The sequence below is a fragment of the Microbispora sp. NPDC049633 genome (assembly GCF_040675265.1).
Taxonomy (GTDB): Bacteria; Actinomycetota; Actinomycetes; order Streptosporangiales; family Streptosporangiaceae; genus Microbispora; species Microbispora maris.
Genome location: NZ_JBFAOO010000001.1, coordinates 112,533 through 161,824 on the forward strand (window position 1 = coordinate 112,533; position 49,292 = coordinate 161,824).

A 49,292-nucleotide genomic window follows, 5' to 3' on the forward strand; every position below is an offset into this window, starting at 1 on the left:
TACGTCTCGCCAGCCTGGATCACCCGACAGGGGAACTCACCGCGCTCGACGAGGCGGTAGGCGGTGTTGCGACTGAGCCCGAGGGCGCGGGCGGCGGTCAGCAGAGGGACGACTGCAGGGAGGGCACGTACCTCCTCGGTGGTCATGGGCGTCACTCTGCCTCCCTTCCTCTCTCCGCTCCGGCAGCCAGCAGGCGTGCCGAGGAGGAAAAGGGGGTTCACCGGCGGGCACCGCAGGTGACGCCGGCGAAGGCCGACCCGACGAGGACGCAAACGGGACTCAGGCCGAACGCCGGCGCCTGAGGCTGCGGCGTCGTGCACGGCTGAAAACGGCCGCGCTCGGCCGCTTGCGCGGCGGCCTGACCAGCAAGATTCACCTGTCCGCTGACCGGTACTGCCGCCCGCTGTCGTTCGTCGTGACGCCCGGTCGGGCCTCCGACAGCCCGCAGTTTCGGGCCGTCCTGGCCGACATCAAGGTCCGGGTTCGCATCGGCCGCCCGCGTACCCGCCCTGATGCGATGGCCGCCGCTAAGGCGTACTCCTCCCCCGCGAACCGCGCCGGCGCCGCATCCGGGCGGTGATTTCCGAGAAGGCCGACCAAGCGGCCAACCGCAAGAAACGCGGGTCACGCGGTGGCCGCCCGGTCAGCCATGACCGGGACCTGTACAAGGAACGCAACAAGCCGAGCGCTGCATCATTTGGATCAAGGAGTGGTGTGGTCTGGTCTTCCGCTTCGACAAGACGCCCGAGAGCTATCTCACCGGCCTCTACTTACGAGGTGCCATCTTGGGGATCAGCCTGCCTCCTCAAGATCTGAACCCCGTACAGGCCCTAGGTCGGCTCCCGGTCGCGGGGCTGGTGGGCTCTGAACTCCTGGGCACGGACGGCGAGTTCCCGAAAGAACACCGGTGGTGGTGTGACCTGGCCTTCGTGCCCGATCGGGGAGGGTGCCAGCGGTATGAGCAGGTCGGTGTTGGGTGAGTGCAACCACAGGGCGGTCTGGTAAAGCTCGGGGATTTGCAGGAGCCGGAGATCGAACCCGGCCATTGCGAGCTGCGGCAGGGCTCGTGCGGCTCTGACCGCGGTCGCGGTGGCTCCGACGGATGAGCTTCTGTAGAACGTTGGCGGGAAGGTTCGGTCCGGCGTTTCGGCGACTTCGGCGCCGGCGAGCACATTGCCGCCGGACTCCAGCAGGAATCGCCAGCCCACCGGCTGCGCCACTTCCAGGCCGCCGCCGGCCTCGATGTCTTTGACGAGCAGGGCGAACACCCGGTGGGGGGTGGACACCTCCACGTCATCCGGGGAAATTTCGCCCAGCAGTTTCGGGCCCTCTCCGCCGGCTCTGGCGATTAGGCCGAGCTGGGAGCGTGTTTCCTCCCGAATCCGTCCCGGCGGTTCAGGCATGTTCAACGGCATCGCATGCTCCCTGAGGCTAGTTTCGCCGAGTCTTGAAGGTCCTGTTCCAGGTGCCGTTCGGGCCGCCCGGGTAGCCGCCGAAGAGCGTCTCCCACGCGACCCACATGATGGGATCGTTCTCCTGGCCCGCGTATGTCCCGTGAGTGCCCTGCCACGGGTCATGCACCCAGACGTGCACCAGTTCACCGGTCTCCGGGCGGTAGCTGTACCCCCAGATGTTGACGATGTGGCCGGAGAGGTTGCCACCCCAGCCGATGTTCATCATGATCGGGCGTCCGGCGTCTATCTCCGCCTTGACCTCGTTCTTCGTCAACGCCGGGAACCTTCTGACCTGCACCCACCCGGGTGCCTCCACCCAATCGACGTAATTCCTGACATCTTCGGGGGCCGGGACGTAGACCCCGGCTTGCTGCAGCGGCCCGGCATCCGGCCACCAGCCCTGGTTGCAGTCCCCGCGTAACGCGCCATCCGGGCAGCACTGGAACGGTTGCTGGGCGGCGAGCCGGGAGTCTTTCCTGTTGAGGACCGCGGTGGCGAACCCGCACTGGGTCCATGCTCGCGCGTTGGCGTAGAAGTTCGCGATGCTGACCGTTGTCGCGTTCCAACACCAGTATGTCTTTTCCTGGTATTGACGCCAGCTCCAGTATGTTGAGCCGAGACTCTTAATCATCACGCTTTCGTCTGGTTGTGACACGCGGCGTCATCCCTTCGCTATGCCGGTTACGTCGTCGCCGTATTCCCGTGGCAACCCCATCGTTGCGCCTCCTGGCCGGGGCCCGGGAGGGCCCACGCCAGTGATGTTAAGAGAGCCACAACTGCGCTTACAATAAGCACAACCTGTAAGGTTGCACCGAAACAAACAGAGTGGGGCTCGCATCTTAATTGGGGGCCGCTCATTACGTCTCTGCTTTCCGCTCCGGCCGCGACCGGCCGCGCCCCGCACGGACTTGCTACCTCAGCGCGAACCGCGAGGTCCGGGTCGAAAGCGCCCACGCCTCGGCCTTCCGGGGATCGCATCGCTCTGCCACTTTCCGTCCCTCTGCCTCGAAAGAGGACTGACGTAAACATCTCCGTCCCGTGGCCTGATCCGGCCACCGGCGCAGCATTTGTGTCAGCTTTGGCCAGGCGATAGTACCGAGATTAGGGCCTGACAGATTTCGCATCTTCAAGCGGGCCGGAGGATACGGATCCACACAATGGCAAGACGTATGTGAAGGCCGGCGAGATCGCTCTTGGAAATTCTGTCGAAGCGAAAGGCCAGGCCACGCCATTTCTTCATCCGATTGATGCAGTGCTCAGCCGTGTCGCAATCCTTGTACAGGTCCCGATTGTGGCCGACCGGGCGGACCGCGGCCCGTACTCCGCGGGCAGGTCCCGCCATGGACTGCCCGCACGGAAGCGCTTAGAAGGAAGCGGGAAGCATCCGGGTAGCGGTCTCCGTCGAGAAGACCTCAATATCCTCCGCCAAGGAACCTGCCTCGCAGGATGTGACAGACGCGAGAGAGGCGCGGACCTGCCCCATGCGCTTGATCAGGCCCTCCACGCGCCTGTCCGGTTGTAGGGCGAAGACAGGAGACAGTGCATCGGCTGCTCCGTCGATGGCGCCGCTCAGGAGACGGGCGGCGGCCAGGTCGACGCAGGCGCTTGCTTCGGCGGCGTACCACCGCTGCTCGACGGGCACCGCTCTGTAGAGGCTGAGCGCTCGTTCGCACTCTGCCTCGGCTTCTTGCGCCATGCCCGCGTTCAGGTAGGCGGATCCGGCGCAGAAGGGCTTCGCGGGCCTCGTCGAATGCGAACTCGCCGCCCACACCTTCGTGCAACTCCCCCTGTGGTCCCCGAGCGTCCCGTGCGGCAAGAATCGCGTTGGGAGTGCCGTCGCTGTCGCCGAGAATGGCGGACGCTCGGGCGGCGATGCTGAGCAGTCTCACGCGAGTCGTACCGGGGGGAGCGATGGCCATCCCTCGCTCCACCAGCCGGAGCGCCTGGGCCGGGCGACCGGCCCAGAACTCCACGCATGCCAGCAACCCATCGGCCCAGGCCGACAGTTCGCTGTGGCCGATGACCTCTCCGTAGACGCGGGCGGCCCTGGCCTGCTCCGCCGCCGCATACGGGTAGCCGAGGTCGAAGCTCGCGCTGCCCAGCAGCCCGCAGAGCTGCCCGGCCGCGAGGTACAGCTCGTGCTGCTGCCTCGCACTCCGCGTGCGCTCCAGCAGTCGGTGCGTACGGTTGCGCACCCGGGTCAACTCCCCGAAGAGCGGCAGCGGCGGCGCATCACGTGTGCACGGGCCAGGCGGATGATGTCGTCGCTGAGCTGCTCCAAGGCGTTGGGTCCGCCGGCTGCGGCTTCGATCTCTGCGGCATGGTCGCTGGATTCGCCGGCGACACTCATGATCAGTTCTCGTTCCGTCACGGGGACCGACGTCTTCACACCCGGCGTGTAGTCGGTGGCGAAGCCGAGCTCCACCGGGCTCGTCCGAAAGAGCCGGCACAGCAGGTCGAGGTAGTCCGCGCCCGGCCGGTGCCCGCTCTCCCAGTCAAGCCAGGATCGCTTGGTCAGGCCACGCGCGCCAAGCCCCTGGTCTTGGCACAACCGGTGCAGGGCTTGGACGGCCCTCTCCGCGCTGTTCCACCCATAGGCCAGCCGGAAGCACTTGAGTGGGAGCCCTCACGGGCTCCCACCCATCGCCGGTCGCCCGTTCGATGTTTCCCTCGATGGCGTGCTCGGGGCCGAGTTGCTCGACGGCCTTGGTCGTCAGGGGCCGGACGGGGGCCAGCGGTCCGGGATGGGGAGCGGCTGGTCGGGGCAGGCGCGGGCGATGGCGGCCAGGGCGTCCTTTGCCGCGGGGCCCACCGACAGGTGCCAGCGGAGTTTGACCGCGGCCTATTCGGCGGCGTACCGGCAGCGGGCGCCCCAGCGACCTTGCTCCCCGCGCCCCTGCTCCTCCGGGGTGTCAGGCAGCAGGAATCCGATCGAGCAGCCCGGCAGCGCCCGCGCCAGGGCGAGCGGGGATCTCAGAGGTGCCAGGGCGCGTCGTTGGGGGCGATGCGCCACAGGCGGTCGGAGCTGGGGTAGGCGGTGTCCAGGTGCAAGGTGTCCCAGCTACCGTCGTTGTACCTGTTCAGCTTCATGGCCAGGTTCTTGTTGACCTTCGGCCGCCAGATCCACCAGCCGGTGTACTTCCCGTCGACCTTCTCGCCCTGCAGGATCCACTTCTGCAGGTCGGATCCGTCGCAGGTCTTCACGATGATGGTGGTGCCGCGCTGGGGAGCGGCGACTGCGGGCTGCAGGCACTTGTTGGCGGCTTGGTTTCTCAACACGGTGGTCCAGGTGCCGGTCCCATCGGCCTGCCAGGTGGAGTCGTCCTCCCACACCTCGGTGCGGTAGTTCCATGCGGGGTCGCGCAGGGTGATGGCGGTCGCACCCTCGGCGGTGCTGTCGCCCAACAGCGCCAGCCGTCCGCCACTCGTCTTGTTGATCAGGTCTTGGTCGCGGGTCAGCGCGGCTGAAGCCGGTGCCGGTCCCAGGGCCAGAGCGCCTGCCAGGCAGGTGGTGACGGTGAGGACGGCGGTGGTGGCGGTGCTGATGCGCACGATGGTCCTTTCGTTGCCGGTAACTGATCGGTTGTCAGGTGCGGGGCGCGAGAGGGGCAGCCGGGCGGGAAGCGACTGGTCGGGGCAGGTGTGAGCGATGCCATCCAGGGCGTCCTTTGCGGCGGGCCCACCGACAGGCGGGGGGACGCGTCCTCGATCGGGACCTCGGTGCGGGTGTCGCAGTCTGTTTCCGCCGACACGGGTGGTGGCCAGGAGCGCCGCGATGGCCGCCAGGGTGCGCCGTACGGAGACAGGCATGGTCCTCCAACCCGAGACGCCAATCACTCCAAGACGTCGATCACTCTAAGTTGCTAGCTGCAACTCTAAGTAATCAATACTGGTAGGCGTGTGTCACTACCGGCCACGGTGACAGCTACCTGTCTCGGCTTCGACCTCGGTCGGGTCCCCCTGTGGACGTCAAGTCGCCGAGGAACAAGCCGAGAGCAAGGCGACGAACGCCCTACCGGCCGCCCGTTCCGGTCGGGGTCCTGTCACCACCCTGACAGTCCTCCGCATGGTCGACCACAAATACCCGTCCTGGAACATGCCCTCCGCCATGCCTGCGCTCGCCAAGGTCCTCACCGTCGCCACCCCAGCCGCACGCAGGCCGGGCGCGGCCCTGGATACCCAGCTCGACGCGCTCCAGCCCGCCGGCGTCACTAACGTCTCATCCGAGGCTTTGGCCCCCTCGATGTAGGCGATCAGCAGTACCTTTCCGATCTGCTGGGACTGGCCGGGCTCTTGACGGCCTGGGCACGGGTGGCGAAGTGATGCCGGTCGAGCATGCCGCTGCGTCCGGCTCGCCGTGGGTGATCGGGCCCCGCGCGGGATCTGCGCGGGGCCCGTGCTCGTCAGGCGGGGGTGCTCGTCAGGCGGGGGTGCACGTCACCTGGGACGGAACCGAGTTGGTGCCGTTCCAGGAGCCGTTGAAACCGAACGAGGCGGACGCGCCGGCGCCGAGCGTGCCGTTCCAGGACAGGTTCGTGGCCTTCACCGTCGCTCCGTTCACCGCGTAGGAGGCGTTCCAGAGCTGCGTGATCGCCTGGCCGTTGGGGAAGGTCCAGGCGACCGTCCATCCGCTGGTGGTGTCGGTCCCGGTGTTCTTCACGGTGACGGTCGCCCCGAAGCCGCCGGGCCACTGGCTGGTGACGGCGTACGTCGCGGTGCATGCCTTAGCGGTGCCCGCCGAAGGCGAAGGCGAAGGCGAAGGCGAAGGCGACGGAGACGGGGACGGGCTCGGCGACGGGGACGGGCTCGGGGACGGGCTCGGGGACGGGGACGGGCTGGGGCTGGGCGAAGCCGAGGGCGACGGTGACGGGCTCACGGAGGTGCCGACCTTCTCCGCGGTCCAGGCGCTCACCCAGGCGAGCACCGCGTTCCAGTTGATCGCGACCTCGTTGACCGACCAGGCGTTGATGTCGTCCAGGTAGCACTTCTGCGGCCTGCACCCGCTGAGCCTCTCCTGGGCGACCGGGTCCTGCAGCCCGCTGTTGGGGCCGCCGGCGAGCGCGCCGGGCGGCGCGATGGGCAGCGACGAGTCGAGCTGGTGGGCCCAGAAGCGGTGGTGGACGTTGCGCGAGGGCTGGTCACCGTACCCGGTCACGTACGACTGGCCCAGTGGGTTGCGGCCGAACTCGTAGGCCATCGTCTCGAACACCCCGGTGCGGAAGCGTTCCTGCCCGCTGAAATCGTAGGCGAGTGCGAGCAGCACGGCGTTGTTGAGGATCAGGTTGTTCGAGCCCCAGATGTAGCCTCCGCCGGGCGGCGCGAACGGCACCGGGTAGCCCTGGCCGCGCATCGCGGTGAGCAACGTGTCGCCGTTGCTCACGAAACGGTTGCGCAGCTGCGTCCCGATCGTGGAGGTCAGGCCGTTCGGCACGAGCGCGAGCGTGATGTCGCCGAGTGAGCCGACCTCCGACCACTGCGCGCCCTCGTTGGTGAAGCTCCTGCCGTAGTAGAGGGACGAGCCGGTGAGGTCGTCGCGGTAGGTCTGCTTGCCCGTGGTGACGTACAGCTCGGCGGCCGCCCAGTAGAACTCGTCGGTCACCTTGGTGTCGACGTAGGACCCGCCGCCCTGGTCGTCGCTGCTCGGGGCGATGATGGACGGGTTGGCCTTGGCGGCCGCGTACGCCCTCTCCGCGGCGGTGAGGCAGCGGCTGGAGAAGGCCGAGTCGATGGAGGCCCACACGCGGGCGCACTGCGCGGCCGACGCGGCGAGGTTCAGCGTGGCGGCGGTGGTGGGCGGAGACAACAGCCGGGGCTGGGGGTCCTGGTCGGGCCGCATCGGCAGGCCGGTCCACGCCTGGTCGTGGATCTTGGCGTGTGCCATGCCCGCCAGCGGCCTCCCGCTCGGGACCTGCATCTTCAGCATGAAGTCGATTTCCCAGCGGGCCTCGTCGAGGATGTCGGGCACGCCGTTGCCCCGCTCCGGAACGGCCATGGTGCCGTCGCCGAACGCCGCGGGGTCGGCGCCGGAGACATACGTGGCCCGCTCGTAGACGTTGACGAGCTGCCAGGCCGACATGCCGCCGTTGACCACGTACTTGCCGTGGTCGCCGGCGTCGTACCAGCCGCCGCGGACGTCCAGCGTGTATCCGCAGCTCGTGCGGCAGGGCACGCTGTTGTCGCCCTGGTTGGGCGAGACGTTCACGTGCCCGGCGGGCCGGGCGTACTGGTTGCCCACGTACTGGGCCTGGATCGCGATTCCGCTGCGCTGATGGTGGAAGAACGCGAGTGCGTCGTACGGCAGCTTCTTCCAGGCGTCCGCTCCGATGTCGAAGGGCCGGCTGGATTCGTTGCCCACGGTGAGCACGAAGTTCGTACCCGTCCCGGTGTACGACGAGAAGTCGATTTTGTGGACGGTGTCGCCCGATGGCGCGTCCTGCCCGAAGACAGTCGTGGTCCCGGTCGCCACCACCTGGTCGGAGCCGTCGAGCAGGTTCCACGTCAGCGGCGAGGCGGAGGAGGTGACGACGGTCGCCTGTTTGGGCAGGCCCGGCGCGTAGGCGACCTGGTTGACCTTGATGTTCTGCCCGAGCGGCGGCCGCGCGACGGCGTGCACCGGGCTCGTCGCGGTCACGACGGCGAACGACGCCGCACCGACGGCGAGCGCCAGGGACAGCGCCGCTCTGGGGCGACGCGTCCAGCCTGGCTTTTTCATGATTAACACCTCCGGCCTTTATGTTTCGTGATCGCATCATGGGCGCGAGATCTGCCGGAGGACATTCATCAGCCGGACGTGTTTCGTTTCCGCAGGTCCTGGGATCGAGCTGACGAATGATTCTGAATATTTCACGAATGCTGTCGTGAAATCCCTAAACTTCCATGTGTGACCGGCACAAGCCTTCCCGCTGAGCTAGGACCGCGGCGCCGCCAGGAGATCACGGTCGCGCAGATCGCCAGACTGGCCGGGGTGTCCCCGCCGACCGTGTCCAAGGTGATCAACGGGCGCCCCGGCGTGTCAGCCGCCACTCGGCGCCGGATCGAGGAGCTGATCCGTGAGCACGGCTGGCAGCGCCGGCCGGAGAGGACCGAGTCCGCGGCCATCATCGAGGTCCTCTTCCAGGCCCTCGACAGTCTGTGGGCGCTGGAGCTCATCCGCGGCGTCAACGAGGTCGCCCAAGCCCACGGCCTGACCGTGGCTGTCACCGACATGCACGGACACAACTCGCCGCACCGCGAGTGGATCGAGGAGGTCCTGGCCCGGCGCCCCGCCGGTGTGATCGCCGTCTCCGCCGAGCTGAGCGACCACGAGCACGCGCAGCTCGCAAGCAGGTCCATCCCGCTCGTCGCGCTCGACCCGTACGGCGAGCCGAGCCATCGCGTCCCCTCGGTCGGCGCGACGAACTGGAACGGGGGACTGTCGGCCACCCGCCACCTGCTGGAGCTCGGGCACCGCAGGATCGCCATGATCAACGGCCCGGCGACCCTGATGTGCTGCCGTGCCCGGCTCGACGGCTACCGCGCGGCCATGGAGACCGCGGGCGTGCCCGTCGACCCCCGGTTCCTGCGGACCGGTCCGCTCTACGTGGAGACCGGCCGTACCGAGGCGCAGGCGCTGCTCGCCCTCCCCGACCGGCCCACCGCCGTCTTCGCCGGCAACGATCTGCAGGCACTCGGGATCTACCAGGCAGCCCTGCGGGCCGGGCTGCGCGTGCCCGACGACCTCAGCGTCGTCGGCTTCGACGACCTGCCGCTCGCCCAGTGGACGGACCCGCCGATGACCACCGTGCATCAGCCGCTGGCCAAGATGGGCGCCGCCGCCGCGGAACTGGTCATGGCGGTCGGCGCGGGCGACACGTCCGAACATCACCGCATCGAGCTCGCCACCCACCTGGTCGTACGCGGCAGCACCGCCGCACCGACCTGACCGGCGGCAGGCGGAAGCGCAGGAGAACGACCCGCGACCACTGCCTACGAGGCTGAACCCACCCGGCCGAGCGTGGGCGAGGTCATGCAGGCAGGATGCACGCGAGGAGAGCCAGCTTGTCGGCACTGTCGGTGCCGGGGTCCGGGTGGAGGACGACGAGCGTTTGACCTGTCGCGCCGCTGACGCCCAATCGCTCCCGGTTCAGCCGGAGGCCACCGACCTGAGGGTGCTCGATGTGTTTGGGCGTGCCTTCGCAGGTGTTCACGTCGTGGCGGGCCCACAGCCTGCTGAAGAGAGGGCTGGCGAGGGAGAGTTCGCCGACGAGTTCGATGAATCGGGGGTCGTCCGTGTCGGTGCCGACGGACTCGCGGAAGCCGGCGACCATGCCCTGCGCGGCGTCCTCCCAGTCCGGATAGAGGGCCTGCTCGGCGGAGTCCAGGAACACGTCGCGCAGGCGGTTGCGCCCCGCCACGAGTCGCGGCGACAGAGCGGTCGCCGGCCTGTTCGCGGCGAGGACGTCGAAGTAGCGGCCCTCCACGTACGCGGGGAGCGGGAGCGCGGCGACGAGCTTGGCGACGCCGGGAGGGACGGTCTCCTTCCGGGGCCGCCGTCGCCGCCGGGGTTTTCCCGCCCCGAGACGGAGCAGGTAGGCCGTCGCGTCGTCGTCGAGCCGCAGCACGCGGGCGAGGGACTCGAGGACCTGCGTGGAGGGGTTGCGGTCCCGGCCCTGTTCCAGGCGCAGGTAGTAGTCGGCGCTGATGCCGGCGAGCATCGCGACCTCCTCCCGGCGCAGGCCCGGCACGCGCCGTACGCCCACGGAGGGGATACCGGCCTGTTCGGGCGTGACGAGCTCCCGGCGGGCGCGTACGTAATCGCCCAGGAGGTTGGACTCGCCGCTCATGGCCCCACTGTAGGTCGCGCGGTTTCGTGCGTGCCTGGTCCTGTCACCCCCAGGATCGCGGGGACTCTGGCTCTGTCGGCGGGCCGGCGGAAACCTCACCTCCGGGACGAACGCCGGCTGAATCGGCTGGTGGTCCCTTCCACGAACCGAGGAGCCACACCATGTCGACCTTTCTGCTCGTACACGGGGCCTGGCACAGCGGGCGATGCTGGGAGCGGGTCGTCCCGCTGCTGGCAGCGGCCGGGCATCGGGTGGTCGCGCCGTCGCTGACCGGCCACGGCGACAAGGCGCATCTGCTCGGCCCCGAGGTAGGGCTGGACACGCACGTCGACGACGTCGTCGGACTGATCATCGAGGAGGACCTCACCGACGTGATCCTGGTGGGCCACAGCTACGCCGGGCTGGTCGTCTCGTCCGCCGCCAACCGGATCCCGGATCGGATCGCCCATCTCGTCTATCTCGACGCGATGGTCCCGGAGGACGGCGAGAGCGCGGTCGACGTGCAACCCGTGACCCAGGCTCTCATCGACCGCGCCGCGGAGTCCGGGGCCGGCTGGCGGATCCCGCCGATGCCCGAGTCGCCGCCGCCCCTGGGCCTGTTCGGGGTCACCGACCCGGCGGACGTGGCGTGGCTGCGGACGATGTTGTCGGATCAGTCGGTGCTCTGCCTGCGGCAACCCGTCCGGCTGGACAACCCGGCCGTGCGCGCGATCGCGCGGACGCACATCCACTGCGTCGCCGGCGTACCGGAGGGCATCGAGCGGCGGCCCGTCCCGGCGACACAGCCCAACGGCAGCCCGGCGCAGGTGTGGGAACTGGAGACGGGCCACGACTGCATGATCACCATGCCGGCCGAGCTCACCGAACTGCTGCTCAAGCTCGGCTGACCCCGCGGACAGGGGCACCCTGGCCGATCTCCGCCTTTCGTCGGTGGGACCTTCCTGCCGCTACTAAGGTTGTGGACGTGAGCCCGAGGCCGGTGCGCGCGGTGGACGCCGAGGAGAAAGTCGACCGGCAGGCGCGGATCCTCGAGGCGGCGCTCCGGCTGCTGTCCCTGCAGGGCATATCCGGCGTCAGCATGCGTGCCGTCGCACGCGAGGCAGGGGTCTCGCTGGGGCTGGTGAACTACCACTACGAGGACAAGACGAGCCTGATCCGTGCCACCCTGCACCGCATCGAGGAGCAGGACATCGCGCTGGTCGAGCCGGACCTCACTCTGGAGCCGGAGGAGCGGCTGCGGGCCGCGCTGAAGCGGGTGGCCGACCCGGAGTTCCTGACGACGGAATACCTGTCTCTGCGACTGCAGCTCTGGGCGCTCGCCCAGGCCCATGAGGACTTCGAGCGCATCAACACGGCGGCCCAGAGCCGCTACCGTGCCGGGCTGGCCGCCCTCATACAGGCGGCCCGCCCCGGGCTGTCACCCGACGAGTGCGGCGAGCGGGCCGCCGACATCGACGTCATCCAGAACGGCCTGTGGCTCACGGCCCTGCTTGGGCTCGACCGCGACTCGATCGACAGGAGCGTCCGCCGCTGTGAGGAGATCGCGCTCGCCGGCTGACCGCCCGCCCGCCGGCGAATCTGAACGATCGTTCAGGAACATATTGAACGATCGTTCAGGCGATCGTATGCTCCGATCATGGCGCCAGTCACGATGGCCGACGTACACCGCGTCGGCGCCGGTTTCCACCAGGACCCCGAACGATCGATGTCGCTGCGGTCGGAGGCGTACACGGACCCGCGGTGGCTCGAGGCCGACGTTCGCGCGATCTTCGCCCGCACGTGGCAGTGGGTCTGCCACGTGGAGAAGCTCCGGTCACCCGGCAGCTACGTGTCGGCCACGGTGGCCGGCATGCCGATCGCGATCGTGCGCGATCGTGACGGAGCGCTGCGCGCGTTCTACAACGTCTGCAAGCACCGCGCCCACGAGCTGCTCACCGGCTCCGGCACCACGCGCAACATCGTCTGTCCGTATCACGCCTGGACCTACGACCTGGACGGTCGGCTGAAGGCGGCCCGCCGCGCCGACAGGATGCCGACCTTCGACAAGAGCGAGATCTGTCTCGACCAGGTGCTGGTGGAGGAGTTCGGCGGCTTCGTCTACGTGAACCTGGACCCGGGCGCCGCTCCCCTGGCCGAGCAGGCCGGGGACCTGGCGGCCGAGATCGCCAGGTGGGCCCCCGACGTGGCCGAGCTGACCCTCGCGAAGCGGTTGACCTACGACATCGCGTCCAACTGGAAGAACGTCATCGACAACTTCCTGGAGTGCTACCACTGCCACGTCGCCCACAAGGAGTTCGTCGACCTCGTCGACATGGACACCTACGAGGTGAAGACGCACGGCATCTGGTCGAGCCACTTCGCCGAGGCCGGCAAGCAGGAGAACGCCGCGTACGACGTCGCGGGCGCGTCGGTCACGGAGCACGCGGTCTGGTGGCTGTGGCCCAACACCTGTCTGCTGCGCTACCCCGGCCGGGGCAACTTCATGGTCCTGCAGGTGATTCCGGCCGGTCCCGACCGGACCCTGGAGACCTGGGACTTCTACTTCGAGACGCCCGAGCTCATGGGCGCCGAGGTGGAGGCGGTGCGGTACATCGACGAGGTGCTGCAGCAGCAGGACATCACCATCGTGGAGAGCGTCCAGCGCGGCATGAACACCCCGGCCTTCGACCAGGGCCGCATCGTCTACGACCCGTCCGGCTCGGGGCTGTCCGAGCACGGCGTGCATCACTTCCACGGCCTCGTCCTCGACGCCTACCGGTCGTGGGTGGAAGGGACCCCCGCCGGGCGCGACCACGCGGACGCCACTCCCACCGCCTAGAGGAACGGCCGTGCCGAAGCCCGTCATCATCACCTGCGCACCGACCGGCGGAGGCCTCGGCACGACCGCCCGGGACGCGATCTAGCCGCGCGGCGCGTACATGATGACCAGGACACCCAGCAGGCAGACGGCCGCCCCGATCAGATCCCAGCGGTCGGGGCGGAAGCCGTCCACAACCATGCCCCAGATCAGCGAGCCCGCGACGAACACGCCGCCGTAGGCGGCGAGGATCCGGCCGAAGTTGGCGTCCGGCTGGAAGGTCGCCACCAACCCGTAAAGGCCCAGGGCGACGAACCCCGCCCCGACCCACAGCAGCCCGCGCTCCTGTCTCACTCCCTGCCAGACGAGCCAGGCACCGCCGATCTCGGCGAGCGCGGCGACGACGAACAACAGGAGAGAACGCGCGACGGTCACGGCTGCGACTGTAGAGTAACGGCCACTGTCTCCTGCTTGCGGCAGCCGCAGGCGGCCCCGCCCGCCCACGCCGGCGGTAAGTCTGCACGTCGGTACAGGAGGCAATCCCCGATGTGCCTTCTATGGTGGTTCATCCCTGTTCCTTCGGCGGGGGGGTATCCTGCTGCGCACGTGTCACCGACTTCCCCCGGACATCAGCGGGGCCCGCCGCGTGGCAACGGCACGGTACGGGAGTCCGGCGCGGGTGAGCTGGGCTCGGCGTGAACGGAGGGGTGTCGAGTGACGCGCTGCGAGGACGCTGAGCAGCAGCCGCGGACAGTGGCAGGCGCCGGGGTGTTCGCCGCCGACGACGAGATCGGCCGGGACCTGGCTTTGGTGGACTGGGCCGCGACGCCCCTGGGACCGCCGGAGGAGTGGCCGCAGAGCCTGCAGACGGCGGTGAGCATCCTGCTGTCGTCCCGGTTCTCCATGTGGATGGCGTGGGGGCCGGACCTGACGTTCTTCTGCAACGCCGCCTACCGCCGCGACACCCTGGGCCGGAAATACCCGTGGGCGCTGGGCCGGCCCGCCAGCGAGGTGTGGGCGGAGATCTGGGGCGACATCGGCCCCCGGATCGAGGCCGTGCTGGCCACGGGGAACGCGACCTGGGACGAGGCGCTGCTGCTGTTCCTGGAGCGGGCCGGCTACCCGGAGGAGACCTACCACACGTTCTCCTACAGTCCCCTGCGGGACGACTCCGGCGCGGTGGTCGGGATGTTGTGCGTCGTCAGCGAGGAGACCGAGCGGGTCATCGGCGAGCGGCGCATGGCGACCCTGCGGGACCTCGGCTCGGATCCCAGCGTGGTCCGCACCGAGCAGGAGATGCTGGCCTTCGCCTGCCGGCAGCTCGGCCGCAACCTTCACGACCTCCCGTTCACCCTGACCTACCTGTACCAGGAGGGCGGCGGCGTGCGGCTGGCGGGGGTGACCGGGATCGCCGCCGGGCATCCGGTCGCCCCCCTCACACTGCCGGCCGGCGATCCGGACGCGATCTGGCCCTCGACGGTGCTGGCCCGGGGAGAGCCGGTGCTCGTCCCGCTCGACGGCGCCGCGTACGCCGGTCTCCCGTCCGGAGACTGGTCGGAGCCGCCCGTACAGGCGCTGGTGGTGCCGCTGCTCCAGCAGGGCAGTGCGCCGTACGGGTTCCTCGTGACCGCGCTCAACCGCTACCGCCGCCTGGACGACGCGTACCGCGGGTTCATCGAGCTGGCCGCCGGGCACGTAGCGGCGGGCGTCGCGAGCGCGCGCAGCTACCAGGCCCAGCAGCGGCGGGCGGAGGAACTGGCCGAGCTCGACCGCGCGAAGACGGTCTTCTTCTCCAACATCAGCCACGAGTTCCGCACTCCGCTGACCCTGATCATGGGGCCGGTGGAGGAGCTGCGCGGCCGTCTCCAGGAAGCCGACGCGCACGTGCGCGAGGAGCTGGAGGTCATCCGCCGCAACGGGTTGCGGCTGGGCAAGCTGGTGAACACCCTGCTGGACTTCTCCCGCATCGAAGCCGGCCGGATGCAGGCCAGCTACGAACCGGTCGACCTGGCCATGGTCACCGCCGAGCTGGCGAGCCTCTTCCGCTCCGCGATCGACAAGGCGGGGCTGGAGTTCCGGGTCGAGTGCTCTCCCCTGGACGAGCCGGTCTACATCGACCGCGGCATGTGGGAGAAGGTGGTGCTCAACCTGCTCAGCAACGCGTTGAAGTTCACCTTCGAGGGCTCGATCGGCGTCGAGGTGCGCGGGGAGGCCGGCCACGCGGTGGTGACCATCACCGACACGGGCATCGGCATCCCCGCGACGGAGCTGCCCCGGCTGTTCGAGCGGTTCCACCGCATCGAGAACGCCCGCTCGCGGTCGAACGAGGGCAGCGGCATCGGACTGGCACTCGTGCAGGAGCTGGTCGGCCTGCACGGCGGCACGATCACCGCGGACAGCACCGAGGGCGAGGGCACCCGATTCACCATCCGCCTGCCGTACGGCGCCGCGCATCTGCCCGAGGACGCCATCACGACGGCCGGCACCGGCGCCGGCGGCACCGTCGCCGATCCCTACGTCGAAGAGGCGTTGCGCTGGCTGCCCGCGGACGACCGGGGCGAGTCCGCCGGGACCGCCATGGAGATGGTGTCCCACGAGGGCCTCGCGGCCCGCTCGGGGGACTCCGCGACCCCGGCGCGTGTGCTGGTCGCCGACGACAACGCCGACATGCGCGGGTATCTCGTCCGTCTCCTCAAGGGCGTCGGCTACCAGGTCAGCACCGCGGGCGACGGAATGGAGGCCCTGGACGCCATCCGCGCGGACGCCCCCGACCTGGTGGTCAGCGACGTGATGATGCCCCGCCTGGACGGCCTGTCCCTGGTCGCGGCGCTGCGGGCCGATCCACGCACCGCGACCGTGCCCGTCGTGCTCCTGTCGGCGCGGGCGGGCCAGGAGGCGTCCATCGAGGGGCTGCAGGCCGGGGCCGACGACTACCTGGTCAAGCCCTTCGCCGCCGCGGAGCTGCTCGCGCGGCTGCGGGCCACCATGGACATGGCGCGGCTGCGCCAGCACCAGGCGCGCTGGCGTACGGCACTGGTGAACTCGCTGCAGGAGGGGTTCTTCGTCTGCGACGAGGACGGCGCCGTCGTCGAGATCAACAAAGCGTTCACCGACATCCTCGGCTACGGCCCCGAGAACCTGCCCTACACGCCGATCCACCCCTGGTGGCCCGACGCCGCCGGCGACCCCGAGGCCCACAAGCAGGTCGCCGACGCGTTCAGCGGCCTCCTCGGCCCGGGGCAGGGCAGCTACACCATCCCCGTCACCCACAGCGACGGGCACCGGATGTGGATCAGCGTCACCTTCAACCAGGCACAGGACCCCGACACCGGCCGCCGGGTCGTCGTCGGCACCCTTCGCGACGTCACGGCCGAGCACTACGCCATCCAGCGCGAGAGCGCCCTCGCATCCCTGAGCACGGGCCTGTCCCAGGCGGGGAGCCTGTCCGACGCGCTGACCGGCGCGCTGGAGGAACTGCGGAACCTGTGGCGCGCCAAGTCAGTGCTGGCCGCCGTCTTCAGGCAGGGCGACGAAGAGCCGGCCCTGATCGCGACGGACCCCTCGGTGGACTGGCGGGGGCTGCCCGCCGAACGCCGCCGGACGCTCGCCGGCATGCCGCAGCGGCCGCTGCTCACCCCGATCGCCGAGCGCGACGGGGTCGGCATCCTCCTGGAGCACCCCGACGGCCCGATGGCGCTGTGGGTCGATCTGGGCGACCGGTCGTTCACCTCCGAGGACCAGCTGCTGCTGTCGCTGCTGGCCGGGCGGCTCGCCCAGGGACTGGTCCGCGCCCACCAGATCGACCAGCAACGCGAGACCGCGATCGCGCTGCAGCGCGCCATCCTCGGCCCCGCCCAGCTGCCCGACGGGTTCGCCGTGCGCTACGAGCCCGCCACCCGGCCACTGGAGGTCGGCGGCGACTGGTACGACACCATCGCCCTGCCCGGCGGACGCATCGGCATCGTCGTCGGCGACTGCGTCGGTCGCGGGGTGGAGGCCGCGGCCGTCATGGGACAGCTGCGCAGCGCCTGCCGCGCGCTGCTCCTGCAGGACGACAGCCCGGCCCGCGTGCTCATGGCCCTCGACCAGTTCGCCGCCGGTGTCCCCGGAGCCCGGTGCACCACGGTCTTCTGCGGCGTCCTCGACCCGGAGACCGGGCACCTGTCGTACTCCAGCGCCGGACATCCCCCCGGCATCCTCGCCCACCCCGACGGCAGCACCGGCCTGCTCGACGGCGGACGTTCCGTCCCCCTCGCCGTCCGCCCGGGCGCGACGCGCCCGGAGGGCGAGGCGGTCATCCCCGCGCGTGCCACGCTCATGCTCTACACGGACGGCCTGGTCGAACGGCGTCGCAGCTCGCTGTATTCGGGCATCGACCAGGCCAGCCGAGCCGTACAGGACGGCAGGAACGTCGCGGTCGACGACCTCGCCACGCAGGTGATGATCCGCCTGGCGCCCGCCGACGGCTACGACGACGACGTCGCTCTGCTGCTCTACCGGCACCCGGCCCCGCTGGAGATGACGTTCCCCGCCGAGTCGTCGCAGCTCGCGCCCGTCCGCAAGGCGTTGCGGAGCTGGCTCGGCCAGTGCGACCTGCCTGCCCAGATCGTGCAGAACGTCCTGGTCGCCGCCGGTGAGGCGTGCGCCAACGCCATCGAGCACGGCCATCGCCACGCTCCGGGCGACGTCGTCCGCATCCGGGCCGAGGCGTCCGTCGACAACCTGCGCCTCACCGTCGCCGACACCGGCCGCTGGAAGTCCCCGCAACCCGAGGTGAACAGCCACCGCGGCCGCGGCGTCGCCCTCATGCGCGCCATGATGCAGCAGGTCACCATCACCCCTGGCCCGTCCGGCACCACCGTCGACATGCAGATGAGGATCGCCTGATGACCACGCCGCTCACCCTCACCCCCGGCCATGGCCCTGACGGCGCCGCCCTGCTGACCGTCGCCGGTGAGATCGACATGAGCAACACCGACACCCTCGCCGCCGCCCTCGACCGCACGCCGGGCCCCGTCGTCCTCGACCTGACCCTCGTCGAATACCTCGACAGCGCGGGCCTGAGCGTCCTGTTCGCCCACGCCGACCGCATCACCCTCATCGCCAACCCCCTGCTGAGCCCCGTCCTGACCATCTCCGGGCTCGCCGACCTCGCCACCGTCCGGGACGGCGATCCCGACGCCCGGTGAGGCCGGGTCCTGCGGTCTGACCGGTAGGCACCTCCGTGGAGGGTTGACGCGAACGGGAGGAAGGGATACGTTCCGGTAGATTTCACGATCGTCCAAGGGAAATCCGGTGAGATGCCGGTGCGGACGCGCCACTGTATCCGGGACGCACATCCCGGGAGCCAGGTCGCTTGGGCCTTCGTGACCTCGCATGGTGGGACGCGTCATCCCTGAGGAGGCCTGTATGAGTGGAATGTCCACTTCTTCTGTCATCCCGATCCCTCGGCTGAGGCTCTGGCTGCTGACCGTGCCGGTGTTGCTGCTGATCGCCTACCTGGTCCTGATGGACAACGGGGCGATCTCGCAGACCGGTGCCTATCTGCACGAGCTCATGCACGACGGGCGTCATCTGCTCGGCGTGCCCTGCCACTAGGCGCGGGCGTGGTACGCACCCTGGTGGTCAGGGGCCTGCTTCTGGGCCTGCTGGCCGGATTCATCGCGGGCGGCTTCGCCTTCGTCGTCGGCGAGCCGCGGGTCGAGAGCGCGATCGCGCTGGAGGAGGCCCACGCCGCGCACGGTCACGGTCACGACCACGGCGAGGAGGAACTGGTCGGTAGACCGGTGCAGAAGGCCGGATTGTTCCTCGCCACCGGCCTGTACGGGCTCGCGGTGGGAGGGATCTTCGCCCTCGCGTACGCCGCGCTGCGCGGGCGGATCGGCCCTCGGTCGGAGGGCGGGCTGGCGCTCGCCGCCGCCGGGACGGCGTTCGTGGCGATGATTCTGGTGCCGTTCGTGAAATATCCGGCGAACCCGCCGGCCGTCGGAGACCCGGAGACAATCAACAGCCGCACCGTGCTCTACCTGGTGATGGTCCTCGTCGGGCTCGCCGCGGCGGTGATCGCGGTGGCGACCGCGCGCAGAGTCACCGCGGGGCCCTGGGCGCGGTGGACCGCGGCGGCGCTGGCGTTCCTGGTCCCGGTGGTAGCCGCCTGGATTCTGCTGCCCACCGTCGACGAGGTGCCCGAGGGCTTCCCCGCCACCTTGCTGTGGCAGTTCAGGCTCGCGTCGCTGGGGACTCAGCTGGTCTTCTGGACGGCCTTCGGGGTGCTGTTCGGGTGGGTGAGCGACCGGGCGGCGGGACGCGCGCGGGCCGTCCCGGCCACCGCCGCCACGCAGAGCTGAGCCGGGCACGGTGCTGCTCGTCCGGCACGCCACCACGCCGGAGATGCGGGCCGCCCGGTTTCCCCTGACCGATCGCGACGCCGACCCGGCGAGCCTGGCCAGGGCCGCCGCCCTGGCTCCGCTGACGGCGGGCTCGGCCGGGTGGGCCGGTCCCGCCGTCGCCGCGCGCCAGACCGCCGCCGCCATCGGCCTGCGGGCGCGGGTGGCGCCGGCGCTCGCCGAGGCGGACGTCGGCCGGTGGCGCGGTCTGCCGTACGAGCAGGTCGCGCGGGAGGAGCCGGACGCCTTGGTGAGCTGGCTGACCGACCCCCACGTGGTTCCGCACGGCGGCGAGAGCCTGAGCGCGCACGCCGCGCGGGTCGCCGGCTGGCTCGACCTGATGCGCGCGGAGCCGGGGGTCGTCGCCGTGTGCGACGCGGGCACGATCCGGGCGGCGATCGGTCATGCGCTGGGGCTCGATCCGCCGGGCGCCGCCCTCTTCGATCTCGCGCCGCTGTCGGTCACCGAGTTGCTCGCCACGCGGGACGGCTGGCGGGTCGCCTACGTCAACCGGAAGGTCCCGTCGTGAGCCCGCGCGAACGCGGCGAGCCCGGCGGCGACGGCGCCCCCGTCACGGCACCGGCTCCCCGCCTGCTCGGCGCGCTCCGGGTCACCCTGGCGGTGCTCCCCGAGGTGCGGGAGCGCGGGCGGGGCCACGCCGGACGGCCGGACACCTGGCGGAAACGGCGGTCACTCTCCGAGCCGGCCGACGGCTGACTTCGGCCGCGCGCCTGGCGAAAGGCGCCCGGTGTCTCCCGCGCGCCGGCCGAGTTCCGCCGACATGCGCGAATGCGCGTTTTCCTCGCCGTACGCCGCCCGGGATCAGGCTGCACTTCTTCCCAATCCTTCTCCGACGCGGGAGTGCGCCGGATTTCCGGCCGGACCGGGAGTTTCGAACGGATGATGAATGAGGCGTCACCCGATGAGAAACTTGGCCTGTGGAGACTTCGGTGCCAGGGCGAGCCGAAACACGGCTCCAGGCCAAAATCCTTACGCGATTGCGGGACGCCGGTCCGCAATCTCGCATTCAGCTGTCGGAACACTTCGAAGTGTCACGAACGACGATCGGGACCGAACTCGGCCGGCTCACGGCGCTTCATCTCGTCGAGGAAATCGGACCGGCCGCGTCTCGCGGGGGCCGCCGCTCGACCGTCATCGATCTCGCCGGTCACGTTCGGTTCGTCGGCATCGCCATCGGCGCGACCTCCGTCTCCACCGCGGTCACCGATGGCCGGCTGCGAGTTCTCGCGTTCGAACGCACCGAATGCGACGTACGCCGGGGACCTGAGCCGGTGCTCGAACTCGCCGCGGAACAGAGCCGCCGGCTGCTCGTGAAATTGGGAGTGGACAGGCCGCTGGGAGTCGGCGTGGGTGTGCCCGGCCCCGTGGACTTCTCCCGGGGTATCCCGGTGTCGCCACCGATCATGCCGGGTTGGGACGGTTATCCGGCCCGCGATCTGCTCGGCCGACGCTTCGATTGTCCGGTTTTATTGGACAACGATGTCAATGTAATGGCGCTGGGTGAACAACACGCCGGTGCGGCGGGTACCGTGGAGAACTTCCTGTTCGTCAAGGTCGGCACGGGTATCGGCTGCGGAATCGTGGCCAAGGGCGGGCTCTATCGCGGCATGGACGGCTGTGCGGGGGATATCGGGCACATCCCGGTCGCCGATTCGGACGCCGTCTGCGTGTGCGGCAACACGGGCTGCCTGGAGGCGTCCTTCGGCGGCGAGGCGCTCGCTCGCGACGCCCTCGCCGTGGCCCGGTCGGGGCGCTCGCCCCTGCTGCGGGAACTGCTCGAACGCACCGGGACGCTGACCGCCGCGGATGTGGGCGAGGCGGTCGGCGCCGGGGACGCGGCGTCCGTCCAGATGGTGCGCGACGGCGGACGGCGGGTGGGCGAGGTGCTGGCGGGCCTGGTGTCGTTCTTCAACCCGAGCCTCATCGTGCTGGGCGGCGGGCTCACGCTGCTGGGCCACGTCCTGCTCGCCGAGATCCGCGGGGCGATCTACCGGCGCTCGCTGCCGCTCGCCACCAGGAATCTGCCGATCATGATGAGCGAACTCGGCCCGCAGGCCGGCGTGATCGGCGCGGCCAGACTCGTGAGTGAGGAGGTCTACGGGGTCGCCAGGTGATCGGCGCTCCCGCCTCGCACTCGCGCCCCGCACTCGCATCCGCCTGGCATCCAGGCACCCCCGCGCCCCCGCACCCGGCACCCTGAACCCCCGGCACTCGTCCCCCCGGATTCGGCCGCCGGCGAGATTGCGTACGCACCGGATTGCATGATCATGCATTCCCGTGTATATATTCTAGTCGTGTCCAAGGTGCTCACTTCTCTGCCTGTCGGCGAGCGTGTCGGGATCGCCTTCTCCGGTGGCCTCGACACTTCGGTAGCGGTCGCGTGGATGCGGGAGAAGGGTGCAGTGCCGTGCACCTACACCGCAGACGTCGGCCAGTACGACGAACCCGACATCGTCTCGGTGCCCGGGCGTGCCACCGCGTACGGCGCGGAGATCGCCCGGCTGGTCGACTGCCGGGCCGCCCTGGTCGAGGAAGGGCTCGCGGCCCTGGCCTGCGGGGCGTTCCACATCAGGTCCGGCGGCCGCACATACTTCAACACCACCCCGCTCGGGCGGGCCGTCACCGGCACGCTGCTGGTGCGCGCGATGCTCGAGGACGGCGTGCAGATCTGGGGCGACGGCTCCACCTTCAAGGGCAACGACATCGAGCGGTTCTACCGTTACGGTCTGCTCGCCAACCCCTCGCTGCGCATCTACAAGCCGTGGCTGGACGCCGACTTCGTCAACGAGCTCGGCGGGCGCAAGGAGATGTCCGAGTGGCTGCTCGCCCACGGGCTGCCCTACCGGGACAGTGTGGAGAAGGCCTACTCCACCGACGCGAACATCTGGGGCGCGACGCACGAGGCCAAGTCCCTCGAGCACCTCGACACGGGCATCGAGATCGTCGATCCCATCATGGGCGTGCGCTTCTGGGACCCCGCCGTCGAGATCGCCACCGAGGACGTCACGATCGGCTTCGAGCAGGGGCGTCCGGTGACGATCAACGGCAAGGAGTTCCCCTCCGCCGTCGATCTGGTGCTGGAGGCCAACGCCATCGGCGGGCGGCACGGCCTGGGCATGTCCGACCAGATCGAGAACCGGATCATCGAGGCCAAGAGCCGCGGCATCTACGAGGCGCCGGGCATGGCGCTGCTGCACGCGGCCTACGAGCGGCTGGTCAACGCGATCCACAACGAGGACACCCTCGCGGCCTACCACAACGAGGGGCGGCGGCTGGGCAGGCTGCTCTACGAGGGCCGCTGGCTGGACCCCCAGGCGCTGATGCTGCGCGAGTCGTTGCAGCGCTGGGTCGGCATGGCGGTGACCGGTGAGGTGACCCTGCGGTTGCGGCGCGGTGAGGACTACTCCGTGCTGAACACGTCCGGACCGGCGTTCAGCTACCACCCGGACAAGCTCTCGATGGAGCGCACCGAGGACTCGGCCTTCGGCCCGGTCGACCGCATCGGGCAGCTCACGATGCGCAACCTCGACATCGCCGACTCTCGCGCCAAGCTGGAGCAGTACGCCAGGCTCGGCATGGTCGGCACCCAGCAGCCGGCCTTGATCGGCGCGGCGCAGGCGGCCTCGACCGGCCTGATCGGCGCGATGGCCGAGGGCGGGGCCGAGGCGATCGCCTCTCGCGGCGAGGCTCCCACGGAGGAGGAGCTGCTCGACCAGGCCGCGATGGAGCTCGGCACCGACTGAGGCCACGACGTTCGCCGAGGGCGCCCGGCTCGCCGGGCGCTCTCAGCTCGCCGGGTGCCCTCAGCTCGCCGGGCGCTCTCAGCTCGCCGGGTGCCCTCAGCGCGTCCTCGCCGGTGATTCCTGACCACGAGGCCTGGCCGGATCGGCCACCGCGCCGGAAGACGCCCCCGTCCTCACTCCTGCGGTTCCGCCCCCCAAGCGCCCGTCGATCGCCGGTGGCGGCGCGAGAGCGGTTCCGCTCCCCACACCGCCTGGTGATCGCCGTGGGCGGCGCGCTAGACGAGGAATCGGGGATTGAGGATCTCGGTGATCCGGATGAACCCGTCGGCGCCGTGGCCCTTGTCGATCACCCGGCGTGCCCAGCCCTCGGCCGCGCGCATCACGCTCGCGTCGATGCCGTGCGCCTCGGACACGTGGACGATGTGGGCCATGGAAGAGACCGCCGAGGTGATCGGGTTGCCTTCCCCGGGGAACGCGCCGCTGTCCACGTCCCGCGCCGCCTGCTCGAAGAGGGGCGGCAGGATCGCGCCGATGCCCTTGGCGAACGGCGCCAGCTCGCGGGCGGTCACCCCCTCGGCCCGCGCCACCGCCAGCGCGTGCGCGTAGCCCGCCATCGCGGTCCAGAAGACGTCGAGCAGCGCGATGTCGTACGCCGCCGCGCGGCCGATCTCCTCGCTGAGATGGGTGTGCGTGCCGCCGAGGGCGTCCAGCACCGGGCGGTGCCGCCGGTAGAGCTCCTCCGGGCCGCTGTGGAGGAACACCGCGGCCGGGGTGCCGATGGTCGTGGTCGGCGTCATGATCGCGCCGTCGAGGTAGCCGATGCCGTGCTCGGCCGCCCAGGCCCCGGTGCTCCTGGCACGGTCGGGGGTGTCGGCGGTCAGATTCACGAGCGTGCGTCCCCCCAGCGCGCCGGTGACCGCGTCGCGCCGGAGGACGGCGTCCGCGGCGTCGTAGTTCACCACGCAGATCACGGTCAGCCCGCTCGCCGCGACCGCCGCCTCCGGCGTGGGGGCGGCCACCGCGCCCCGCTCGGCCAACCCGCGATCTCTGCCCGGTGTCCGGTTCCAGACCGTGGTCCGGACGCCGGCGTCCAGGAAGGCGCCGGCCAGGGCCCGGCCCATCGGGCCCAGGCCGAGCACGGTGACGGCAGACTGGTCGGTGTGCTGGATCAAGTCTCAACTCCTGTGTGCGTGACAGCTGAGCGGGATGGACGATGACGCGTAGCCGTGCCCAAGACCCGAACGTCTGCGGGGTGACCGCCGCGATCGCGGTGATCGACGGCAAATGGAAGACGATCCTGCTCTGGCTCCTGGAATCCGCGCCGCGTCGCCCCGGCGAGCTGGTCCGGCGGCTGCCGGGGCTCACCGAGAAGGTGCTGACTCAGACGCTCCGGGAGATGGAGGCCGACGGGCTCGTGCACCGTGAGGTGCACGAAGGCCGCCCGCTGAAGACCGTGTACTCACTGACCGAGTTCGGCCGTGAGCTGTCCGAGGCGCTGGCGCCGCTGTCCGACTGGGGACACCGCCGCTTGGAGAGGCTGGCCCTGGAGATGCCGGCCCCGGAGAGGCCGGCGGAGACTGGGTCGGTCTCCTGACACACCGCCGGCACCTCCGTTCCGCCTGAAGCCGGGCCGGCCCTCCGGCCGCCCGGAACCAAGCTTCACGCCGCCCCGGCAGTGCGGACAAGTACCCACAAAAAGGTGGGTAGGCCGGCGCGTTCGGCTGTCGACACTTCTTTGCACAGTGCATACGTTCTCTTTGCGCGGGTAGCGCGGCCTTGTTCGCGAGATCGACCCCCGAAGGGGGAGCGTGGTGACACTGCGGATCGAGGACTACGGGCTGCTCGGTGATCTGCACACGGCCGCGCTGGTGGGGCGAGACGGGTCGATCGACTGGCTGTGCCTGCCCCGATTCGACGCGCCCGCGTGTTTCGCCGCCCTGCTCGGCGACGACCGGGCGGGATTCTGGCGCCTCGCCCCCGCCGCCGGCGGGCTCTGCACGCGCCGCCGCTACCGCGGCGACTCCCTCGTCCTGGAGACGGAGTGGGAGACCCCCGAGGGGTCCGTACGCGTGATCGACGCGATGCCGCCACGCGGCGAGGCGGCCGACGTGGTGCGGGTCGTGGAAGGCGCCAACGGGCGGGTGCCGATGCGGATGGCGCTGCGGCTGCGGTTCGACTACGGGCACGTCGTGCCCTGGGTGCGGCAGCAGGACGGGCGGCTCGCGGCGGTCGCCGGTCCCGACGCCGCCTGGCTGGCGACACCGGTGCCGCTCCGCGGCGAGGACATGACCACCTACGCCGAGTTCGAGGTGACCGCCGGGCAGCGCGTGCCGTTCGTGCTGACCTACCGGCCCTCGCACGAGCGCAGGCCGCGCCCGGTGGACGCGGACAAGGCCCTCGCCGACACCGAGGCGTACTGGACGTCGTGGATGCGCGGCTTCCGATACCAGGGCCGGTGGGAGGAGGCCGTACGCCGGTCGCTGGTCGTGCTGAAGGCGCTGACCTACGCGCCGACCGGCGGCATCGTCGCCGCGGTCACCTCCTCGCTGCCGGAACAGCCGGGCGGCCCGCGCAACTGGGACTACCGGTTCTGCTGGCTGCGCGACGCGACGTTCACGCTGCAGGCGCTGCTGGGCACCGGCTTCGTCGCCGAGGCGAAGGCCTGGCGGGAGTGGCTGCTGCGGGCCGCCGCCGGAGATCCGGCCGACCTGCAGATCATGTACGGGATCGACGGCACCCGCCGTCTGCCGGAGTACTCACTCGGCTGGCTGGCCGGCTACGAGGGCTCGGCTCCGGTCCGGGTGGGCAACGCGGCGTCCGGGCAGTTCCAGCTCGACGTGTGGGGCGAGGTCCTCGACGGGCTGCATCTGGCCAGGACGGCCGGCATTCACGCCGAGGAGCCGGCCTGGGATCTGCAACGGGCGCTGCTGGACTTCCTGGAGGGCCACTGGGACGACCCGGACAACGGGCTGTGGGAGGTGCGCGGCGACCGCCGCCACTTCGTGCACTCCAAGGTCATGGCGTGGGCGGGCCTGGACCGGGCCGTGCAGGCCGTCGAACGCTTCGGCCTGGACGGGCCCGTGGACCGGTGGCGCGCGACCCGCGACAGGATCCACGCCGAGGTCTGCGACCGCGGCTATGACCCCGAGCGGGGCACGTTCACCCAGTTCTACGGCTCCAAGGGGCTGGACGCCGCCCTGCTGCTGATCCCCCGGGTGGGGTTCCTGCCCTGGGACGATCCGCGGGTGGCGGGCACCGTCGAGGCGGTGCGGCGCGAGCTGTGCTCCGAGGGATTCGTGCTGCGCTACCGGCCGCGGGCCGACGGCAACGTGGACGGCCTTCCGGGCACCGAGGGTGCGTTCATCACCTGCACGTTCTGGCTCGCCGACGCCCTGTACGGCATCGGCCGGCACCGGGAGGCCTACGAGTTGTTCGAACGGCTGCTGAGCCTCCGCAACGACCTCGGCCTGCTGAGCGAGGAGTGCGACCCCGCCACCGGCCGGCAGCTCGGCAACACGCCGCAGGCGTTCAGCCACGTCGGGCTGGTGAACTCCGCCCGTCACCTGTCCGGCACCCGGCCCGACGAGCACGTCGCGCACGGCCACGGCCACGACCACGGCCATGTCGGAAGCGGGCACTCGTGACGGCTCTCCGTTTCACTTCCATAGGAGCAGCACGGCGGTGAGGCCGAGGCTCAACGCCACGAAGCCGGCCGTCCTGGGCTGCCTGGCGGCCTCCCGGCGCGAGGAGACCACCAGCACGGCGCCTATGGCGAGCGCCACCACGAGGTGCAGGCCGTACCACACGGGGATCGGCACCCTGGTCAGGAAGGTTCCGGACAGGAGGTCGTCGGCGGACCCGTAGCCGGCGAGTGCGCCGAGCGCGGCCAGGCCCAGCACCGGGAGCGCGTACCGGTACCGGCCGAGCAGGGCCCAGACGACGGTCCCCAGGGCGAGCAGTATCTGTAAGCGGTGGTGCAGTTGCCGTGCGATCAGCCCGCCGTGGTCGTCGAAGCTGATGTTGAGGATCGAATGGTAGGCGGCGGACATCGGGACGCCCCGCAGCGGCTCGTAGGCGCCGGTGTAGGGGACGGTCTCACCGCTCGGCACATAGGAGAACGCGAGGTAGCCGCCGGTGAGCAGAACGAGCACGTAGCAATAGATAAGCATCTCGCCCATCAACTGCCTCGCCCGATTCACCGGCATATTTCAGCACATGCGGGTGCTTCAGGAGGGCGGAAACATTTGGGTCGCCTTGGCCGGTGTATCCCGGGTCGTGAACGGAACAGGACTGAGTGCGTCGAGGCGCTCGGCGAAGTCGGCCGCGAGACCGGTCAGGACCAGCATCCCGGCCTCCGTCTCCGACACGCGCTGATGCGCCGTGATCAGAGCGGTGATGCCGGTGCTGTCCCAGTAGGTCATCGCGGAAAGGTCGATCACCAGCCTCGGCGCCGGTGTGCCGGAGACGATCTCGCCGATCGCCGCCTTGATCTTGGGGGCCGCCTGCTCGTCGAGGGCGCCGTCCAGCTCCAGAACGGTGTGCGACTCGAGACGGCGCAGCCGTGGGGTGGCGGACGGCGACGCGGGCCCGGGGAGGGCGAAGTCGGCCGTGGCGAGGGTGCCGTCCGGGCCGGAGGCGATCGTGAACCGGTCCGACAGGTAGCGGGCGAGCCACAGCCCATGCCCGTGCCTGACCGGCCACGCGGCGGTGTCGTGCCCCGACGAGCCGGGGTCGCCGAGCTCGCACCGCAGCACGCCGCCGAACTGCCGGATCCTCGCCCGCCCGGTCCCCGAGCCGTGGAAGACCGCGTTGGTGGCGAGCTCGTGGACGGTGAGCACCAGGTCCACGGAGCGCCCGTGTGGGAGCCCGGCGTGGACGACGTGTGTCTGCAGCGTCTCCCGCAGGGGGTAGAGCGACCCGCGGTCGAACGCGTGGTCGAGGATCAGCACCGACGTTTCGGCATTCCGATCCCCGCTGCCGGGGCCCGAGGCGACGCGGGAGGCATGATTGGACGCGTCATCGCTCATGCGCGGTCACCAGGCTGATCCCAGGAATGCCCTGAGCACCGAGCAGCACGAACCGCGGCACGATGGCGGGGTTGCACCGCAGGACGACCGTACGGGCCGGCGCGAAACTCCGGGCCACGTCGATGATCGTCCGGGTGCAGGAGAGGTCGATGAAGGACAGCTCGGCCATGTTGATCGTGAGAGGGCCATCCGTCCTGATCGCCTCGCTCAACGCCATGGCCAGGGCGTCCTCGGCCGCCCGGTCGATCTGTCCCGCCATCCGGATGCCGGGTGGCGCGTACTGGCGGCAGATCCGCAGCAACGGGTCGTCGTAGTAGGTGGCCGCGGCGACCGCCCGGGTGTGAAACGGGGAGACCGAGGCGAGGGTGACCGGGTCGAAGCGTTCCCGGTCGTACTGGCACAGGACCGACACGCTGCTGTCCGAAAGGATCGTCGCGATCTTCTCCTCGAAGGCGGGCAGCTGCTCCACACCGTGGACCGGCCGCAGCGCCCAGCCCATGTCGAGGGCCACCCGAAGGCCGGAGTAGCCCTCGCGTGAGGTCAGCTCCATCTGGGAGCTCAGCCATCCCATCGCGTGATCCACGTTGAAGGCCTGTCCGGACAGCAGGCCCTCCTGAGAGGCGACGACGTCCATCTGTCCGTCGGCGGTGGCAGACCGCACGGCGATCCCGCGGCGGCTCAGCTCGGCCGCAGCTCCCTGGGGCTCCTCGCACAGCCAGACGACCCGCAGGCCTCCCGACAGCCCGTCACGTACGTACGCCGCGGTGAGGTCGAGCAGCTCTTCGGGCTCGCCGAAGGTCAGACACGCGTGATCGTTGATCGTCAAATCAGTGATCTGCACCTCGGCACTGACCGTCACCGCGCCACCATCCTCAGGCGGCCCCCCGCCCACCGCCTCATCGAGGTACCCATCGTAGTGACGGGCATACGTCAAGAATCGGTCTCGATGGCGCGGGCTACTGGGTGGCGCGGGCTACAGGTATGTCGGCGTACGACCGGTCCGGTGGCGGAACAGCCACCAGTTCCACGCCTGGGCGAGGAGCATCAGCGGCACCATCACCACGGCGGAGCCCACCAGGATCCGCAGCGTGGCCGCCTCCGCCATCGCCTCCGACAGGCGCAGGCCGGTGCCGGGAGCGCCGGAGGAGACCAGGACGAAGGGGTGCAGGCCCGCGCCGAGGGCGACGACGGGCAGGGCGGCCGCGCACGAGGTGGCGGCGAAGGCCCGGCCGGGGCGTCCCACGCGCAGCAGGGCCGCCCCCGCGAGGAGCGCGACCACCAGGGCCACGCCGGCCGCGAGCGCGGGCCGGGAGTTCACGACGGTGTGCCGCGCCGAGGAGAGGAACCCGGCGACGAGGACGGCCGCCGCCGCCCCGGTCGCCACGAACAGGGCACGCCGGCCGGCCCTCGCCGCCCGGGCGCCCGGCTCGCCGCCGGTTCGCCAGGCCAGGAAGGACGCGCCGTGCGCGAGGAACACCGCGGTGGTCGTGGCGCCGCACAGCAGCACGAAGGGGTCGAGCAGGTCGGCCGGGCCGAGGGAGAAGGCGTTGCCCGCGTCGAGCGGTACCCCGGCGAGCAGACGGCCCGTCACGAGCCCCCACCCCGCGGCGGGCATCAGCCCGCCCAGGAAGATCAACCCGTCCCAGATACGGCGCGCCGAGGCGCTCCGGTGGCGGCTCCGCACCTGCACGGCGGCGTTGCCGACGACGATCCCGGTCAGGATCGCCGCGAACAGGAAGTACATCCCGGACAGCAGCCGCCCTTCCAGGAAGGGGAAGGCGCCGAACAACACCCCCGCCGCGGCCACCAGCCAGACCTCGTTGCCGAGGAAGAAGGGGCCGAAGGCGTTGAGCAGTGCCCGGCGCTCACCGTCGTCGCGGCCGAGCGTGGGGGCGAGCAGCTGCACGCCGTAGTCCAGGCCGGCCAGGACGAAGTAACCGGCGAGCAGCAGCCCGAGCAGGGCCGGCCACACGAGTTGGAGAGTCACGGGCTCCTCTTGGCAGGTCGAGCCGCAGGTCGAACCACAGGCCGAGTCACAGGTCGGGTCACAGGTCGGGTCACGGGTCGGGCTACAGGGCGAGTCACGAATTGCGCTACAGGGCGAGCGACGTGGCGGGTCGCTCCGCGTGCCCGTCGCGAGGCGCGCCGCCCAGGTCGGTGTCGGCCGGGCCGCGGCGGGCGTACCGGATGATCAGTGCCCAGTCGGCGATCGCCAGGGCGAGGAACACCGAGCCGAACAGGACCAGGGACGTCAGCATCGAGCCGACGTGCGACCGCGCGGCGGCGGTCGTGAGCTCGCCGTACACCGCCCAGGGCTGACGCCCCACCTCGCGCAGCAGCCATCCGCCGAGCGCGGCGACGAAGGGCAGGGGAACCGCGACGAGCATCAGGTACGCCGCCGGGCGGAACCGGAGATACCAGTCCCGGTAGAGCAGGACCAGAGCCACGACGATCAGCAGGAGGATCAGGTAGCCGACGTCCTGCATGACGTCGAAGGCGGTGGCGATCCAGGCGGGCGGCCGGTAGTCGCCCGCGCCGAACCGCTGGACCAGTTGGGCCTGTACGTCCTCGACCCGCAGGGAACCGATGTCGTCGACGTGACCCCGCAGGGTCGCCGCCTTCATCGGCTGGGTCTCCACGAGCGTCGGGATCTGCACGAATCCGTAGTAGAGCGCCACGAACGCCGCGGGCGTCGCCACGAACAGGCCGAGGCGCAGCGAGGCCCGGAAGAACGCGCGCTCGGCCGTGCGCTTGAGGAAGTGGTAGGAGCTTACCCCCGCCATGAAGACCCCGCCGGTCATCAGGGCGGCGGCCGCGGCGTGCACCAGCGCGTTGATCGCGTTGGGGTTGGTGAGCATGGCCCCGAAGTCGGTGAGCCGGGCCACGCCGTCGCGCACCTCGTGTCCCACCGGGTGCTGCAGGAAGCCGTTGGCCACCATGATCCAGTACGTCGAGGCGTACGCGGTGAGCGTGACCAGCCAGATCAGTGTGACGTGCACCGCCTTCGGCAGCCTGCCCCAGCCGAAGATCCACATGCCGAGGAAGGTCGACTCGGCGAAGAAGGCGACGATCGTCTCGAGCGCGAGCGGAGCGCCGAAGACGTTGCCCGCGTACTCCGACAGCCCGCTCCAGGCGAGCCCGAACTGGAACTCCATGACCAGGCCGGTGACGATGCCCAGCACGTAGTTCACGACGTAGATCTGGCCCCAGAACCGGGTCATGCGCTCGGTGAGCGGCGAACCGCGGAGGGCGTGCCGGGTGTGCGTCACCGCGATCAGCGGGGCGAGCCCGAGGGTGAGCATCACGAACAGCCAGTGGAAGCCGGCCGTGGTCGCGAACTGCAGGCGCGCCAGCGTCTCGTCCGTCATCGGCGTCCGTCGTCCGTAGCCCGAAGGAGGGAGGCCCAGGACGCGTGGTGAAGCGACAAATCAGCCCTTTTCTCGCAAATCCCGCAAGAGTGGGACGGATCATATCTCTCCGCCACGTCTCGCCGGGAGCGAGGCCCTCGGCCCACCAGCCCGGCCCGACGGCTATTCGGGGTCGATGAGGAAGGTCTGTCCGGGCGCGGCGGCGCAGGGCCGTTCGACGGCCTCCGCTCCGGGGTCGCCGTCGACGGCGAGGCACCGGTCGCTCGACGCCGGGCGGATGCGGTAGCCGTCATCGCCGACGGGTTCGAGCCGGAATCGCTGGTTGGGCCTGGCGCCGGTGCAGTCGCTCCAGGGCTGCAGCATGCCCGCCGTGGGGCCCGCCGGGATCACCGTCAGGCAGCCGACGCCCTTCGCCGGGTCGGGGTGATCCCACTGCAGGTGGACCAGCCCGCCACCCGCCGGGGTGAGGAAGGTCCGCGGCGGGACCGCCGTGGCACAGGGACGTAGGACCGCGATCTCCGGATCGTACGGGACGTCCCTGGCCCGCCCCGCCGTCAGGCACAGGGACGGCTCGGCGGCCGGCCGCACGCGAACCCACCTGCCGGCCGCCGCCGGTCCGCCCGCCCCGGAGGCCGAACCGGACGGTGCCGGGGCGGCGGAGATCGACGAGGAGGGGCGGGAGGCCGCCTCCCCGCTGGACAATCGGCCGAACTGCCAGGCTCCGACCAGGCAGAGCAGGGCCGTGGCCGCGGTGCCCGCCACCAGTCTCCGGGCCGGGACATTCCGCCCGGAGGTCTCGCCCATTGGAGGCGAGGCCGGGACCCGGCCGGTGCTCCTCCCGCCCGCGTCGCCGTCCAGGAGTTCGGCCGGCCGGGAGACGTCAGGTCCCGGCGCCGCTGGCATCCCGGCGGAGGTCACGACGGGTGTCCCGCCCCCGGGCGCGCCAGGCGTGCCGCCGGGCAACGGGGTGGTCGTCTCGCGGGCGACGGCCAGGCGTCGGCGGGCGTCCACCCACTCGGCGACGGTGTCGTCGTCCTCCCCGCATGCCCGTACGAACGCGGCGAGCAGGTCTTCGCGCGGCAGATCCCGGCGACTGAGCGCGCCGGCCAGAGTGGCACGCGGCAGGACGTCGCCCACGGCTTCGGCGCGGCGTTCGAGCTGCCGGTAACTGCACCCGCTCCACGCCCGAAGCCGCCTCATCAGGGCGACGAACTCCGCGGGCGTGGCGGCGGTCCACGGCTGCGGCCGGGTGTCGGTCACGCTCACTCCATCCCGTAGATCCCCTGCGCTCCCACGGCAGCCTATGCACGCTCAGGACTGTCCGAGATCGTCCGGAACTGTCCGGGACACCGCCGATGTGTGGACGTGAGCTCGTATGCCGGGCCACGGTGGCTCTGCACAACGGCCCGTCGGCGCCTGAGCACGGAGGTGCTCGGGGGCGGCGTCGCGGGGGTGGGCCGCGGCGGCGGACGTGGCCGCCCATCCCGGCACCGAGTGGCGGCGCACGCATTCTCCGCGGCCGACCGGGCGCACGTCCGCCGCCACATCTCACCCGACATGAGGGATACGAACCGTGGGACGCGTAGTTCTGTCTGTTTTCACCACCCTTGACGGCGTGATCGAGAACCCGCACGAGTGGGCTTTCGGATTCGTCAGCGAGGACTCGATGAAGGCCGGCCTCGACCAGATCCGCGCGGCGCGGGCACTGCTCCTCGGACGGGTCACCTACGAGGGCTTCGCGGCCTCCTGGCCGTCGATGACCGACGAGGTGGGCTACGCCGACGCGATGAACACCCTGCCGAAGTACGTCGTGTCGACCACGCTGACCGAGGCCGGCTGGAACAACAGCACGATCATCGGTGCGGACGCCGCGGCGCGGATCGAGGCCCTGAAGAAGGAGGTGGACGGCGACATCCTCGTCTTCGGCAGTGCGGCGCTGGTGCGGTGGCTGCTGCGGGAGAACCTCCTCGACGAGATGCGTCTGGCCGTCTATCCCGTGCTCGCCGGCCGCGGCGCCCACCTGTTCGACGACGACTCCGCGGACCCCGCCTCGCTGCGGCTCGCCGGCACGCAGGCGTTCTCCTCCGGCGTGGTCCTGCTCACCTACGAGCCGACCGGCGAGGGCCTCGCCGACCCGGCCGCCGCACGCCGGGCGGCCGAGGCGAACGCCGGGGGGTGATCGAGCGCCGCCACGATTCCCCTCGTCGCACTCCGGGCGTCGCCAGAAGCCCGGACATCGACACGAGGGGTGGGCACGGCGGGTGCGCCGGCGGCGAACGCCGGCGCGGCCGGACGGGAGAGATGAAACCGGCCCTGAATTGTCATGCGGCCGGAAGGCTATCAAGAGGGAGAGGGCTTAGGTGCGATTCAGTTTATCCCGTATCAAATCAATGCTCAGCGTCAAGAGCTTGGCGGTGGTGGGCGCGGGCGTGGTCGCAGGCTCGACCATGATGCCCGCTGCAGCCGCCCATGCCGACTCCGTGAACAGGTGGGCGACCGCGAGCAACTACGGCTACGGCTACCTGTATCTTGAGATCATCAATTCGAGCATCGATCCGCTAGCCAGAGTCATCGCCTTTCCGTTGAACAGCTCGGCCAGCAACCAGGTGTGGTCGGACTGGCAGCAGTCCGACGGCTACTTCGCCATGGTGAACAACCACAGCGGTCTGGTCCTGGACAGGTGGGATTATCACAGCGGCCCTGGCAGCGACGGCGGATGCAGCAGCCCGATGCAATACTGGTGGGTCGACGAGCCCCAGCAGCATTGGGGTTACCGGACCGAATACAGTAATTACTACGGCCAGTGGTTCACAAAGTGGGTGAACAAGGCCGGTTGTTCGGGAGATCTGTATCAGGACACTCTCGGTGTCAACTTCTCCACAGCCGCGGGATACGGTCTCTGGACCACGCAGTTCCATGCGAACAACTGCGTTTACGGGAACAACGCGGGAATCTATCACCGGTGCTACTGGAGGAGGAACGGCCAATGACGCTTCAGCCGAGGAGAGCTGTCGCCGTCGGCGCCGCCACCGTGGCACTCGCGTCGATTTCCGCTGCAGCTTTCACCCTAACCCAGCTGTCCGCCGAGAACACGGCGGTGACCGCCGCCGTCGACCCCACCGTCGAGCCTTCGCCGCCTGCCGGCCCGTACCCGACATCCGCACCTCTCGGGGGAGAGGGCGAGCCTCCGCTGGGCGACATCGCGACGGTCCGCGACTCCAAGCATGTGGCGATGCCGCTCGATCCGTATCTCACTCCGATGAGCGACATCAAGCTCATCGACCAGGCTCGGGACATCGCATCCGCCGCGTGCATGAGGTCACTCGGCTTCACCGGTTGGACGTCCACCACCATCCGCACATGGAGCCCGGGAGATTATCGCGAGTCCGACGTCTTCGATTATCTGGATACGAAGGCCGCCGCCGATTCGGGGTATCCGCGCCTTCCGGCGGAGAGCGTGCCACGCGCTTTCACCGAGTCGAGACACGAACCCACCCTTGAGGAGAGAAAGGCGTTCGACGGGGCCGCGGACCGGACCCAGTCGGGGCGTGCCATCCCTGCGGGAGGATGTGCCGGCCAGGCGGACGACAAGCTCTACGGCACCATGAGAAAACTCCCCGCCGACCCTCGTGGTCTGGCCGTCGCCTCCCGTTCACGGGCCATGCGTGACAGCCGGGTGCGGGCGGCTCTGACCGCCTGGCGTGCCTGCATGCAGAATGCCGGCATCACCTCGTACGACCATCCGATCACTGCCCAGAACGACCCGAGGTGGCAGTCGCGCGCCGAAGGCGCGCCTGCGTCGGCGGAGGAGAAGCGGGTAGCCGCCGCCGATGCGAACTGCCAGGCAGAGGTGAATCTCGTGGGGATCTACAAGGCGGTCAGAGCCGCGTACGAACAGCGCATCCTCGACGGGAACAAGGGGAAGATCGCCGAATCCACACACATCTTCGAGGGCTGGGTGAGCAGGGCGAAGGCGCTCATCAAGGCCGGCTGAGAGAGCCGGCGACCGGCCGGACTGCTTCTCGGCCAGGATCCCCGCCGGCCCAGGCCCGAGCGACGATTCGCAGGAACGGCGGAGGAAAGGTGGGTTCTCCTCCGCCGTTCCGCTGGGGTTGTCCTGAGTCGCGCCGCGGGCTCAGCCGGGCGGCCTTCCATTCCAGCAGAGGGTTTCGCCCGATCGGATTTCGCGAAACACGCATGACGCGGACAGCGGGTCTTACGGTCAGCGTCTTTACAAGTGACGAATACGGAGGTTCGAGTGGCGATCGCCCGCCGGCCATATATCGCTCTTGTGTTGGCCGTGGTCACCGCCTTGTCCATGCCCGGTGTCGTAGGCGCGGCGGCTGCCGAGCCTCGGACGCCCGGAGAGGGCTCCACCCCGCAGCCGTCGGCGAAGGCCGTGGTCGAGCCGATGGGAGAGGTGACCGACCGCTCGTCGGTAGAGGCGTCGCAGCGCGACCGCGTGCTTCCCGGCGGGTGGCAGAGGTCGAAGGATCTCGCCCTCGCCACGACCGGCGACGCGACCGGCTTTCACGTGCTGGTCGCGGAGGCTCGCACCGGTTACCAGTGGCGAACGCTGGCGACCCTCAGCGAGCCGGGTATGGACACCGATCAGTGGATCGGGAACGCGTGCCTGACCGGATCGGGGAGCCACGTGATGGCGGTCTACGCTCCACGCCATTTCACCAACCGGCCCGAACTCTTCGCGCGGGGCGCCTTCGCCGCGGTCGTCGATGTCGCGAGCGGTGCCGTGACCAAACTCAAAGATCAAGTCACCCTGGCGTACTTCAATCCTGGCTGCGGCGCCGACGGCACGGTCGCGCTCACTCAGGGAGCGGACGAGAAGCACAGGAGCAGCAGGCTCCTTCGGGTGGACACAGGCGGGGGGAAGGTCACCGACGCAGTGGTGATCCCCGGGCAGATCACCTCAGCCGTGCCCTATGAGGACGGTTTCGCAGCCGCAAAAGGTGGCACGCTTGTGGCCGTCTCTGGTTCCGGGAAGGTGAAGGGCCTGGCCGAGGCCGCGTCAGTTCCTTTTGACGTGCACGTGGACGCGCAGGGAGGCGTGGCATTCACCGAGCAGGCCGCGGGCGGCGTGGCCGTCAGGTACTACTCCGGTGGCAGGACCAGGACGCTGGCCACGGGAAGGCTCGGGGAGCTGTCCGTCCGGGCCGGGAGTGACGGCAGGCTTTTCCTCCTGGGAGAGGCGGAAGACGTCCGTGGTCTTCCGCACAAGATGAGCCTCCTCACCGGCCCGGCCGCCGGCCAGGTCTCCTCGCAAGGGATGCTCGTCGTCAAGAGCGCGGCCCGGCGCGGCCTGCGCGAAGGCCTTCGAGGAGATCCCAAGGACACGGCGATCTCCGGAGTCAGCGGGGACAGCGGAGGAGCAGAACCGATCGACGTGGCGGCGGAGGTTCCCGCGACGAAGGCGAAGCTGGCCTTCCACGTGGCGCCGGAGGCGCGGCAGGCACCGAAGATCGGAACGGGAAGCGTCCTGAATCCCCGCCTCGCGGCGCTCACAGGGCGTGCCGCGAAGGCGACGTCCGGAGCATCGGCGGGCGCGATCGCCGCGGAGAACCCGGTCGACGACGGGTACACCTGCGCCGTCCCGCGCAACGACCCGAAGTCACAGGTGTACCAGCCGCACTGGCGCCAGGTCGAATGGGCCGTCGACCAACTGGTGCTGAAGCGCCTGACGCTGACGCGGCCTGCCAACTGGAAGGGCTCGGGGCTGCCGTCCTGGTCACCGCAGGCGATGTTCCCGGCGCACGATCTCCTGGGAGGAGGCCGGGTGCCGACGAACATCATGCTCGGCATCCTCGCCCAGGAGTCGAACCTCTGGCAGGCCCAGCGGAAGGTGCTTGAGGGCGAGACGGGTAACCCGCTGGTGGGCAATTACTACGGTGTCGACATCTACGACAGCGACCCCTCCAACGACTGGGCCATCGATTTCTCCAAGGCGGACTGCGGGTACGGCATATCGCAGCAGACCGACGGGATGCGCAAGGCCGGGTCCGAGCGGCCAGGGGAGACAGCGTGGCCGGCGGACAAGCAGAAGGCCGTGGCCCTGGACTATGTCACCAATATCGCGGCGGGCCTGCGCACGCTGACCGAGAAGTGGAACCAGATCTGGGCCGACACCAACGGCGCCGTGATCGCGAACAACGGAAACGCGGCGAAGCTGGAGAACTGGTATTTCGCCATCTGGGCCTACAACTCCGGCTGGCATCCGAAGGCGGAGGCCAACGGAAACGACGCGAACGGCCAGCCCAACAACGGCGCCTGGGGGGTCGGCTGGACCAACAACCCCTCCAATTCGTACTGGAGGCCCGGCCGTCATCCGTTCCTGGACGGCAACACGTACGCGGACGCGGCGACGCCGCAATACTGGCCCTACCAGGAGAAGGTGCTCGGTTGGGCAGCCTGGCCCATCACCAAGACCTACTGGGACACGACCCAGGGCAAATACCAGGATCAGGCCGGCTACAACGCCGCGTGGTGGAACCATACCGACTACCGTTCGGCCGTGGTCCCCGTCATCCAGAAGGTGAACGTCTTCGCGGTGGACCTCAACGCCTTCTGTGTCGCGCCCACGGGCGGAAGCGACGCGCACAACGATTGTCGGCCGGGGACGACGAACTACGAGGCCCCGTCCAGCAGCACGGCGGGCGCCTGCACCCGAGCCGATTTCAAGTGCTGGTGGCACCTGCCCAAGGCATGGAAGAGTGACTGCTCCGCCCAGTGCGGCAACGAAGGCACGATGCGCTACTCAGACGCTTCCTGGGCGTCCACGGAACGTGAGGAACCACGGGACTACTGGTATCCGTGTTCTACTCCTGGGCTGCCGTCCGGAGCCCGGATCGTCGACGACGTCCCCAGCACGGTGCCGGCCGTCCGCGGGGGCTGCGACAACACCGGCTGGACCAACTCCGGAAGCTTCTCCCTCGAATTCGCCCGCGACTCCCGTGGCCAGGTGCCCGCTAAGGCGGACTTCCAGCAACTCGGCAATGGTTTCGGCGGACACCAGTGGTTCGCCTACGTGCGGAACGCGAGCCACAACGGAGCCGTGATGAGAGTCATCGGCACCTGGACTCTGAATCAGCAATTGAACGGGGCAGCGCAGGTCTTCGTCCATCTGCCGGACCATTTCGGGTACACGAGGCAGGCGCGCTACGACGTGCACACCGCGCAGGGCATCAGATCGCGGGTGATCACGCAGCGTCCGGTGAAGGCGAATCCAGGACAGCAGGCGAACCGCTGGGTGTCGCTCGGCGTGTTCACCTTCTCCGGCACGGCAAAGGTCTCGCTGAGCACGCTCAACGGCGAGGGCACAGGAGACGAAAGCGTCGTCTTCGACGCTGTGGCCTTCGTTCCGACCAGCTGTCCGTGACGCTCCTCGGTTGCCGGGCAACCCGTTGCGGTCTCACAGGTTCTGTCATCGGCAGTTGAGCTGCCCATTCTGTTCACCACATCTCACAGCAGGCGGGCCATTTGTTATCTCCACGTCAAAGCCGTCTCCGAACCCGAGTGGTGGCGCTGGCGGTCACCAATGTGCTCGTGGCGTTCTTGCAGTCGCCCACGGCATCGAACGCTCTCGCGCAGCCGACGCCGACGCCGGCGCCGGCGGCCACGTCCGCCCACGTCGATACGCCCAGGCCGTACCGACCGGTAGAACGCCCCGAGAGCGAGCTGCACAAGAAGCTGGCGGCCCAGAAACCCGACTTCGGCGATGACGACCGGATCTCGAAAGCGTGGTCACGCGGTGAGATCGGGGTCGACGAGTACATCCGGAACACGATTTGGCGGGTCGCGGATCCGAGCCGACTTCCGAAGAAATTCAGATCCAACGAGAGGCTGTCCCATCGAGCGGGCCTCAGCCTGACCTATGCGCTCTCCCTGCTCGACGAAGCCTCGGCGGAGACGCAGGCCTGGGTGAAGAGCCTCGCCGTCAGACCCGTAGAGAACAAGGCGTCGTCCACGACAACGGCCACCCGGATCGATTGTGCGACGCCCTACATCCAGTTCGTGAACTGGTTCACCTGTAAGCGTTCCCTCTCGATAGGCCACGCCTTCGATATCTATTACAATATTGATGGGTTCTCTGTGAACCCCGACACCGGGGCATCGATGAACGGGATCCCGGATGTCGACGTGAGCCCGTCGAACGGTGTTCCGGATGCGATCGACAAGGTCGAGGCATCGCTCAGGACGGCTTGGTCGCAGTATCAGTCCATGGGCTACGGCCTTACCGGAAACCGCGTCGAGATATATATCGGGTTCGATTACAACGACAATCCCGGGCTGACCTTCCCCTTCGGGGACATTCTCGACGACCATGGCGGGCCGGTCATCTTCCTCCCCACGGATCCCGCCGAGTTCGAGGACCAGAACGGCAACCCCTACCGTAACGAGGACTGGTACACCTATCTGATCCGACACGAACTCTTTCATGCAGTGCAATATCATTACCTGCCGAACCTCCACTTCTTCGGTAACATCGTCTCGATCAACTGGTGGATGGAGGCGACCGCGGAGTGGGCGGTCAACGCCGTCTACCGTCAGGTCAGCCCGGCGGAGGCGGGATGGGGCGCCTACGCCAGGACTCTGGACTCATTCCTCGCCGGTCCCGGCGGCCCGGAAAGCGCGCTGAATTCGAGTGACGGTCTGGGCGGAAGCAGGCAGTACGGCGCCTTCATATTCGCCCAGTATCTGGTCGAGCGCGCCGGCACCACCGACTTCGTGCGGCGCACCTGGGAGGTGATGGACAGCAAGATGCCACTGGAGGCGATAGACCAGGTGCTGTCCGGTTACGGCCTCGATCTGAACAAGGAAGTGCAAGGATTTGCGGTGGCCAACTACCGGCTCACCGGAAAGACGGCCAATCTCTCCGCCTTCCTCGGCGCCGCGGACGGATACGCCAACGTGCATGCATCAGGTCTTTGGCGTAACGAACTCGACGGAAAGCGTCCCAAGCGGTCCGCGGAGAAAACCATGACCTGGGGCGGCTCGGCGAACGGGAGCACCATGATCTGGCACGGCGGTGCCTCCTACGTGGAGTTCACCCCGCCCCCCACCGGGAACGGCAGGCTGTCCGTCCGGGTTGAAGCGCCCGACCAAGGCGGAATCGACAGCGAGGTCGAGTTCCACTACTTCCTCGTGGCGTGGGACAACCTGTCTTCGATGACGCCGTTGCGATGGGCGCGTGCCGATGCCAGGGGAGACGATGAAACGCACGAACTGACCATCAAGATGAACGCAGGGGAGACAGCGACATTGATCGCGGTCCGCTCCGACCTCTGGCAGGAGTCGCAGAAGATCCCCAACGGCTACAGCATGGGGCAAGTCGTGAACTGGACCGCTTCCATGGCGGTGGAAGCCAATACGGGAATGAACGGCGCGTTGAACGCCATGTGGGCCGGCTATGCGAACAACGCCGGGTGCGCGGATTGGAGTGGCGGGGACGCCGCCCAGGCTGTGAAGCTGCCGTCGGGTAAGCGGGCCTGGTTCTTCTCGGACACTTTTCTCGGCGATCCCAGCAAGCGGTCGACCGGAAGCGACACCAGTTACATACGGAATTCTATCGTCGTTCAGGACGGATCTGCGTTGCGCACGATCACGGGAGGAAGCACCTGTCGTGAGACGAGTCCCAACGGGGATTTCTGGTCCCGATACGCGAAGACCCCGGTGGGCGAGGGCGGCCAGTACTGGACTGGAGATTCAAAGGTCGTCAACGAGAACGAGGTCGTCAAGTTCTACTACGAGGGGGTAGGGGACGAGAACACGCGAGGAGCGTACGCCAGGCTCTCGATCGCCGATCTGGAGACGAAGAGCGTGGCCGATGTCACGCCGACGAGACTACAGGAGTGTTCGGTCAGGAATCCGTACCCCATCATCTGGGGTGCCTCCCTTTTGGACCACGACGGGTACACCTATATATACGGCTGGGAGGCGGACGGCAGTAGTGCCGAGAAATCACTTTTCCTCGCTCGTACCCCTGTCAGCGGCGACCTTGGCGACCAGAGCCGCTGGCGGTACTTCGCTGGCACGGGCAGCGACGGATCCGCTCAGTGGGCGGTATCGTGCGCCACGTCCAAACCGTTGCAACCCAAAGTGGAGATAGATTTCAGTGTCGTCCACATCAACGGCTTGTTCTGGCTGGTGCGTCACACACCCGCGTCCCAGGCCCCCGGGAAGATAGTCGCCCTGCCTTCCCGAAGCGCTTGGGGATTCGGGTCCGAGCAGATAGATCTTTATACGCCTCCCGAGACCAAGACGAATCCCGCATATTCCGCTGTATATGGAGCGAGAGTCCAGGCGGGCGTGCTGCCGGACAACAGCAGGGTCCTTATCTCGTACACGGTGAGCACGAGCACCACGAATGTGAGCTGCTGGACGCGCGGATATTATTTCCCGGACAACCAGTATCCGCGCTTCATCGATGTTCCCATCAGCCAGTTCTTCTCCACGAAGATCCCCTAGAAGCTGCCGTCGAGGATTCCGGCTGCGGAGCGTGCTTCGCAGGGCGTTGTGGGCGAACTGGGAGGGTCGCAGGCGAACTCCGCCGCCGCGACCCGGCTCAGGGGCGCAGCCGGGTCGCGGCGGCGTACAGGGTGAGGGAGACGGCGGCCCAGGCCAGGGTGGCGGCCGTGAGGGACAGCCACAGCGGCCAGACGGCCACCGTGGTCGTCACCACGACGGCGAAGCCGATCAGGCCGAGGGCGCCGAAGGCCGCCCCCCACAGCTCCTGCCCGGCCTGGCGTACGCCGTCCTCCTTGGCGATGAGGGTGACGCTCGCGAGGAGGATCGCCGGGAACGCGAGGAAGAGCCCGCCGGCACGCGGGCCGGCCAGCACCGACACCACGCCGGCCAGCGCCGACACCCCGGCGCCGAACGCGAACCGGACCACCCAGTCGCGCGGGGGCGGCCGCCTGAGCTCGCCGACGCGCAGCCGCACTTTCTCACCGCCGCCTCGAGATCGGCCGTCACCTCGAGATCGGCCGCCGTCTCGAGATCGGCCGTCACCATCAACTCGGTCGTCGCCATCAGATCGGCCGTGGCCATGGGGCCGGCCGCCGTCACGATCGGCGCTCACGGTTCCGGCGCCAGCGCGTACCCTGCGGCCACCGTGGCGCCCCAGACCGCGAGCGCGGCCAGCGCTCCTCGCCAGGCGCCCCACCTGCCCAGAAGGGGAGCGGCGACCAGGCAGTAGAGCACGAAACCGGCCGCGCCGATCCACATGCCGCGGGCCGAGGCGAGGACGTCCGGAATGCCGGCGAAGCCCGCGGTGACGATGAGGCTCGCCAGGGCCACGGAAGGAGCGGCGCTGAAGACCCCGGCGAGCCGCTTGGGCGTCAGCGTCTCGGCCAGCGCCGCGAAGGCCAGCACGAACACGCCGCCGGCCAGGGCCTTCAGGACGACCTCCAGGATCACGCCACTTCCGTCGTCCACGCCGCGTCCCCTCCCCGGAGCCGACACAGGTGTTCGGGGGGCGCCGCTCGCCGGTTGAACCGCGTTGATTTCCGGCACGTGCACGCCCGAAACCCCCGGCGTGGCACGCGTACAGGGGGCGTCAATACTCGGTGCGAACCCGTATGGAAGCCGTCAAGAGCGGTCATATGCCCCCGATCTCGGACTTTGCTTGTGCTGAGAGTGCCGCGGCAATCACAACCGAGGAGTGGGCATGGCGGACGTCGTCTTCGTCGCCCTGACGATCGCGGTCTTCATGATCGTCGGGCTCGTCGTACGGGCGGTGGAGCGCCTGTGAGCGTGGTCAACGCCGTGGGCCTCGGAGTGGCCGCGGCGCTGCTGGTGTTCATGGTGGCGGCCCTGTTGTTCCCGGAGCGCTTCTGATGGGCGCGGCAGCGGCAGGGGCCGTGCTCGTGCTGTCGGCCGTCGCGGTGCTCGCCGTCGTCTACCTGCTGCTGGGCGACTACCTCTACCGGGTCTACACCGGCACCCGGCACAGCGCGGCCGAGCGGCTCGTCTACCGCCTGATCGGCGTGCGTCCGGACGCAGAGCAGCCCTGGGCGGTCTACGCACGCGCCCTGCTGGCCTTCTCCACGGTCTCGGTGCTGGTCGTGTACGGCATGCAGCGCCTGCAGGACAGGCTGGTCCTCGGCCTCGGACGGCCCCCGGTCCCCGCCCACGTCGCCTGGAACACGGCCGTCAGCTTCGTGACGAACACCAACTGGCAGGCGTACCCGGGCGAGACGGTGATGGGTCACCTGGTGCAGATGGCCGCCCTGGCGGTGCAGAACTTCGTCTCGGCGGCGGCCGGCATGGCCGTGGCGGTCGCGCTCGTGCGGGGGTTCGCCCGCAGGCAGGCCGACACCATCGGCAACTTCTGGGTGGACCTCGTGCGCGGCACGTTCCGGGTCCTGCTCCCGATCGCGTTCGTCGCCGCGCTGGTGCTGGTCGCCGGTGGCGTGGTGCAGAACCTCGCGTCACCGCACACGGTGACGACGCTGACCGGCGCCACCCAGGCGATCCCCGGGGGCCCGGTGGCGAGCCAGGAGGCGATCAAGGAGCTCGGCACCAACGGCGGCGGTTTCTACAACGCCAACTCCGCCCATCCCTTCGAGAACCCGGCCGGATGGACGAACTGGCTGCAGATCGTCCTGCTCCTGGCGATCCCGATCGCGCTGCCGCGCACCTTCGGCCGGATGGTCGGCCAGGTGCGGCAGGGCCACGCGATCCTCGCCGTCATGGCGGTGATCGCCCTGGTGAGCGTGCTGCTGACGAACGTCTTCGAGCTCTCCGGCGGGGCCACGGTCCCCCGGGCGGCCGGCGCGGCGATGGAGGGCAAGGAGGTCCGCTTCGGCGTGCCCGGCTCCGCGACGTTCGCCGCCGCCACCACGCTGACCTCGACCGGCGCCACCGACGCCGCCCACGACTCCTTCACGCCGCTCGGCGGCATGATGACGATGCTGAACATGATGCTCGGCGAGGTCGCGCCCGGCGGCGCCGGTTCCGGCCTGTACGGCATCCTGGTGCTGGCGGTGATCACCGTGTTCGTCGCCGGTCTGATGGTGGGCCGTACGCCGGAGTATCTGGGCAAGAAGATCGGCGCACGCGAGATCAAGCTGGCCTCGCTCTACTTCCTGGTCACCCCGGCCCTCGTGCTCGCCGGCACGGCCGCGGCGATGGGCAACCGGGCCGGTCTCGCGGCCATGCTGAACGGCGGGCCGCACGGGCTGTCGGAGATCCTCTACGCGTTCACCAGCGCGGCGGGCAACAACGGCTCGGCCTTCGCCGGGATCTCGGCGGGCACGCCCTGGTGGTGCGTCGCGCTCGGCCTGTGCATGGCCTTCGGCCGGTTCCTGCCGATCGTCTTCATCCTCGCCCTGGCCGGGTCGCTGGCCCGGCAGGCGCCGGTGCCGGTCTCCGCCGGGACGCTGCCCACCCACCGCGCGCAGTTCGTCGGGATGGTGGCCGGAGTCACGGTCGTCCTCGTCGCCCTCACGTTCCTGCCGGCCCTCGCGCTCGCGCCGCTCGCGGAAGGACTGTCCTGATGCCGAAGTCAGCGCGGCGCGTGAGCGGCGGGATCGGCGGCGGCCTGCTCGATCCCCGGCAGCTGGTGCGGTCGCTGCCCGATGCCGTACGCAAGCTGAACCCGGCGACGCTGTGGCGCAACCCGGTCATGTTCGTCGTCGAGATCGGCGCGTTCCTCACCACGGGCCTGGCGATCGCGGACCCTTCGGTGTTCGCCTGGGCGATCACGGTCTGGCTGTGGCTGACCGTGCTGTTCGCCACCTTGGCGGAGGCGGTGGCCGAGGGCCGCGGCAAGGCCCAGGCCGCCACGCTGCGGGCGGCCAAGCGCGACACCGTGGCCCGGCGCCTGCCCGACCCGCGCGACCCCGCCCGATGGGAGGTCGTCGGCGCCCAGGAGCTGCGCCAGGGCGACCATGTGGTCGTCGAGGCCGGAGAGGTCATCCCGGGCGACGGCGACGTGATCGAGGGCATCGCCAGCGTCGACGAGTCGGCGATCACCGGGGAGTCCGCGCCGGTGATCCGCGAGTCCGGCGGCGACCGCTCGGCCGTCACCGGCGGCACGAAGGTCCTGTCGGACCGGATCATCGTACGGATCACGCAGAAGCCCGGCGAGAGCTTCGTCGACCGGATGATCGCCCTGGTCGAGGGTGCGGACCGGCAGAAGACCCCCAACGAGATCGCGCTGAACATCCTGCTGGCCGCGCTCACGATGATCTTCCTGGTCGCCGCGGTGACCATGCAGCCGATGGCGATCTACTCCAAGGCCCAGAACCCGGGCGTACCGAACACGCCCGCGCTCGGCGCCGACGGGGTGAGCGGGGTGGTGCTCGTGTCGCTGCTGGTCTGCCTGATCCCGACCACGATCGGGGCGCTGCTGTCGGCCATCGGGATCGCGGGCATGGACCGTCTGGTGCAGCGCAACGTGCTGGCGATGAGCGGGCGGGCGGTGGAGGCCGCGGGTGACGTCACCACCCTGCTCCTCGACAAGACCGGCACGATCACCCTCGGCAACCGGCAGGCGTCGCAGTTCGTCCCGGCCGAGGGCGTCCCCGGGCTCGACCTGGCCGAGGCGGCGCAGCTGGCGAGCCTCGCCGACGAGACCCCCGAGGGGCGTTCGATCGTCGTCCACGCGAAGCACGCCTACGACCTGCGCGAACGTCAGCCGGGGGAGCTCGCCCACGCGGAGTGGATCGCCTTCACCGCCCAGACCCGCATGTCCGGGGTGAACGTGGACGGACGGCAGGTCCGCAAGGGCGCCGCGACCTCGGTGATGAAGTGGGTGCGGGACAACGGCGGCCATCCCACCGGGCAGGTCGGGCACCTGGTGGACGGGATCTCCGCCTCCGGCGGCACGCCACTGGTGGTCGGCGAGGTCAGCGGCGGCACGGCCCGGGTGCTCGGCGTGATCCATCTCAAGGACGTGGTCAAGCAGGGCATGCGGGAGCGGTTCGACGAGATGCGCCGGATGGGCATCCGCACCGTGATGATCACCGGGGACAACCCGATGACCGCCGGCGCCATCGCCAGGGAGGCCGGGGTGGACGACTTCCTGGCCGAGGCGACCCCCGAGGACAAGCTCGCGCTCATCCGCAAGGAGCAGGAGGGCGGGCGGCTGGTCGCGATGACCGGAGACGGCACCAACGACGCACCAGCGCTGGCGCAGGCCGACGTGGGGGTGGCGATGAACACCGGCACCTCGGCCGCCAAGGAGGCCGGGAACATGGTCGACCTCGACTCCAACCCGACCAAGCTCATCGAGATCGTCGAGATCGGCAAGCAACTGCTGATCACCAGGGGGGCGCTGACCACGTTCTCGATCGCCAACGACATCGCGAAGTATTTCGCGATCATCCCGGCCATGTTCGCGGCGGTCTATCCCGGCCTGGGCGCGCTGAACGTGATGCGGCTGCACAGCCCGCAGTCGGCCGTCCTGTCCGCGGTGATCTTCAACGCGCTGGTCATCGTGGCGCTGATCCCCCTCGCCCTGCGCGGGGTGCGTTACCGGCCCTCCAGCGCGTCCACGCTGCTCAGCCGCAACCTCTGCCTGTACGGCCTGGGCGGCGTCGTCGCGCCGTTCGCCGGAATTAAGATCATCGACCTGCTGGTCCGGTTCCTCCCGGGGATGTCCTGATGGCTGGAGACGTGATGGAACGCCTGCCGAACACGCTCCGCCGGCACCTCGCGGCGGTCCGCGCCGTCGCCCTGCTCACGCTGATCCTGGGTGTCCTGTATCCCCTGCTGGTGACCGGGGTCGCCCAACTTCTCCTGCCCCACCGCGCCGGCGGCTCGATCGTCCGCGCGGACGGCAGGGACGTGGGCAGCGCCCTCGTCGGCCAGTCCTTCGCCGACCGGTACGGCCGCCCGGTGCGCGGATACTTCCAGAGCCGCCCCTCGGCGGGCGGCTACGACCCGGCGGCCTCGGGAGCGAGCAACCTCGGCCCGCAGGACGTCGTCGACCGGCTGCCCGACCCCCACGGGACCGGCGAGGCCGCGCGGAAGGGCAGGGTCTCCCTGCTCACCCAGGTGTGCGCGCGCTCGAAGGCGGTCGGCGAGCGGGAAGGCGTCAGCGGGGCCAGGCCGTACTGCACCGCGGACGGTGCAGGGGCGGTGCTGAAGGTCTTCCCCGCCGTCGGCAGGCCCACAAGGGTCGTCAGCGTCAACCAGGCGTGCCCGGCCGTGCCGTTCGTCGCCACGTACCAGGGCGTGAAGGTCGAGTGCGGCAGGCCCGGCGAAAACTATTCGCCGGGGCGTACGGTGCCTGTTCGGGGGCCGGCGCGTGGGAACGCCGAGGCGGTCGTCCCGCCGGACGCGGTGACGGCGAGCGGCAGCGGCCTCGACCCGCACATCTCCGTCGTGTACGCCGAGCTGCAGGCCCCCCGGGTGGCGAGGGAACGCGGGCTGGACGTGCGCCGGGTGCGCACACTGATCCAAGAGCACACGACCGGGCGTGCCCTCGGTTTCCTGGGGGAGCCCGGGGTGAACGTGCTGGAGCTCAATCTGGCCCTCGACAGGGAGAGGTGAGCGGCCATGCCACGCGGGCGGCTGCGGATCTACCTCGGCGCGGCACCCGGGGTCGGCAAGACGTACGCGATGCTCTGCGAGGGCCACCGCCGCAGGGAGCGCGGCACGGACGTCGTGGTCGGCCTCGTGGAGACCCACGGCCGCGTACGGACCGCGCAGCTGCTGGAGGGACTGGAGATCGTCCCCCGCAGGAGCGTGACGTACCGGGGGGCGGCCTTCTCCGAGCTGGACGTGGACGCGGTCGTCGCCCGGCGCCCGCGGGTCGCCCTGGTCGACGAGCTGGCGCACACCAACGTGCCGGGCTCGCGCAACGCCAAGCGCTGGCAGGACGTCGACGAGCTCCTCGACGCCGGGATCGACGTGATCTCCACGGTGAACATCCAGCACCTGGAGTCGGTCAACGACGTCGTGCGGCACATCACCGGCGTCCCGCAGCGCGAGACCGTGCCCGACGAGGTCGTACGGCGGGCCGACCAGATCGAGCTGGTCGACATGTCCCCGGAGGCGCTGCGGCGGCGGCTCGCGCACGGCAACGTGTACACGCCGGAGAAGGTGGACGCCGCCCTCGCCAACTACTTCCGCGTCGGCAACCTCACCGCGCTGCGCGAGCTGGCCCTGCTGTGGCTCGCCGACGAGGTGGACGAGCAGCTCGACCGCTACCGCGCCGAGCACGGCATCGCCGACACGTGGGAGGCGCGCGAACGGGTCGTCGTCGCGCTCACCGGGGGACCCGAGGGCGACACCCTCGTGCGGCGGGCGGCCCGCGTCGCCGCCCGGACCAAGGGCGCGGACCTGCTCGCCGTCCACGTCACCCGCGCCGACGGGCTCGCCGGCGGCGACCCGGCGCTGCTGGCGCGCCAGCGCGCCCTCGTGGAGAGCATGGGCGGCACCTACCACCAGGTGGTGGGCGACGACGTGCCGCGGGCGCTGCTGGAGTTCGCCCGCGGCGTCAACGCCACCCAGCTCGTGCTCGGCGCCTCCCGGCGCGGCCGGTTCGCCCAGATCCTCAGCAGGGGGGTGGGCGTCGAGACGACCGCGCGGTCCGGCTCGATCGACGTCCACATGATCACTCACGAGCACGTCAACAAGGGAAGGGAGCGCCCGCGAGGGTCGCGGGCGGCGCTCACCCGGCGGCGCAGGCTGGCGGGATGGGCCGTCGCCG

Annotated in this window: 42 protein-coding genes, 1 pseudogene and 1 riboswitch (1 of these 44 only partly in view); of the genes and pseudogenes, 26 read left to right on the forward strand and 17 right to left on the reverse strand. The window is 69.8% G+C overall.

What is annotated here, in order from left to right; all coding sequences use genetic code 11:
- Positions 1-146: the 5' portion of a helix-turn-helix domain-containing protein gene (locus AB0J39_RS00570; protein ID WP_363460247.1), read on the reverse strand. Its footprint begins 64 nt before the window's first position; the window shows 146 of its 210 coding nt (coding positions 1-146); the start codon lies at positions 144-146; its stop codon lies beyond the left edge, outside the window.
- A gap of 116 nt (positions 147-262) precedes the next feature.
- Here AB0J39_RS00570 and AB0J39_RS00575 point away from each other — a divergent pair.
- Positions 263-794, forward strand: a pseudogene (locus AB0J39_RS00575) (transposase); the annotation flags it as partial.
- A gap of 36 nt (positions 795-830) precedes the next feature.
- Here AB0J39_RS00575 and AB0J39_RS00580 read toward each other — a convergent pair.
- From AB0J39_RS00580 to AB0J39_RS00595, 4 genes are all read right to left on the reverse strand, one after another.
- Positions 831-1,415: a hypothetical protein gene (locus tag AB0J39_RS00580; protein ID WP_363460249.1), complete on the reverse strand. Its 585-nt coding sequence runs from the start codon at positions 1,413-1,415 to the stop codon at positions 831-833.
- A gap of 16 nt (positions 1,416-1,431) precedes the next feature.
- Positions 1,432-2,109, reverse strand: a complete 678-nt coding sequence (locus AB0J39_RS00585; RefSeq protein WP_363460251.1) for a C39 family peptidase — start codon at positions 2,107-2,109, stop codon at positions 1,432-1,434.
- A gap of 1,545 nt (positions 2,110-3,654) precedes the next feature.
- Positions 3,655-3,879 (reverse strand): hypothetical protein, encoded by a 225-nt coding sequence (locus AB0J39_RS00590; RefSeq protein ID WP_363460253.1) that lies wholly within the window; start codon positions 3,877-3,879, stop codon positions 3,655-3,657.
- A gap of 548 nt (positions 3,880-4,427) precedes the next feature.
- Positions 4,428-5,006, reverse strand: coding sequence for an RICIN domain-containing protein (locus AB0J39_RS00595; protein WP_363460255.1), 579 nt, complete (start codon positions 5,004-5,006; stop codon positions 4,428-4,430).
- A 514-nt stretch (positions 5,007-5,520) separates the two neighbouring features.
- Here AB0J39_RS00595 and AB0J39_RS00600 point away from each other — a divergent pair.
- On the forward strand, positions 5,521-5,703 hold the full coding sequence (locus AB0J39_RS00600; RefSeq protein WP_363460257.1) for a hypothetical protein: 183 nt from the start codon (positions 5,521-5,523) through the stop codon (positions 5,701-5,703).
- Positions 5,704-5,874: 171 nt separating this feature from the next.
- On the opposite strand, the gene AB0J39_RS00605 is transcribed toward AB0J39_RS00600, so the two are convergent.
- A complete protein-coding gene (locus AB0J39_RS00605) occupies positions 5,875-8,166 on the reverse strand; it encodes a glycoside hydrolase family 9 protein (RefSeq protein WP_363460259.1) in 2,292 nt (763 codons plus the stop codon).
- Between the two features lie 168 nt (positions 8,167-8,334).
- Here AB0J39_RS00605 and AB0J39_RS00610 point away from each other — a divergent pair, with 168 nt between their 5' ends.
- The gene (locus AB0J39_RS00610; protein ID WP_363460261.1) at positions 8,335-9,375 is read left to right on the forward strand and encodes a LacI family DNA-binding transcriptional regulator; all 1,041 of its coding nucleotides are present in this window, start codon (positions 8,335-8,337) and stop codon (positions 9,373-9,375) included.
- Positions 9,376-9,457: 82 nt separating this feature from the next.
- Here AB0J39_RS00610 and AB0J39_RS00615 read toward each other — a convergent pair whose 3' ends face one another.
- A complete protein-coding gene (locus tag AB0J39_RS00615) occupies positions 9,458-10,276 on the reverse strand; it encodes a helix-turn-helix transcriptional regulator (RefSeq protein WP_363460263.1) in 819 nt (272 codons plus the stop codon).
- Between the two features lie 161 nt (positions 10,277-10,437).
- Here AB0J39_RS00615 and AB0J39_RS00620 point away from each other — a divergent pair, with 161 nt between their 5' ends.
- The 3 genes from AB0J39_RS00620 (at position 10,438) to AB0J39_RS00630 (ending at position 13,094) form a co-directional block, all read left to right on the forward strand.
- Positions 10,438-11,163 (forward strand): alpha/beta hydrolase, encoded by a 726-nt coding sequence (locus tag AB0J39_RS00620; protein WP_363460265.1) that lies wholly within the window; start codon positions 10,438-10,440, stop codon positions 11,161-11,163.
- A 77-nt stretch (positions 11,164-11,240) separates the two neighbouring features.
- Positions 11,241-11,834: a TetR/AcrR family transcriptional regulator gene (locus AB0J39_RS00625; RefSeq protein WP_363460267.1), complete on the forward strand. Its 594-nt coding sequence runs from the start codon at positions 11,241-11,243 to the stop codon at positions 11,832-11,834.
- Between the two features lie 78 nt (positions 11,835-11,912).
- Complete coding sequence (locus tag AB0J39_RS00630) at positions 11,913-13,094, forward strand: ring-hydroxylating oxygenase subunit alpha (RefSeq protein WP_363460269.1); 1,182 nt, start codon at positions 11,913-11,915, stop codon at positions 13,092-13,094.
- An 81-nt stretch (positions 13,095-13,175) separates the two neighbouring features.
- On the opposite strand, the gene AB0J39_RS00635 is transcribed toward AB0J39_RS00630, so the two are convergent.
- Positions 13,176-13,508, reverse strand: coding sequence for a YnfA family protein (locus AB0J39_RS00635; RefSeq protein WP_363460271.1), 333 nt, complete (start codon positions 13,506-13,508; stop codon positions 13,176-13,178).
- Positions 13,509-13,787: 279 nt separating this feature from the next.
- On the opposite strand from AB0J39_RS00635, the gene AB0J39_RS00640 reads away from it, so the two are divergent.
- From AB0J39_RS00640 to argG, 8 genes are all read left to right on the forward strand, one after another.
- Complete coding sequence (locus AB0J39_RS00640; RefSeq protein ID WP_363460273.1) at positions 13,788-17,960, forward strand: SpoIIE family protein phosphatase; 4,173 nt, start codon at positions 13,788-13,790, stop codon at positions 17,958-17,960.
- A complete protein-coding gene (locus AB0J39_RS00645) occupies positions 17,960-18,262 on the forward strand; it encodes an STAS domain-containing protein (RefSeq protein ID WP_363460278.1) in 303 nt (100 codons plus the stop codon). Before AB0J39_RS00640 ends, AB0J39_RS00645 begins: the two co-directional genes overlap by 1 nt.
- Positions 18,263-18,318: 56 nt before the next feature.
- Positions 18,319-18,448, forward strand: a riboswitch (cobalamin riboswitch).
- Positions 18,449-18,482: 34 nt separating this feature from the next.
- The gene (locus AB0J39_RS00650; RefSeq protein WP_363460280.1) at positions 18,483-18,671 is read left to right on the forward strand and encodes a CbtB-domain containing protein; all 189 of its coding nucleotides are present in this window, start codon (positions 18,483-18,485) and stop codon (positions 18,669-18,671) included.
- Positions 18,672-18,679: 8 nt separating this feature from the next.
- Positions 18,680-19,420, forward strand: a complete 741-nt coding sequence (locus AB0J39_RS00655; RefSeq protein ID WP_363460282.1) for a CbtA family protein — start codon at positions 18,680-18,682, stop codon at positions 19,418-19,420.
- A gap of 10 nt (positions 19,421-19,430) precedes the next feature.
- Positions 19,431-19,988: a histidine phosphatase family protein gene (locus tag AB0J39_RS00660; protein WP_363460284.1), complete on the forward strand. Its 558-nt coding sequence runs from the start codon at positions 19,431-19,433 to the stop codon at positions 19,986-19,988.
- Positions 19,985-20,176 (forward strand): hypothetical protein, encoded by a 192-nt coding sequence (locus AB0J39_RS00665; protein WP_363460286.1) that lies wholly within the window; start codon positions 19,985-19,987, stop codon positions 20,174-20,176. Before AB0J39_RS00660 ends, AB0J39_RS00665 begins: the two co-directional genes overlap by 4 nt.
- A 221-nt stretch (positions 20,177-20,397) precedes the next feature.
- Complete coding sequence (locus AB0J39_RS00670) at positions 20,398-21,594, forward strand: ROK family transcriptional regulator (protein WP_363460288.1); 1,197 nt, start codon at positions 20,398-20,400, stop codon at positions 21,592-21,594.
- 180 nt (positions 21,595-21,774) lie between these two features.
- Positions 21,775-23,223 (forward strand): argininosuccinate synthase, encoded by a 1,449-nt coding sequence (argG, locus tag AB0J39_RS00675; RefSeq protein WP_346223780.1) that lies wholly within the window; start codon positions 21,775-21,777, stop codon positions 23,221-23,223.
- A 275-nt stretch (positions 23,224-23,498) separates the two neighbouring features.
- Here argG and AB0J39_RS00680 read toward each other — a convergent pair whose 3' ends face one another.
- On the reverse strand, positions 23,499-24,395 hold the full coding sequence (locus tag AB0J39_RS00680; RefSeq protein WP_363460291.1) for an NAD(P)-binding domain-containing protein: 897 nt from the start codon (positions 24,393-24,395) through the stop codon (positions 23,499-23,501).
- 41 nt (positions 24,396-24,436) lie between these two features.
- Here AB0J39_RS00680 and AB0J39_RS00685 point away from each other — a divergent pair, with 41 nt between their 5' ends.
- Both AB0J39_RS00685 and AB0J39_RS00690 read left to right on the forward strand, forming a co-directional pair.
- Entirely contained in the window at positions 24,437-24,817 is a 381-nt protein-coding gene (locus tag AB0J39_RS00685; RefSeq protein ID WP_363460293.1) for a helix-turn-helix domain-containing protein, read from the forward strand.
- A 217-nt stretch (positions 24,818-25,034) separates the two neighbouring features.
- Positions 25,035-26,867 (forward strand): glycoside hydrolase family 15 protein, encoded by a 1,833-nt coding sequence (locus tag AB0J39_RS00690; RefSeq protein ID WP_363460335.1) that lies wholly within the window; start codon positions 25,035-25,037, stop codon positions 26,865-26,867.
- 12 nt (positions 26,868-26,879) lie between these two features.
- On the opposite strand, the gene AB0J39_RS00695 is transcribed toward AB0J39_RS00690, so the two are convergent.
- The 6 genes from AB0J39_RS00695 to AB0J39_RS00720 all read right to left on the reverse strand — a co-directional run bounded on the left by AB0J39_RS00695 (position 26,880) and on the right by AB0J39_RS00720 (position 32,878).
- Entirely contained in the window at positions 26,880-27,401 is a 522-nt protein-coding gene (locus AB0J39_RS00695; protein WP_363460295.1) for a hypothetical protein, read from the reverse strand.
- 48 nt (positions 27,402-27,449) lie between these two features.
- Positions 27,450-28,250, reverse strand: a complete 801-nt coding sequence (locus tag AB0J39_RS00700; RefSeq protein WP_363460297.1) for an STAS domain-containing protein — start codon at positions 28,248-28,250, stop codon at positions 27,450-27,452.
- Positions 28,240-29,109 carry an MEDS domain-containing protein gene (locus AB0J39_RS00705; RefSeq protein WP_363460299.1) on the reverse strand — a complete coding sequence of 290 codons (870 nt, stop codon included), beginning with the start codon at positions 29,107-29,109 and terminating at the stop codon, positions 28,240-28,242. The genes AB0J39_RS00700 and AB0J39_RS00705 overlap by 11 nt, the downstream gene beginning before the upstream one ends.
- A gap of 114 nt (positions 29,110-29,223) precedes the next feature.
- Positions 29,224-30,237, reverse strand: a complete 1,014-nt coding sequence (gene cydB, locus AB0J39_RS00710; protein ID WP_363460301.1) for a cytochrome d ubiquinol oxidase subunit II — start codon at positions 30,235-30,237, stop codon at positions 29,224-29,226.
- Positions 30,238-30,343: 106 nt separating this feature from the next.
- Positions 30,344-31,618 carry a cytochrome ubiquinol oxidase subunit I gene (locus tag AB0J39_RS00715; protein WP_363460303.1) on the reverse strand — a complete coding sequence of 425 codons (1,275 nt, stop codon included), beginning with the start codon at positions 31,616-31,618 and terminating at the stop codon, positions 30,344-30,346.
- Between the two features lie 162 nt (positions 31,619-31,780).
- Positions 31,781-32,878 carry an RICIN domain-containing protein gene (locus AB0J39_RS00720; RefSeq protein ID WP_363460305.1) on the reverse strand — a complete coding sequence of 366 codons (1,098 nt, stop codon included), beginning with the start codon at positions 32,876-32,878 and terminating at the stop codon, positions 31,781-31,783.
- Between the two features lie 313 nt (positions 32,879-33,191).
- On the opposite strand from AB0J39_RS00720, the gene AB0J39_RS00725 reads away from it, so the two are divergent.
- The 5 genes from AB0J39_RS00725 (at position 33,192) to AB0J39_RS00745 (ending at position 42,097) form a co-directional block, all read left to right on the forward strand.
- Entirely contained in the window at positions 33,192-33,797 is a 606-nt protein-coding gene (locus tag AB0J39_RS00725; RefSeq protein ID WP_363460307.1) for a dihydrofolate reductase family protein, read from the forward strand.
- Between the two features lie 211 nt (positions 33,798-34,008).
- On the forward strand, positions 34,009-34,608 hold the full coding sequence (locus tag AB0J39_RS00730) for a hypothetical protein (protein WP_363460309.1): 600 nt from the start codon (positions 34,009-34,011) through the stop codon (positions 34,606-34,608).
- Entirely contained in the window at positions 34,605-35,612 is a 1,008-nt protein-coding gene (locus AB0J39_RS00735) for a hypothetical protein (protein WP_363460311.1), read from the forward strand. The genes AB0J39_RS00730 and AB0J39_RS00735 overlap by 4 nt, the downstream gene beginning before the upstream one ends.
- A 264-nt stretch (positions 35,613-35,876) precedes the next feature.
- Positions 35,877-39,008 carry a hypothetical protein gene (locus AB0J39_RS00740; RefSeq protein WP_363460313.1) on the forward strand — a complete coding sequence of 1,044 codons (3,132 nt, stop codon included), beginning with the start codon at positions 35,877-35,879 and terminating at the stop codon, positions 39,006-39,008.
- A 137-nt stretch (positions 39,009-39,145) separates the two neighbouring features.
- Positions 39,146-42,097 carry a hypothetical protein gene (locus AB0J39_RS00745; RefSeq protein ID WP_363460315.1) on the forward strand — a complete coding sequence of 984 codons (2,952 nt, stop codon included), beginning with the start codon at positions 39,146-39,148 and terminating at the stop codon, positions 42,095-42,097.
- Positions 42,098-42,194: 97 nt separating this feature from the next.
- Here AB0J39_RS00745 and AB0J39_RS00750 read toward each other — a convergent pair whose 3' ends face one another.
- Both AB0J39_RS00750 and AB0J39_RS00755 read right to left on the reverse strand, forming a co-directional pair.
- Positions 42,195-42,572 carry a DUF3147 family protein gene (locus AB0J39_RS00750; RefSeq protein WP_363460317.1) on the reverse strand — a complete coding sequence of 126 codons (378 nt, stop codon included), beginning with the start codon at positions 42,570-42,572 and terminating at the stop codon, positions 42,195-42,197.
- A 134-nt stretch (positions 42,573-42,706) separates the two neighbouring features.
- Complete coding sequence (locus AB0J39_RS00755) at positions 42,707-43,066, reverse strand: hypothetical protein (RefSeq protein WP_363460319.1); 360 nt, start codon at positions 43,064-43,066, stop codon at positions 42,707-42,709.
- Between the two features lie 312 nt (positions 43,067-43,378).
- On the opposite strand from AB0J39_RS00755, the gene AB0J39_RS00760 reads away from it, so the two are divergent.
- The 5 genes from AB0J39_RS00760 to AB0J39_RS00780 form a co-directional block, all read left to right on the forward strand.
- Positions 43,379-43,468: a potassium-transporting ATPase subunit F gene (locus AB0J39_RS00760; RefSeq protein ID WP_169983891.1), complete on the forward strand. Its 90-nt coding sequence runs from the start codon at positions 43,379-43,381 to the stop codon at positions 43,466-43,468.
- Positions 43,468-45,129: a potassium-transporting ATPase subunit KdpA gene (gene kdpA, locus AB0J39_RS00765; protein ID WP_363460322.1), complete on the forward strand. Its 1,662-nt coding sequence runs from the start codon at positions 43,468-43,470 to the stop codon at positions 45,127-45,129. The genes AB0J39_RS00760 and kdpA overlap by 1 nt, the downstream gene beginning before the upstream one ends.
- Positions 45,129-47,240, forward strand: a complete 2,112-nt coding sequence (gene kdpB / locus AB0J39_RS00770) for a potassium-transporting ATPase subunit KdpB (protein WP_363460324.1) — start codon at positions 45,129-45,131, stop codon at positions 47,238-47,240. The genes kdpA and kdpB overlap by 1 nt, the downstream gene beginning before the upstream one ends.
- Positions 47,241-47,254: 14 nt before the next feature.
- Positions 47,255-48,130, forward strand: coding sequence for a potassium-transporting ATPase subunit C (locus tag AB0J39_RS00775; RefSeq protein WP_363460337.1), 876 nt, complete (start codon positions 47,255-47,257; stop codon positions 48,128-48,130).
- A 6-nt stretch (positions 48,131-48,136) separates the two neighbouring features.
- On the forward strand, positions 48,137-49,292 hold a 1,156-nt coding region (locus tag AB0J39_RS00780; RefSeq protein WP_363460326.1), incomplete at its 3' end, for a universal stress protein.

What these genes read in the sequence shown, in the direction of transcription:
- AB0J39_RS00580 (WP_363460249.1), bottom strand. Translation starts at nt 1,415, where the DNA reads ATGCCGTTGAACATGCCTGAACCGCCGGGACGGATTCGGGAGGAAACA.
- AB0J39_RS00600 (WP_363460257.1), top strand. Translation starts at nt 5,521, where the DNA reads ATGGTCGACCACAAATACCCGTCCTGGAACATGCCCTCCGCCATGCCT.
- AB0J39_RS00605 (WP_363460259.1), bottom strand. Translation starts at nt 8,166, where the DNA reads ATGAAAAAGCCAGGCTGGACGCGTCGCCCCAGAGCGGCGCTGTCCCTG.
- AB0J39_RS00615 (WP_363460263.1), bottom strand. Translation starts at nt 10,276, where the DNA reads ATGAGCGGCGAGTCCAACCTCCTGGGCGATTACGTACGCGCCCGCCGG.
- AB0J39_RS00620 (WP_363460265.1), top strand. Translation starts at nt 10,438, where the DNA reads ATGTCGACCTTTCTGCTCGTACACGGGGCCTGGCACAGCGGGCGATGC.
- AB0J39_RS00630 (WP_363460269.1), top strand. Translation starts at nt 11,913, where the DNA reads ATGGCGCCAGTCACGATGGCCGACGTACACCGCGTCGGCGCCGGTTTC.
- AB0J39_RS00645 (WP_363460278.1), top strand. Translation starts at nt 17,960, where the DNA reads ATGACCACGCCGCTCACCCTCACCCCCGGCCATGGCCCTGACGGCGCC.
- AB0J39_RS00650 (WP_363460280.1), top strand. Translation starts at nt 18,483, where the DNA reads ATGAGTGGAATGTCCACTTCTTCTGTCATCCCGATCCCTCGGCTGAGG.
- AB0J39_RS00685 (WP_363460293.1), top strand. Translation starts at nt 24,437, where the DNA reads ATGACGCGTAGCCGTGCCCAAGACCCGAACGTCTGCGGGGTGACCGCC.
- AB0J39_RS00695 (WP_363460295.1), bottom strand. Translation starts at nt 27,401, where the DNA reads ATGGGCGAGATGCTTATCTATTGCTACGTGCTCGTTCTGCTCACCGGC.
- AB0J39_RS00700 (WP_363460297.1), bottom strand. Translation starts at nt 28,250, where the DNA reads ATGAGCGATGACGCGTCCAATCATGCCTCCCGCGTCGCCTCGGGCCCC.
- AB0J39_RS00715 (WP_363460303.1), bottom strand. Translation starts at nt 31,618, where the DNA reads ATGACGGACGAGACGCTGGCGCGCCTGCAGTTCGCGACCACGGCCGGC.
- AB0J39_RS00730 (WP_363460309.1), top strand. Translation starts at nt 34,009, where the DNA reads ATGCTCAGCGTCAAGAGCTTGGCGGTGGTGGGCGCGGGCGTGGTCGCA.
- AB0J39_RS00735 (WP_363460311.1), top strand. Translation starts at nt 34,605, where the DNA reads ATGACGCTTCAGCCGAGGAGAGCTGTCGCCGTCGGCGCCGCCACCGTG.
- kdpA (WP_363460322.1), top strand. Translation starts at nt 43,468, where the DNA reads ATGGGCGCGGCAGCGGCAGGGGCCGTGCTCGTGCTGTCGGCCGTCGCG.
- kdpB (WP_363460324.1), top strand. Translation starts at nt 45,129, where the DNA reads ATGCCGAAGTCAGCGCGGCGCGTGAGCGGCGGGATCGGCGGCGGCCTG.
- AB0J39_RS00775 (WP_363460337.1), top strand. Translation starts at nt 47,255, where the DNA reads ATGGAACGCCTGCCGAACACGCTCCGCCGGCACCTCGCGGCGGTCCGC.